We start from the raw sequence: 57,671 nt of genomic DNA on the forward strand, positions 1-57,671 counted from the left end.
CCAAGCTGCCGGGGATTTCCGCTAAACTTCTGTGTATTAAACACATTAGCTTCAAAATCGAGTGGCTGGGACATCACATCACGCTATTTTTGGTTTCCGAGATGCGAGGTGCCCCGCTACACATAAGGTTTAGCTAAAAGCACCGCGAGTTATCACGCTTCTTAGGTTTAAGAGCGCAAATGCGTGGACGCGTCCTGCATGGCGGCGAGGAAGGCTTTTTTGCGGCGTCGGCTTACCTTGAGTGGGGTCTCCTCCGTGAGATAGACACAGGTTCGGCCCGCTTCCCTGGTCACCCGTTTGATTTTGCCAAGATACACCAGGGTGGATTTGTCGATGCGGAAAAAACCGGCGCTTCACCCAAGGCGTCAAGCACGGCAAAACTAGTGATCTCCGGCATTTGAATGTCGCGGAAAAGGACATCCGGCGTTGCAACGCGCAACCCTTGAATGGCCGCGCGACCGTCGGCAGATTTTGTAAGGCAAAGAAGCGCCCGCGGTGATGCGGGCGCTTCTTGCTTGTGTGACGCGATTACGGGGCGCAGTTGAGGTCGTCTTGCAGGTTGATGTGGAGTAAGTCGAGGATGTTGAGGGCGCCGTCGCCGTTGGGGTCGTTGGCGAAATCCGCGCTGACCCAATCCGCCGCCAAGGCCCACAGGTCGCGGATGTTGTTGCATCCGTCGTCGTTGTAGTCGAAATAGACGTCTGATGCGGCCACCAAAACGATCACGTCGGTGTCGACCGTGCTATTGCCGTCGTCGACCAACAGGTTCAGCGTGGTTGACACCGCTTCATTACTCAGTTGCAAGGGATTGCTCGTGAAGGTTTGGCTCGTGTCCAGATCCGTCCACAACAGGGTTGTCCCCGGCAACGCGCAATCAATGATTGCCTCCAGCGTGATCGGTTCAATCCCGCGGATCCCAATCGGGGGATCAACCCGCACCGCCAAGGAGCCGTCGGTCAAGGTCACCAGCGCGCTGCCGGAAACCTCGGTACCGCAGGCGTTGCTTACCTCGCAGTGGTAGGAACCGGCGTTTTGCGATCCGGCTACCGTGAATTCGAGGCTCGCCGCTGTTTCACCCGCCATCGGGTTGCTTTGAAAAAACCACTGATAACTCAGGTTTCCGCCTGTCGCACCCACGGTTAAGGTCACCCGTTGGCCTTGGCAAACGGCCGCGCTTACCGGATCGGTGGTAATCGAAACCGGTCGGTTGGCGGTCACACCCGCGCTGTCGCTGTTGTTCGCGGCGTTGGTGTCGGTCTGGTCCAGGGCCAAGCTACTCGCGGTATTGGTGATTTGGCCGTCCGCGCTTGCCTGCAATGCAACTTCCATGGTTAAGGTCGCGGTAACCCCCGGATCCATGGTGCCGACGGTCCACAAACCGGTTCCCTCGGTAAAACTCCCCTGGGACAGAACCACCGGGGTACTTGTGCGCGCCACGCCACTGGGCAACACATCGGTGAGGGAGACGCCGGTCGCCCGCGCGGCGCCGGTGCGGGTCACGGTCAAGGTATAGGTGAAAGGTACGCCCACACATGGGTTCGCATCGCTCACGGATTTGGCCACGGCCAGATCGAGTTCGTCACTGACCGTGATCGATGCGGAAGCGCTGTTGTTGCCGGCGTTGGTGTCCTCCTGATCCACCGCCAAGCCGTTGGCGGTATTGGTGATCGGCTGACTCAGCGAACTCGCGCCCAAATTAACCGTCGCCGCCATGGTCAGGGTGGCACTCGCCCCGTTGGCCAAGGTCCCGATGGTCCAGACACCGCCGCCGAAGGAACCCTGACTCGGCACCGTGGCGCCCAGGGTCAACCCCGCCGGCAAGGTATCGTTGAGCGAAACGCCGGTCGCCTGCAAAGGGCCGTTGTTGGTGACGGTCACGGTAAAGGTGATGCTTTGTCCCTCTTCCACGGTGCTGTCGTCCACGCTTTTGGTCACGGCCAAATCGAGTTGGTTGCTCGCCACCGTGATGCCGACACTGCCGACATCGTTGCTCCCATTGGCATCGGTTTCATTGAGGCTCAGATTGCTGGTGGTGTTGGTGATCGGCTGACTTAAGGCCGAGGCACCGGCATCCACGGTCACTTCCAGACCAAGGGTCGCGCTGTTGCCGGCCGCGATGCTGCCGATGTTCCAGAGCCCGCTGCCCTCGGTAAAAGAACCTTGGGAAGCATTGGCCGCGGTGGCGGTGCGCGTCACCCCGTTGGGTAGGTTGTCGGTGAGCTGGACATTGGTCGCATCGCCCTCGCCGACGTTGCTCACGGTAATGGTGTAGGTAAGGGTCTGTCCCTCGGTGACGCTGCTGTCGTCAACGATTTTGGTGACCGCCAGGTCGGGGGTCGCGGCCGTGCGCAACGCGCAGTTGCCCGAATTCAACAATTGCATGGTTCCGCTAATCGCGCCCGGAATGAAACACAGGTTGGCACTCGCCGTCAGACGATCTTCAACACCCTCTAATTCGGCGGCGTCCGGGGTGCGCACGTCGTTGCCCCGCGAGGAGGAAAAGTGCATCAGGGATCCCGGTGCAATGCGGTGGCCCAAACCCAGGCCGTGCCCTAACTCGTGCAGCGACACGGTTTCGAAATCCTGCTCACTCGCGGTGGAGGCGTCGGGGCCAAAATTCCAACTCGCGCTCGAGGGCACCGGGGCAAAGGTAATGTCCAGCTCCGAGAGCCACCACACCAAATCATGCTGGGTACACGAACCCGTGCCTTGCCCGTTGAAAAAGCTGTTAGCCCTACCCAGCACGCCGGCGCCAAGTGAACCGAAGGTGACAATGTTGACCCCGTCCCGAGCCGCGGCGCTCACCGAGGAGGTGTTTTTAAAATCGACCCCGTAATTGGCAAAGGACGTACACCGCCAGGTTTCCAGGGAACGCTCGAAGGCGGCAACCGCCGGCGCGTTGGCATTAAACGACGTATTGTAGGTGAAGTTCAAACCGCCGGAACCTAAATCCACCAACCGATAGAACTGGCGGGTAACCTCATTAAAGCCGGCGTCTGAATACACCGAGGTCTGGGCATAGTTCACGGTCAGCGCACCGGTTTGCCCGTTGACACTCACGGTCCCGGTTCCCGCACTCGAAATGGGTTTGACGACGACCTGGCCATCACTCCACGAGACGTTATCTGATGCGACCTCTTCGGTCGTCAGCGTCGCGCCGCCGTTGTCGGCATTGGCGAAAAACACATCGTCGGCGGTGCCGCCGAAACCACTCCCCGCGATGGTGAGGAAATCGCTGTTCTCGATGGTGCCGACGTTGGTCGTGCTCGGCGTAATGCTGGTGATCGGCAAGCTGCGTTTTTTGACCGGCCCGGTAATGCCCACGCGCGCTTGGAACAGGTCGCCGGACGGGGTCATCGCACGTTGCCCGGTTTTTTGAAAAATGCGACCGGTCAGCTTGGTTTCGTCCAGAGGTTGCTCAGCCAGCAAATCGAAATAAAGGCCGGCTTGTTTGGTCAGCGCTCCTTGCGCACTGGCAAAAGGTTCGAGTTGGCGCAGGCCCGGTTCGCGTTTCTCCACCGCAAAGGCTCGTTTGGCGGCAGGTGCCTCATTGAGAAATAACACGTATTCGTTGATGGCTTCCAGCTTCAAGCTGGGGTAACTGATTTGTCCCTCAAGGCCGACAAACCCGCCCAGGGTAATCACGGCGATTTCCGACGGCCCGTGGTTCTTGAGATAGGCGGTTACCTCGATGCGGTTCACGGTGTAAATGTTGGTTCGGTCTGCATTCCAAAAAGCTTCTTGGCCCTTCAACCGACCCATCACAATGTATTCGGATTCATTGATGCGCCGATCCAGCGAAATCGGAACCATCATGCATTGGGCGAAAACAACCGTTGAACCAAGCCAAACGGCAAGCACCGCCGCAATTTTGCACGCACGAACCATGGAAACCCCCATCAAGGCAATGGACATCAGGCAGGGTCGAACAGGCAGCCGCAACACCGAACGAGGGCACGGGCCTGTTACCGCAACCGTCTTTGATGGGCGACGCAACGAGAAGGAGGACATGTAATCATTGAATGAGGGTATGGGCGCATTTTAACACATGACCTCATCGAAAACACGGCCCGGGCAAGGATTTCGATTTCGCAGAAAAGCCCACGCACCAGGACGATCTTTAAAAAAACAAAAAAATTTTGGCGGGTTAACGGGGCCAAAAGGCCTAGCTGTTTAGACACGGTGCCTAGGCCGTGCAACATTCTGACCTAAGAAGCGCGATGAGAGCGTGGGATTTTCGCTAAAGATCTGGAGCGAAACGGCTTGAGGAAAGCGGGCCGGGGTCGCGCACGACGCGCACCCACTGGGTGCGGTGAGCATTTTCACAGGTCGTTGTAGCCCAGAGGTTTAGTGAAAATCACCGCGAGTTATCGCGTTTCTTAGGTCAAAAGCTATGGAGTCCCGACCCTTGAAATTATCCCCTTTGTTTTTTGCCGCGACGGCGGTGTTATTATTTGCGAACCCGGCGAAAGCCGAAACCTTGGACTGGATTTTTACCAATGACAACACCCTGGACGGGGTGGTCACCAACGAGTACCAAATCGCACTGACCGGTCAAATCAACAAAAAACATTTCTATTTCCACGATGCCAACGAAAGCGCGCCCACCTCGTTTTTCAGCACGGGTGCCATCGAAACCGACGCAACCGATGTGGGCGGTGCCGGTCGCATCAGCTTCGCCACCTACACGGCCGAAACCACCTTCCGCTTCAGCGGCGCCCACCTCGGCGACGGCAAATACCAGGGCACCTGGTACGGTGACAACGGCGAACAAGGCGACTTCTTGTTGGAAACCCAGCCAGGCCTGGAAATCCCACCCGAGGGCGGCATCCAGGTCACCACCGTGCAAGACTCGGTGTGGGCGTCTTCTTACTACAACGCCAACCCGGCCCGCGCGATCATCGACGGTGTTATCGGCGGGAGCAACGGTCCCAACGTGTGGATTTCCCACACGACCGACGCCACGCCAACCATCGGCTTCGATACCCAAACGGCCCAGGTCGTTACCCATTACCGCCTCTCGCGCGGTTACTGCAACGCCCCCGCCTACCTCGCCGGTACCTGGAAGGTTTACGCCCGCAACGGCGATGCCGAATGGACCTTGATCGACACGGTGGCAACCGACCAAGCCGACAACTATCCCAACACGAGCTGCGGCAGTTTTGGTCAATTTTATGTGGTCGACAATCCTGGCAGTTACACCTCGTACAAGTTCGCGTTCATCGCTTCCTCTCAAAGCAACAACGTTGGTGTCGGCATCGGCGAAATCGAGCTGTACCGCTAAATTCAACGCCTAGTTAGTCCCAAAATTCGCGGGCCGGACGTCTTGTACAGGGCGTCCGGCCCGCCCTTCGTTTGGTCGCGGGATCACCACGCACCGTTCCGCTCCGAGCAGGCAACGCCGAGATGTTAGCCCGCGCTCACCATTGCTAAGGATCCAAAGGAATATCCCGCCGATTGGCGGCCTCTTGATCCGCCGGCTATTGCTCAGGTACGCAACCACTTCCATCACCAAGCCAAAACACGTTTCAAGGCAATAAAGACAACCCTTTTGCTGAAGGATTCACTTTCATTCGCCACTGTCCCGCGACAACATTCATTGCCGCCTTCCCAAGAAACCATGGCGTGTGATCAGCGAAACACATCGCCAAAACCTGCTAGTTAATTCATGTACACGAAGCTTTGTTCGTGGTAGCCTGCTGGACTCAAAAAAAGGCGTCTATCCCGCCTTTTGACAAAACCCGAAACGTTCCTAGAGGAGAGACTTGATGAGTCACTATGCAGGCATCGCCGGCTATTACGACCAGTTGATGGACGGTGGCTATTACGATCACCGCGCGATGAGCCAAAATCTTTTAGCCGTGGTGGGCACGGGTAAAAAAATACTGGAACTGGGCGTTGGTACCGGCCTGACCGCGCGGGCTTTGTCCGAGGCCGACCCTTCCGCGGCGTTTACCGGCATTGATTTCAGTCCCGCGATGTTAGAAATCGCCAGGGATCGCCTGCCAGACAACATTCGTTTGGTTGAATGCGACGTCGCCGAAATGGATCTCGGCATTCAATTTGACGCCGCCGTCTCCACCGGGGGAACCTGGGTCATCATCCGATCAGAAGCGGGTTTGATGCTGGGTACCCATCTTTACCATGCCGAAAAAGACCGCGCGGGTTTGCACCGGGTCGCCGAACACCTGGTTCCCGGCGGGTTGTTGGTCTTGAGCGTGCATCCACCCCACGAGGACCACAGCCTGCAGCTACCGAACGGCTTGGTTTACTCCCAAGAGTTGGGCAAACCATCCACGGATGATGCGCATTTTTTCATTGAGAAGAAATACCGTTTCACCCGCGATCAGGAACACCTGGCGGAAGACCGCGTGGTACTGGGTTTTTACAGGGATACGCTTTACCCTGAAATGCTGGCCGACGCCGGCTTCAAACCCTTGGGCCTGACCAACAACGAAGATTTTTTCGTTTTCAAAAAAGTTGATTGATCGCGGATTTGCGGGGGCAGCTAGAAAGCACTCCCGTCTTTACCTCAGTTACTTACAAATCGGGCATCATGTCAATGATGGTAAACAGTTTGCCCCGGCCCGGCCAAGCAACCACTGCATCCGCTAAATCACAATCAATGAGCAGGGCCGTCGACACCGAAAGCACCGTGTTTCCCGGACCCGTGACGCGACATTGGTACACACCGGTATCCGCCGGTGAAGGCTGCACGAGGGTTAAAACCGAATGTACCCCGCCCGCGACCGGGTTTCCATTGTGCAGCCATTGGTAGGACAGAGGCGGCGTTCCCGAGGCGGCAACGCGCAAAGTCGTTTCGTGGCCGCTACAGGAAATGCGGCCCACCGGCCGGTTCAAAATAGCGGCCAACCCCTCCAGGCGCAGTGTGGCTGCTTCAGAGGTATGGGCGCCGCAGTCATTTTGCACCACGCAGTGGTAAGCCCCTAGATGATCTTCGGTCAGTGCCGCCAGCACCAAGGTGTTTTGGTTGGTCGCGGCAAGCGAGGTTCCGTTATGAAACCACTGATAGGCCAAGGCCGTCCCCTCGGCCGCGACACGAAAACGAAGGGTTCCGCCAGGTTCGCCGGTTTGATCCTCGGGATGGGTTTGAATGCTCGGAGACTGCCTGAAATGGACTTGGATTGGCGCTGAAATAACCGTCCCGCAAGCGTTAGAAACCTGGCAGGTATAAACCCCGCTCGCGAGCGTGTCCTGGGTCTGATTGGGAAAGGTCGAATCCTCGGCGCCGTCAATCGGGGTACCATCCAAAAACCATTGGTAGCGGAGATCGTCTCCCGTCGCGGCGACCCAAAGCCCAAAACCCGGCTCATCGCAGACGGTCACATCGGGCGAGACCGCGGTAATCGTGGGTGCCGTCTGCACTTGTACCGTCATCGCTTCGGACGAAAGAGACCCACAGCCGTCGGAAACCACACATTGGTAGGTTCCATCCGTTGCCGGGTCGGCCGAAAACGACAACGCGGTCCCGTCTTCACCTTCCAAGGCAACACCGTCTTGAAACCATTGAAACGACAAATCGGCAGCCCCTTCGGTTTGAACCGACAAGGTCACCATCGTCCCGGCACATGGCGCGGCATCACCGGTTTGAGCCACAATACGAAACCCTTCACGAGGCCTTAGTGTCGCGGTTTGGGTGAAGATCGCGTTGCAGGGGTTGCTCACCAGGCACGCATAATCGCCGGAGTCGACGGATGAAACCGCGGAAAAGGTAAGGCGTGCCGTGGTTTTTCCCGGTAACGGAACACCATCACGGTACCACTGAAAAGAAGGTGCTTCACCCACCGCGGCAACGTCCAAGTTCACGGCGCAGCCGGCGGCCGGGAACTGGTCCGCGGGGTGGGTCACAATCTGGAGCGGCCGGTCGCAGGTCAAGGCCCGTGTTTTTTGGGGATCGTGGTAAATCATCGGCCAGGAACGGCCGATCCCCGGCGCCACCGCTTGCGTATCCCACATTAGAAAGTGCCCGCCGCCATCCAACAGCGCGATCTCAAACAAACCGTCGCCGTCAAAATCCACGATGGCGGGCGCATTGGAACGCATGGCCATGGCGGAAACGGGCTTGGGAAACGTATCGAGCAGGGTACCGTTACCATCCACGCCCCAGAGGGTGAGCCAACGTTGGGCGGGGTCGGCCTCGCCGAGGACTTCCATCGCGCCGTCACCATCCAAATCAACCAACGACATCAGTTGGAAACCAGACGAGCGGTGGACGGGGACCGGTCCGGCAAAAGGCCAGCCCGGCAAGTTCTCGCCTTTCCCATTCCAAGCGTACAGCGTGGAATCGAGGAAGGTTCTTTTGGCACCCAACACGACATCGGGAATGGTGTCGCCGTCCACGTCACCCAGCACGGGCGACCCCAGAAACGCATGATTGGGAAGGTCCAACGGCCAACCCGGCAAGGATTGGCCGGTGTCGTTAAAAGCGAAGACTTTGTCGTAGCCAGTGTTGATCACAATCTCAAGACGACCGTCGGCATTAATATCACCCAGGGCCGGGGCGGCCCATGCCCGCTCGGCAAGGCCGGGGCACAGCGCAATCGGCCAACCCGGACGAATGCTTCCATTTGACTGAAAAACATACAGGTTAAGATCACCATCTTGGTTGAGCAACACGATTTCTTTTTGGCCGTCGCCGTCCAAATCACCGACGGCCGGGAGCGACAGATCGTTGTACTCTTGGTCCTGAACGAATCGCGGCCAATTCGGGAAATCGCCACCATCCGCGTGGAACACCTCAATTTTGCCGCCAAACCCGGAACGGTACGAGGTGCTGATGATTTCCATCGTTCCGTCGCCGTTGAGATCCGCCGCGGCAAGTTGCCCACCAAAAGCGGCCTTCGCCCGCGGCCATCCATCCCAAAGCACCCCGTCATGCGACCACACATAAACCTGACCAAAGGTTGTAACCGCGATGACTTCCAAAAATCCGTCGGCATTCAAATCGGCGGCAATCGGCGCCCGTTGGGTTCGATTATCCATGGTTTGCGGCCAACCCGGTTTAACGCTGCCATCCTCACGCACCACCACGACATGCCCGAGATACCCGGTAATCAGCTCGTGCTTGCCATCCCCTTCCAAGTCAACCGCAACCAAGTTATCCAAAATAGAGATTGCGCCGGGTTCGACCCCAATCAGGTCGCTCATCCGCACGGGCCAACCCGGCCTCAGATCTGGATCCACGCCGATGTGGCGTTCCACGGTGACGTCGGGCAAACCTGTTCGTGTTACCGTCAGGCGCACAGGGTAAAGCCCCGCTTTTTGGACAACCGAGGTGTCCCAGGCGCCCAAAACATCCGCCGTAATTCGGTTCGCCCCGTTTCCCGACAGGGAAAACCCGGCCGTCGACCAATCGCCAAGGTCGGGATCGAAATAGGCCAGTTGGAAGCCGGAAAAACCCCCACCGGCGGCGGTGCCGGTAAAAACAAGGGTTTCGTGACGCTTGGCCAAGGTGGTATCAAGCGGCGTCGTCAGGGTCGTCCGATCAAGGGTAAAGGTGGTGCGATCCTCGCGATAAGCGCCGTTCTCGCCCGTGACGGTCAAACGCAAGGTATAGGTGGTGTCGGGAAGGTCGCGGGTGTCCCAGGTAAAGAGCACGCCGGCTCCCGGCTGATCCGAGGCGGTTAACGGGTGCCATTCACTCGGCGACGCACCTTCGCCGTAGGCGAGTTGAAAACCGGTGAAGGAAGAAGCATCCGCAACCCCTTCCACCGCGATTTCTTCAACGATGAGCCGAATGGACCGCGGCGAAAACAACCGAGCCGTGAAACGGTGTTGATCCACCAAGGCACGTGCCGCGTTCAGTCGGCCGTAACCCGAAAAATCGTCCCGTCCCGGTTCGAGCACATCATCACAGGCGGCGCGCAAGATTTGCCGAACCTCCTCAGGCGTTGCATCTGAGAACCGTTGCAACACCAAGGCCGCGACGCCCGCCGCATGAGGTGCCGCCATGCTGGTCCCGCGGAAACGCGCGTACTGTTGGTCGACGGTAAAGATCGAATCGGAACCGCGCGTCGACTGGGCCGACAAGATGTTTGAATAAGCGCTGTTTTCACTGGCATTCACAGAATCGCCACCGGGTGCGAGCAGGTCGAGCCCACCACCGTAGTTGGAAAAATCGGAACGCCGGTCCCCCGTATCGGAGGCACCCACGGTGACCACATACCGCGAGGAGGCCGGAAAGAAATCGCCGATATCCCGATTCGAATTCCCCGCGGCCGCCACAAGCACAACCCCGCGGCCGTGGGCATAAGCCAGGGCGTCATCCAGAAATTGTGCGTACTCGTTTCCGCCCAGACTCATGTTGACGATATGGGCGCCGTTGTCGGCCGCATAAACCAAAGCTTCCGCGATGCCCTCAAAAGTACCGCGACCGTCATCGTCCAGCACCTTCAACCCCATTATGCGCGCATGATGGGCGATCCCGGCCAAACCCAAACCGTTGTCGGCCTCGGCGGCGATGGTCCCGGCGACATGGGTGCCGTGCCCGTGACGATCCGTGATCGACACCGCGTTTTCGACAAAGTTCCAACCATGAAGGTCGTCCACAAAACCGTTGCCGTCGTCATCAATCCCGTTTCCGGCGATTTCCCCGACATTGAGCCAAGCCTGGTTCACCATTTCAGGGTGGGTGAAATCACAGCCGGTATCGGCGACGGCGACGACCACGCCTTGGCCGGTGGCGGTATCCCAGGCGGTGGTCACGTCGATTTGGTGATGCCCCCAAAGATCCGCATAAGCTTGGCCCCAGCTCCCATGGCTAACCAGATACGGATCATTGGGCACCAACTGGGCGGTGACATAATAATTAGGCTCCGCGTACAAAACCGCTGGATGGTCGACGAAGGCCGTGATGACGGTTTCCACCGAGCGCGTACCATCCGTTTCTAAACGGAAGATTCGATTGAGACCGGCGGCGCGCGTCACCCCCCCCGGTCCGCCACGAAACAGCGGTGCGCTTGAAACGATACCTTGTTCATCAAAAAGGGTGTCCAGACCCGATTTCGCCCAAATTTCCTCAAGCCGCTTGCCCGTCCCCGGCGGCACCGTTTTCAAGGCTAAAATCACCACATTGGGTTCAAAACCGGTTTCTTGAGGGGGCACCGCATCAGGCGTTTCCGCTTCGGGCATCCCCGCCGCCAAGATCGCCGTGAGGGCGAACAGGAGCACCCAGCACCTAGGCCGAAAAAGAGAAGCGCGAAAGGGCAAGAACATGGCTTTTCCTATTTCCTGTAGCATTTCAGCCGACGAGACATCGACACCAAGAGAAAAATCAGCGCCGGCACCGAAACATGAAAAAAAACAAAATTTAATGGTTCCCCTATTTTACAGAAGCACCACGATTTCTTACAGGACATTCCTAAGAAAATCAGGGCCGCCCCGCCCTTCTTGCCTCATTGAACCCCCTCCCCTGGATGCCGGGATGGGTACAATGGTACCTAAAGCCGCCAGTGTGAATTCCAAGGATCACCCGAGGCGCAAGAATCCGCCGTAATCCTTGGTCAAACCGGAAACACCTGGGAAGGTGGGCCCGCATCCTGCGTGGATCCCTTTGGTACCATAACCCTTGAACCCGAAGATTTGGCGGAAGTCAGCCTGATTCGCTGCCTCCGGTGTCAGCGTAAATTTTTCACCTGGCAAATGAACGAGGAAACCGCGGCTTGCCGCAAAGCTATAACCAGCGAGAACCATCTTGCCGGCTAGTATTTTGGCGGGCGGCCATGATGGCCGGCGCTCACCAGAAAACGTGGCGGCAATGAGCGGAATATGCCCTGGTTCCCATCAGGTTTCATCACGCCTTGGGCGAATCCCATCCGCTGCGCCAAGACAGGTCATCCCGATTCGAACGCGGAACAGCGCGCTTTGGTGTTCCAGGGCGAGCTGCCACTGGAAGCGGTCGCAGACCCGTTGGATCAGGCTCATGCCGTGGCCCAGGCCTTGGCTCGGGGCGGGCTCCTGCGATGGTGCCGCGTTTTCAAAAACCAGGTCCGTGTTTTCGTATTTGATGTGCAGCCAAGGTTGGGCCGCGTAGCGGGTCGCGTTGGTGAGCAGGTTGTCGAAGAGGATTTTGGCGAGGTGCGGGTTGCAGACCACCTTAATCTCGGCGGGCACCCTCAGTTGGAGGTCGAAGGCCTCATCGCGCGCCAAGTGCAGGTGGTTAATGATGCTTTCCTCCAGCAGCGGGAGCAGCGCGGTTTCCTCCATAGCGAGGTTCTCCTCGCGGGCCAGCGCCAGCAGCGTGGTGATGATCTGATCCAAATTCATCACATTGTTTTTGAACAGCGCGCGGCTTTCCGATGACAGCTCGCCCGCTTCCGCCAACTCGTCGGCCAGCAGGCGCAACACCGCGGCGGGCGTGCGCAACTCATGGCTGACATCACGGGTGAATTCACTTTCGCGGTTGAGCGCCGATTGCAGTTGAACGACGCCGGTTTCGATGGTTTTTGCCAAAAAGCCGACCTCGTCGTCCGCGAAACCGGCGGAAAAACCGGGTGCGATGTCGCCTGTGCCGAGGCTTGCAACGCGATCCGTTAAGCGACGCAGGGGCAACACCGCCGAACGTGCCGCCAGCCAGGCCGCGGCCGCCGCCAGCAAACCGACCACCGCGATTCCGGCGAGCAACCACAGGGAAATGAACGGCAAGTAATCACGGCTCACCTCGTAGGCCGAGACGTCGGCGCTAAGTACCACCACCCTCGATCCCAAATCGATCTCAAGCACGTGCACGGTGCCCCTCGGACCCTTGGGAAATTCGACCCGACTGGGATCGGCACGGTGTAATTGGGGGATCGGGGCGGGCAGCGTTTCCCACGCTGGGTGAAGGGTCATGAAGGCCGGGCGCGGTTCGGCCAACGCACCGGTCTCAGCGTGGTGCGCCTTGATGAACGCGGCTTCCCGCGCCACCAATCGGTTGAAAATGGTGTCCTCAATAATCCAGGAATAACCCAGGATCAGCACACTAAAACCAACACTGGTTAGCAGCGCAAACGCCAGAAAGATATGCTGGATCCGCCGACCAAGCCCGGATGGAACCTTCATGCATCCAACCGAAAACCGACGCCGTGAATGGTTTTGATCATTTTGGCGGCGAAGGGTTTATCAACGGCGTTGCGCAGGGTGTAGATGTGAGAACGCAAGACATCGCTTTCGGGGCAGTCGTCACCCCAGATTTTTTGGATGAGCGCGGAGCGACCGACGGCGTTGGGATAGGCTTCCACCATGGCGTAGAGGATATCGAAGCCGGTGGGGCTAAGGGTGATCGGCCGCCCTTCCCGTTCCACGGTACGTTGGTCCGGGTCGACCTTCAACGAACCGATCACGGTCACCCGCGATTGGTGCAGCCGGCGACGGCGCCCCAAGGCCAGACAACGCAGAAACACTTCTTCCAAGGCGAAGGGTTTGGTGAGGTAATCGTCGGTACCGGCCTCAAAACCCACCACCTTGTCGGCCAAGCTGTCCCGCGCGGTGAGCATCAGGATCGGCACATCGCGGGGTTGGGTTGCCTTGATGCGGCGGCACACATCGAGCCCGTCCCCGTCCGGTAAGCTGAGGTCGAGAATGACCACGTCATAACCGCCCGCCATGGCCCGTTGCACCCCACGCCCGGCGCGGTCGGCGTAGTCGACCAGCATGTCGCGGGCGGCCAGGTAATCCCCGATCCGCGCCGCGATGGCGTCGTTGTCTTCAATGATAAGAATGGATAGGCGTTGCATGTTTGGATTATAACGCCGCGCGCGCGGCGATCAAGGCCAGGGCTTTTTCCCGTTCCGGATCACGCCCGTCGGCCAAACCCGCCGCATCGCGAGCAACCGGGTGGTGCGGCACCAGGCCACCGACGCTTTGATCCCCGTTGGGCCGCACCAACAAACGGGTCGCGACAAAGGCACGCAGTTGTGAGTGGGGCAAATTGAATAAATTCCCTTGACCGGTTTGGTTGGCGTTCCCTCCGGTGGTTTGTCCGATCAACACGGCGAAGTCGTTGTCTTTCAGCGTGGTGGCGAACACAATCGAGGAAGAATAGGATATCGGCCCAACCAATAAATACACATCGCCGGTAAACCGCACGTCCTCCGGCTTGGGTGTCTCCCAATCGTTCCAGTCCTTCTTCAGGAAGGTTCCTGCTTTGCCGCGGTAACCGAACAGACCGCGGTTGTCCTGGTTCAAGCGTTCGGTCATGTGGGAAATCAAACGGAATTTTTTATGGGCAAGGTGTCTGGAAAGGTAGGTGACGGTATCGGTATTGCCGCCGGTATTTTCGCGGATGTCGATGATCAAGGAACGAATCCCACGCGCGCGCAGCTCGGCGAAGGTGGTGTCGATGAAGTCCTCAAAGTCGCCGGGGTTGGTGTCAAAGCTGACGAGGGTCAACAGCCCGACCCGGTCCGGTAATTCCTCGTAGCGGTAGTCCGCGAGGGATTGGGTTTCTTCGGGCTCGGGCCGTCGGCTTGGGTTCACCTGGATTTCGCGGCGACCTTGCCCGTCTTCGATGAAGAGATTGAATGTGTCGATGAACCCATAGACGGCCCAAAGCATGGGTGGAAAGCGGTCGGCCGCCATTTGCTCACGCAAGCCTTGGGTTTCTCCGCCGGTGACCTGTTGCAGTGTTTCGATGATGTCGGCGGCGGGCAGGTTGTTAAGGGTCACAATCCTCGTCCCCGGGGCGATACGGGTTTCACCAAGGGTATAACCGCCTTTGATGAACAGTTGCCCTTCGCGCACTTGAACCCGGAACGGGAAGGACAAACGGCCGGCGTCCTTGAGGTCGGTGTATTCCTGGTAGGGCCAAATCAAAAAAGCGTGGCCGTCTTTAAAGTGGTGGTTCAGGCGGCCAACGACGCGAAAGAATTGAACACGGGTCATGGGTTCGGTGATCTCGGCTTTGGCCGCATCCACCAAAGGACGCAGCCGTTCGCGTGTTCCGGGATTGTCCAACAGCGGATGACGGCTCAGGACCCCTTGGTACAAAGCCTCAACATCGGCTTGAAGCAGCGCCGGTTCAATTAAAGCGGTTTTCAACGCGGGATCGGGCAGCTTGGGAAATAGTTGCAAGTGCGGCCGGCCCCACATCCAATAGGCGCCGCCCCCGGTTCCCAGCAAAACAAACAGGCCCAACACGATCAGGATTTTTTTCATCAAACACCTCCCAACCGCAAGCCTACCGATTCAGATGTCGTGATTTCGTGAAGACGATCTTGCCAAAACCCCGAATCACAAGGTTATCCAGATGATGCGTTCAGGATGAAAAAGGCGCAAGGTCTCGCTGCATTCTTAGGCATGCGCCCCCTCACTCGCTACCGCCACACCGCAACAAACCTTTATTCTCAAGCCACTTAACCACCGCAACAAAACCCGCCCGACGAAATCGTGAGGGGTACCCGTCAACCGCATGCACCCCTGCATTTATGAGGGTGAAACGATAGCCGCCGCGAATGCCGTTTTTCTGGAAGCCGACGGTGACCCCTTCCATTACCGCTTCTTTTAACACCTCCTCAATACGGGCACCCGGAACCTCGGCATGATGGAAGGGATCACCTTGCCAATCGGGATGGTCCTGCCAGACAAAAAGCAACGCGTCGCCCACCGCGACTTCAATGGCAGCGGTGATTTTGGCAAAACCGCCACAATTGGTTTGGGTTCCCGTGCGCACGACACAATAGCCTTGCGCGGTCAACGCGAATAAATCATGTTTCGAAAGCTTCATTAACCCCTCCAAAAGTTGCCGGCGCCATCGACCAACCGGGTGGCGCAAATTGCATATGGGTTGGCGCGCTTGGCTATGTTTCCTTCCGACAGAAATCTCTAAATTGAGGGTCAGCAAAGAAGATGGGAGGTCAGCCATGACACAAATTAATCGTTCCGCCCCGGTAATGGTAACCGGTGCCACGGGTTATGTGGCCGGTGTACTGGTCAAAAAACTGTTGCAAGCGGGCTTCACCGTTCATGCCCCGGTTCGCGATCCTCACAACACGGACAAGCTGAAGTACCTCAACGCCCTTGCCGCCGAATCAACCGGGAACATTAAGTATTTCAAAGCCGACTTACTCGAAACCGGTTCCTACGCGGAAGCCATGGCCGGCTGTGAACTGGTGTTTCACACCGCATCGCCGTTTAAGGTCAATGTCAAAGATCCCCAAAAAGAGTTGGTCGATCCGGCCAAACTGGGAACCCGCAACGTGCTGGAACAAGCCAACCAAACCCCGTCGGTCAAACGCGTGGTGCTGACCAGCAGTTGTGCGGCCATTTACGGCGACAACATCGACTTGCAACAAACGCCGGACGGCGTCTTCACCGAGGAGATCTGGAACACCAGTTCCTCCTTGGCCCACAACCCCTATTCCTATTCGAAAACCCTTGCCGAAAAAGAGGCCTGGCGCATCGGTGACCTGCAATCCCAATGGGATTTGGTGGTCATTAACCCGACGCTGGTGATCGGCCCCGGCATCAACCCCCACGGCACCTCGGAAAGCTTTAACATTATTCGCCATATAGGCGACGGCACCTTCAGCGCGGGTGTCCCCCATTGGGGTTTCGGCGTGGTGGATGTGCGCGACTTGGCCGAGGCCCATTTCCGCGCGGGTTTCACCCCCCACGCCAAGGGTCGCCACATCATCTCCGCCCACAACACCGACATGTTCGCCATGTCGCAAACCTTGCTCCCTCGATTCGGCCAAAACTACCCGATCCCCCGCAAAACCGTGCCCAAATGGTTGCTGTGGCTGGTCGGCCCCCTCGTGGATAAAACCATGACCCGCAAAATGATTGGAAGAAACGTCAACTACCCCTGGCGCGGCGACAACAGCAAGAGCAAGCGGGAACTGGGCGTCAGCTACCGCCCACTCGCGGATTCGATGAACGCTTTTTTCCAGCAAATGGTCCACCACGGCCTGTTAAACAAGGTCGGTTAAGCCGCATTTCTCACAAGGGTTCGTCGCGAGAAGCTGAAAGCCTTGTGAGTACGAAGGTTACGACCGAGAGACGGCACAGGGGTCCGACCTTTCGGCGTAGCAGCTGAGGCGAAGGCGGCTCGACCGAGTAATGCGGAAGGCCGCCCCCTCGCAATCGCATGGGTTGCCCCGTAGCAGAATTCCTTGGGAGAAATGCGGGCTAAGCCGCCACCGATGCCCAAGCGTTCCGATTTGGGGGAAACCAACCCCGCTTGCCGAGACGGAAGAAATCATCTGGAAAACGCCGGCGAAGAGAATCTTTGGTTTTTTGAGCCGTTCGACGATAAGCAGGATAATCTGTATCAGGAACGGTTGAATGACCCCAAACCATCCTCCCGAACCGGGCGACTTTGAATTTTATTACCAGCTTTGGAAGCAACAGCCTTCTTCCCAGCAGGCCACGACACAGCAGTTCCTCGTTTGGTGCGCGGCACAAACAGGTGCACGCCACGACGAAGCAACCGCATCCTCCCTTTTTAAAACCTTGTGGTCCACATGGCGGGAAGCGCGGCCCACGGGAACGGGTCTGACCGAACACCACTTTGTCGCTTGGATCGCCGAACAGATCGCGCTTCAGCAAACGCGGGAAACCTCGGCTGGGCGCCCTCATCCGGCCGAGGATGACGCAAACCAAAGCAATGTGCGCGCGCGCCTTGCGGACCCCGTTCCCGCAACCATTGGCCGCTTCCGGCTGGAAACCCCCTTAGGCGAGGGGGGCTTTGGCCGCGTGTTTTTGGGCGTGCGCATGGACGAGACCCAACAACGTGTCGCCGTAAAAATGATGTCCACTGTCGCGCCGGCCCAATTAGACGCCTTCCGCCAGGAAGCCCGTATTTTGGCGCGGTTACAGCATCCCAACATCGCCCACTTCCTGGATCACGGGGATCTGGCCGACAACCGTTGTTGGATTGCGATGGAATACGTGGAAGGTCAACCATTGGACCATTGGTTGGCAAGCACCAAACCAAACCTGACGCAACGCCTGGCCGTATTTTCCCAAATTTGCGATGCGGTCGGACACGCCCATCACCATTTGATTATTCACGCCGATTTAAAGCCGGCCAACATCTTGATCGATCAAGGCGGCCGACCCAAACTTTTGGATTTCGGGATTGCCGCCGTGCGCGACCCCCACCAGACGGAGGATCAAACCGCACCCATCCCCACCGCCCTCACCCCGGCCTATGCAGCGCCGGAGCAACTTCTCCGCAAACCCTTAACCACGGCCACGGATATTTACAGCCTGGGAGTCCTGCTCCATCAGCTTTTAACGGGGTGTCCCCCCAAAACCCAAACCCTGCCGCCCAACCCACTGCTCGCCCACGAGGAGACAAATCCGCTGCCGTTACCCAGCCGCGCGGCGCGCGATCCAAACCTGGGCATCCCCCCCAAACAGTTGCGCGGTGATTTAGATGCGGTGGTCGCGAAAGCAACCGCCCGTGAAGCCGAGGCGCGTTATTCATCCACGGCCGCCATGGCCGAGGACTTAAAGCGTTTTTTGCACCATAAGCCGCTGCACGTTCGACCGCGAACCGGATGGTACGTCCTGCGAAAACTGTTTCAACGGCGCCCCTTACCGGTGGCGCTCAGCGCGGCCACGCTCATCGGCATCTCCTTGCTTTTGTACCTCATGCACGTGCAGAACCAACAGCTGAGCATCGAGCGGGACGGCGCCAACCGCGCTCGTGATCGCGCCACCGCCGTTACCGGTTTTTTGGTCACCCTGTTTGAACATACGGACCCCGACCTGGCCCGAGGCGGCACGGTTTCGGCGATGGAGGTCATGGAACTGGGCCGTCAGCGGGTCAAGTCCCAGCTCGCGGGCGACCCGGAAACACAAGTCAGCCTGTTAACCACCATGGGCCGCGTTTTTAGGGCCTTGGGACGTTATCCCCAATCACGCGAATTACTGGCCGACGCCATGGCGCTGGCGAAACCGGGCACCCACGAACACGAAATCGCGGGCTTTGAATTAATCCAAACACTCGAAGCCGACGGTGAGTATGGGGCTGCCAAACAACGCCTGGCGCAACTCGCGGCACAACGGGCGCCACATCACGAGGGGATTTGGTTCGATTACCACTATGCCGCCGGCCGTATCGCCTTTCTTTTGGGCCGCTACCACCAAGCTGAAAACGCCTACGCCGCCGCAAAACCCGCGCTGGCGACGCGACCGGCAGAACAACAGATGCGTTTTATGCGCGATCAGGCCCGCCTTCAAGCGACCCTGGGTTTCAGGGAAGCGGCGGTTTCCATCCTCCAAGAACTGTTGGCGCTTCAGCAAGCACACTACAATGAGGGGCATTCACAACTGGGTCAAACCCACGCGCTCCTGAGCCAACACTACCGAATTCTGGCCGATTACCCGGCGGCACAAGCGGCCAATGCCACGGCCGAAGCCATTTATCGTCAGCGCTTTGGTGATCGACATCCCCATTTGATCGGCTGCTATCTGCGCGCCGGCCGAATCCATCAAATCGAAGGCCGGTTTGAAGCGGCGGAACAGGATTTTAAAGCCGGCTTGGCCCTCAGCCGCGAGGCCTTGGCGGAAAGCCATCCCCTCGTCGAGGAATGCCGGGCCGCACTCGGTGAGCTCCTCGTCGCCAAAGGCCGCTACCAAGAGGCGGAAACGCTTCACCGGGAGGCACTCGCACGGCGGTTGGCCCTTTTTGGCGGCGACCATCCGGTGGTGGCGCGCGGCTACCAAAACCTGGGTAACCTGCTGGTCATCCGGGGCGACTATGCCGCCGCCGAAACCTTGTTTCGCAAGGCGCTTTCCACACGAATGAACCGTTTTGGCGCGCAACATGCCGAGGTCGCCGAGAGCCTGGAAAACCTCGCCGGCTTATTCAAGCGCACCGGCAATCTCGATCAAGCGGAAGACCTGTATCGCCAAGTTCTCGACCTACGCCGCCGGCTATGGCCGGAGAATCACCCCAGCATTGCCACCGCCGGCAACAACTTGGCCCTTGTGCTGATGGAGCGCCGCGCCCTTGACGAGGCGGAACCGCTTTTAAGAGACGCCTTGGCCTTGAAAAAAGATCTGTTCGGGCCCCGCCACCCCGACGTCGCATCGCTGCTCAACAACTTGGCCCTGTTGCTGCGCCGTCGCGAGGATTACACGGGCGCCGCGGCCAATTACCGCGAGGCCTTGGCTTTGAAGCGCGCGCATTTGGACGAAAACCACCCCGACATCGCCCGCGGTTTAACCAACCTCGGCAGCCTTTTCCTGGCACAGGGCGACTTTGAGGCGGCAACCCCTTTTTTTTTGGAGGCACTCACGATACGCCGTGCCGCTTTTGGTGAAGAACACCCGGCCGTGGCGCGGGCGGTGAACAATTTGGCGAGTGTCAAACAGGCACTCGGTGAGTGGCATGCCGCGGAACCCCTTTTTCGTCGTAGTCTGGAGATCAAAGAATCGGTTTACGAAAAAAACCATCCCAGCATTGCCGTCAGCTTAAACAATGTGGGCCGGTGTTTGCGGGAGCAGGGCCGATATGCCGAGGCACGCACTTATTACGAACGTGCGTTGGCGATGCGTTTGGCGTTGTTTGGTGAGCAGCACCGAAGCGTGGCCTTGAGCCACCGCAACCTGGGCCACCTCGCCCTGCTGCAAGGCCGATTTTCCGAAGCAGCGCGGGAATTGAAGCGGGCGGAAGAAATATTGCGTGCGTCACGAGAACCGGCGGTTTCCAGCCTGGCCCGCCTGCTCCTTCATGAGGCCGAGTTAAGCGCAACGACGGATCATCACAACGCGGTACACCCGCTGTTAGATGAAGCCTTGGCAGGTTTTAAAGAAACACTCGGTCTGGAACATCCCACCGCCCTCAAAGCGCGCAGACTCCAAGCCGATGCGGCCTTCGCCATGAACCAATGGGACGGGCTCCAAGCCACATACGATACCTTGGCGACCAAACACCAAACCCTGGGACGGCTCAAAAATCCCGAATGGTTGCAGGTGCGTCTCGGCCTTATCCGACTGAAGCTGCGCCAGGATCGATTCGAGGAGGTGCAACCCTTGATTCACCAGGCCGCCGCGCAAGCCAAAGCAATCCAAAACCCAATTTATGAGGGACTTGTGGCCCAAGAGCAGGCGTTGTTGTCGGTCCGGTTGGGTGACCCTAAAGCGGCGGCACCCTTTTATCAAACCGCCTACCAGCGAATTAAGAGCCGTGTCGAAGAAAACCACTGGTTGTGTATCGAACCCCTGATGGGCCTTGCCGAGACGATGCAGATGCTCGGCGAAACGGAGGAGATGCTCAAGCGTGCAGAACGCGCCAACCAATTAGCGGAAACCACCTTGCCCGAGGATCACAGTTACCGAGCCGTGATTCGCTCGCGCTATGGTCGGCTCTTGGCGGCCGCCGGCCGGGTGTCCGAGGGTGAGGCGATGATGCGCGATGCCGTCGACGTTCTTTTGACACGTCGCGAGGAAAACCACTTCCTCGTCCGTGAAGCACGCGCTCGGTTGACCTCGTTCAAACCATAACCCACGAACCCACCGCCTAAAAAGCCAGGGTCGTGGCACACGGCTTCGACCTGAGAAGCCGGCCGGAATCTTGGCGCAATGCGGCGCCGAGGCCAAAAAACAAGCCGGCGGCGGATGGTTTCCGGCCCAAGGCCACAAAATCCGTAGCGGTATCGCCTCAGCCACGGCAAAAATTCCATTCACACCAACTTTTCTAGGCGCCACCGCGACTCAAGGAAAGGAAAAGAATAGGAGGGGTGGAAATGAACACGATTTTGACGATGATTTTAGCGGGCGCTTTGATGTTTGGTGAGCCACCGCGGGTGGCGAACAAAACACAACCCGAGGGCGACCCACGCCCCGTTTCGTTGGTCGAAGATTTGCGGATTGGACCGGAAACCCATGAGGATGTTGGCTTTTGGCCGGGTTTTTCCGTAAAGGTCGCGGTCAATGCTGCCGGGCTGACGGCCGTTGCCGATGATCGCGAAAACCGCATTGTGGTGTTTAACCACGATGGATCCTTAAACCGCATTTTGGGCGGTTTTGGGCAAGGACCGGGTGAGTTCCAACACCTGAGAAGGGTTCAATTTTTGGCCGACGGGCGTTTGGTCGCTTTTGAAGCCCAGGGTTATTTCGCGATGACCTTTTTTGACAAGGACCTGAACTATGTTGAAAAAATCACACCGCGCACGGCGTACCTTTGCCACCATTATGAATTTTCGCCCAAGGCTGATTTGGCCTGGGCCGACACCGTGCGCAACAGCGGCGGCCACACCGAACGCGGTACCCAGGTACTTAAGCCCAACGGCGACATCGTCCACACCATTCAAACCCACAAGGTGATGCATTTCCGTCAGGACAAAATGATGGAACCCGCCTTTTGGGCCGAGTACATCGGAGACCAACTGAAAAAACAGGCACAGGGGCTCGGCGGCTTCGGTGCCTTCGCACCCGACGGTACCCTTTACACGGCGGTAGGCAAGCGCTACGAAATCACCCAATGGCGCGCGGACGGCACCGGCAAGGTCCGCACCATTACGCGCGACACCAAGCCAAACCGCCTCACCGAGGCCGAAATCGCGGCCGTCATCAAACCCATTCGCCAGAGCATTAAGGCGCAATTACCACCCGACGTCGCCGCGGTCGTCACACCGAGCGTCGTCGAAAAAGCCATCGACCACGCCGGTTTTCTGCCGGGACGGATGCCGATTAACGGCCTAAAGGTGATGGAGGACGGCACCCTGCTCGTCATCACCGATTACAACCGGTTAACCGGTTTAAGCACCGCCGACCTATTCGACACGGACGGCCGCTTCCTCGGCAGCTTCCAGCACCCCAATGCGGGTTTGCAGAATATGGTGTTCAAGAACGGCTACGCCACCACCATCGAAACCGACGAGGACGATGAAAACACACTGGTACGGTACCGCATTCAGCGGGGAGAAGGCAAAACCGAAGGACGCACACCCACCAAACCCAAACCTTAACCAAGCGGGCCGCGCCGCCTGGGTCACATGTTCCAACCGCGGATGGTGGAATCGGAAACATCCAACTTGTCTTTGACGATATGGTCGATTTCGTTGAGGAGCACGGTTCGGTTTTTCTCATAAAGCCGGTTCAGTTCGGGATCCTCGTGCTCATATTGGTACAAGCGGGTGCTGAGCCGGCCCTTGAGAATGCGCAGCCAGGTGCGTACCTCGGGTTGGGACTTCACCTTTTCCACCTCTCTGAACACCTGGAACAGGTTTTGGGCCGGCGGCGCGTCCTTGAACGCGCCAAAGGTGGTGTAGGTCAGGAAGAATATAAGGTATTGCACCTGGTAATCCCAGGCCGCCTCGTCAAAACGCAAAATCGCCAATTTCGTTTTCGAGAGGATGCGGCGTTCCGTGATGAACTTTTGGTAATGTACATCGTGAATTACCTTGTACAACTCGGAATCCCTGGGGAATTTTTTGCTGTAAACTTCGTTAAAAACCCGCTCGGTGGAACGGTTGTAGGCATTGAGCAGCGCAACAAACTTTTTCCCCACGCGCATGTCGACGGTATCGATGAACTTGTATTCCTTACGCAGGTTTTCAAGATCATCGTAATTGAGGATTTCATCCCAGTAGGGCGCATCATCCACGTAACCCAGCTTGGTCTGGAATTGCATGAGCTCCCTGAGGGCATGCTGGACATCTTCCTGAAGACGACCAAGGGCTTCGCAGTTCACATTTAATTGTTCCTTCAGCAGGGTCACCTGGCCGCGGTCGAGCCCAAACGTAGCACGAATGACATTCACTTTTGCTTGGCGAACCGCGCCGGGACAAGAAATTTGCTGGGCCTCGCGAATGTGCTCCGAAAGCCGGTCAAACCGTTCAACCAGGGGTTCCGCCCCCTGCAAGTCGGCAATTTCCACAAAAGTCGCACAGCAGGCATTAAATTCTTCGCGCCAGCGCCCCTCGTGAAACACATCAAGCCCGTACTTTCTAAAGGTTTTGGCGGTATCCGTGCTCTGGTCGAGCACAATCAATTCGTCAAGTCGTGCCGCCGCGGCCTCCAACTTATCCTCGTTCGCCTGAATGAGTTGGAATTTGGTGCGGAAATCGTGCTCCACCTCGGACTTAAGGCCTTTCGTCTTCAGGACTTGCTTGAAAAATTCTTCAATCTTTTCCGGTGGCGGGATGAGTTGCAGTTCATCGCGCGTGAGCACAAAACGCCGTTGCTGCTCTAAGGGGCAATGGAGCTGCTCGTAATCGTCGATGCGCTCGTGATAAGGCTCCCCTTTAATCAGGTCTAGCTTTTGGCGATAGTCCAAAATCGCGTTTACAATCATGCGCCGCAAGGTTCGCATCAGTTCGCGCTGATCCGATTTGGTCAAGACTTGGGTATCCGGGGCGGCAAGGTAGGTGTCGTAAACCGCACCGTTGATTTCGAGCAAAAGATGCTCGAACTTGTCGATACGGTCATAAAGCCGTTCGAGAAAGTCGCCGGCCCCCTCGGGATAAGCCAAACGAATTTTTCCCTGCAGCAAGGTATCGTGGATATTCAGGCGGTGGACAAAATCACTTACCTCCGTTTTGAGTGTCATCAGGGTGTTCAGCTTTTCGGTATTCGCATCTTCAAATTCGGTACGCTGAAACCGGATGGCGAAGCGACGAAAAACATCCGGCAACAAAAGCTCTTCCAACTCGGCCCTGGCACTTTGCGAGGCGAAATCATCGGTCACCTGAAAATCGTGGATGATTTTGTGAACCACTTCCATGGTTTCGACCTGGTGCTCCTCCACCAAACGGGTCATTTCCGCCAAGATTCGGAAATAGAGGCGGTGCAACTTAATGCGGTTGGAACGCAGCCAACTTTCCGCCAGTTCGGCGTCCGGCGATTGCACGGTAAGCTGTTGGTCAAAACGAATCGACTGGTAAGCGATGCTGTCTTGGCGGCAAGCCTCGTCAATTTTCTCCTCAATCAGGTGGCGCTGACGGTTGAGCTGGGAAAAATAACGTTGATGGTCTTTTTTGCGACTGTAAAGGTTTTCGATAAAAGCGATGCGTTTGTCAAAGGCCTGTACATCACACTCGCGCTGAATCTCAGAAAAGGTCTGGTATTTCAGCCGATGCCATTCCTTGACGTTAGGGTTGATCCCATTGGCGTCCGCCATGCGCAACAAGCGAAAGTTGTTGGCCCAACCCAACATGCCCCCGTCATGCTTGCCATCGAGGGGTTTCAACCCGCTCAATTTTAAAAATTCCTGTTTCAAATTGGCGACGTGTTTGCGCAGGCTGGGTAGGGACAGTTTTAAGTAGGATTCAAGGGCCTCGATCTTTCCGCGAAAATAGGACTCCTCAAATTGCTTCATGGCCAATTCATGATTGGGGTGCTCGGGATTTTTAACCGCCGTTTGTAACGCGAACAAATCGAAAAAGAGCCGATTCGGCAGTTCGAGCGCCTTGGTAATTCGCTCGAGATGGGAGACATCCTGCTCTTTACTGTATTTTTTGCTTTGCGCGCTTCGTATTACTTTGATGCCGCCCTGCACGATGGCGTGGGCGTTGTAACGGTTAAAGGTTTCCAAATAGGAAAGATTGCGCTCTCGCTTCAAATAAGAAAGGAGCTGTTGGTGCTCCAGGCGAAGTTCTTTGATGCGTGGCTCAAGCTCGACCAACATGCGATGTTGAATATCCATGCGCAATCGGGTTGAGAACTCTACATCAAAGGGAATCCGAAAGGGCACGTCGGGCAAGGTAAAGTGAAGCAAACACCCGGTCCGCTTGATGATCTGCAGGTAATCAATTTGAACAAAATCTTCGGCTTTCACCTTGTTCAGTTCATCGTGGACGATCACCATCAATTCAATGTAACCATGGGAGCGCCGTTGCTCCATCACCAGCGCCTGATTAAAGATGAAATCCAACTGATCTTTATTCAGGGGAAACTCATAGCTGGGAATGGCGTTGTGAATCGCTTCATCGGGGATCAGGCTATTCTGCCTGGGAGCCATAGCGCCCCCTCCTGAAATGGACCGCCGCGCACAGTTACTCGCAACACCTGTTCCTCTAACGGTTGCAAAGAAAGAGCCCGGCGGATGATACCTTGACTTAATTTTTGAAAATGTTTTTTTGGTCGAGATACATATTATAACAAGCACACAGGGGTGTCAATTAGGTCTAGGATCAATATTTGAAGAATAACGTAATCTTCCTCGATACTCTCATTCTAAGTGCATATCCTAAGTTCCGCTTATACCGAAAAATACACCCTTCCATCAAGGAAGGTTCAAGGTCAAAACCCAGAGTTTTCAATCGCGTCCACCACGTTTTTCTCGAAAACCGTGAGCTACATTATAAATGATCCCTTTGGTGGAAATATTTGGGCGGTTTCGGTCTCAATCATTGCGCGGCTAAATACCTGCACGGCAACCCGTGGAAGTTGCTAAAATGATCACGTATTCGATAGGTGGTTGCATGCCCAATTCCAAAGACATAGCCTCTCCGAGCACCAAGGAAAGGCATCATCCCCCTGCTGAGGAGCATCTGGAAAACCTGAGCGACCCCGACGGCCTCCTTTCCGGCAGAGGCCAAGCCCATTTGCTTCAGCGCCTTCAGGAAGATTTCAACCCCAAGATGTTGGATGAACTTCAGGAGCAGGCCTACTTATCCAGCGGCAAAAAGTCGCACATGTACCGCGAAAACATGCGGATGGTCGCCGAAAAACTCAATCTCTACGCCGACAGGGTCCAACGGGTTCGCGTGGAAGAGTTGATCAATGGTTACGGTTCTTTGATCTACATTAAACTCAACCTGGGCGCCCAAGAAATCCCTTTCGATATCGAGTTCCTTCTCGAGCTAAAAGAAGCAGCGCCAAAGGTTTACAGTGCCTTAAAACGCAAGCGTTCCTACCTTTGTAAGGAACATGCCGCCCTTTTTAAAAAGTTCACCAAAAGCCTTTCGCTCCACGCCTGTATTGGGCGACTGACCGGACGGGGTGGCGAAAAAGCCGCGACCTCCGACGCCAAGATGCGCCCGGACCTGCGCAAACAGTCATACGGTCTGGAAGCCGGCGCGGAAACCCGCTTTGGTTTGGCGGTCATCGAGCACATCTTGCTGGATAAAAAAAATGCGCGTTACCAAGAAGCCGTCGATTGGTTGGCCCATTCCAAATTCGAGAGCCTGGGCGCCCTGCAGAGCCACAACAAAAAGTTCCGGGAACTGCTGAACAACCCGCGTTCCCAGGGTACCGGTCTGGTGGCCATGTCCCGCGAAAGCCACTACTTACTGGCCGTCGAAGAAATGCTTACCAACGAAAATCCACTGGGGTTTTTACGCATCAAGGACATTCAACCCTTTTGGAATCCAGAGCAGTTCAAACGCCTCAAGCAATCGACCAAAAACCGCCACATGGGTTCTCAACCCGAAAAGTACATGAGGTGGTGCGGCGCCCGTCTAGAACGCATCTTTGCCTTCCTTCACGGCGGTTTTGATCCCCACAGCCTGCTCAACCTCAACCTGCAGGCCTTGCCCCACCGCAACAGCGATCTAACTGAAGATTACCAGGCACTTACCCTATGGCTCGAGGATGTTCAGGTTCACCTATTTCTATTCGCAGAAACCGTCCTCAAGGAGATGAGCGGGGCGCGCGAGGCCAATCCCGCGCTCACCATCTCGGAATGGGCGGAGAATCTGTTAACCCCCCTTAAACCAAACGAACTACAGACCTTCGAGGCCATTAATCAGGGGGATTTTACCCGCAAGCTTATCTACCGGGTCGGTAAGTTGGAGTTTGAACCCTCCGGGGAAATCGCCACCTTCCAGGCATCACTTCAACTCCACCGCGAAATTGAACACCTTACCGCGTCGCTAACAGGCTGGGCCTTCAAGTACTTCCAACAGAACGGACCCGAGGACGGAGCAACCCGCTTCGATGCCGTCGGCCACCTTTTCAAAGAGATTCGCGCTTGTTTTGAACGCCAATTACAGATCGAGCAGGTTTTGATCCAATGCTACGAACATCTCAAGGATTACACCTCGGTGCCCCTGGAGGACCTGCGCTACTGCCTCCCGATTATCAAGCGCACGCTCTACAGCTCGCTTCACGCCCTCGATTTTCAAATCATCAACGCCACCCACTACCGGCGGCGCTTAAATGAGATCCTGGTACTTCCCAACCCGCGTGAACGGCAGATCCGCCTTTTGCTGCTTCTGGAGGAGTTGCGCGACATCCCCGTCGCCGAACCCTTGGTCGACTTGGTAAGAAAACACGGCGCGGATGAGGACCCATCTTGGGTTCAAATGTATTGGCTTTTTCTACAGTGTAACGACGAGAATCTAGAAAACCTTTTTCAACACGTGCGCAATGAACTCCGGGAAGCGTTGCGTGAGGGCGAGTGGGCCCACCCACGCGTGGCCCTGGAAGCATTCGAACTCATCAACCATTTCTCGCCCGACCTCAAACGGGCCCTGGCCCTGTTAGAGGCCGAACTGGCTAAGGCCAACGCACCGGAGGATGCCAAAGGCACGGCTTGGATGCTCATGAACCTCGAACAACAAATCATCGAGGGGGAAGCGCAGGTTGCCGACAAAGCGGTGTTAAATGATCTAACCGCACAGCTTACAAGTGCCTTCAAGCTGGACAAACCGATGCTAAAACAGTTGGTTTCCATCCTTGCCGACGATCACGAGGCGCTCTACGAATTGATCGAATCCCTCAAACGCCCCTTCGGCAAAATCTACAGTCGCCACGGCATCAGTCGCCACCTTTCCCAAGCCCTCCACTACAAGGATGTCACCCTGCTTAAGAAAAATTTTGACTTCGTGTCACGCTCTTCGGCGGCCCAACTCAAGGCGTTCGGCTTTCTCTACACTCAAAGAGGCCTCGCGGTAGAAGCCATCTTCAGCAAAGCCAAGAAGAAAGACGCAACCACGCCGCCCGACCTCAAAAAAATGCTCACCTCCGGTGCCCTAAAAACCTTCAAAAAAGAACACCGCATGTCTGCCGAGCTGAAATTATTGATGTTATTCCACGAGGAGCGTTTTCTTTCACTGGACATTCAACTCTTGGCCAGCTTTTTGAACTTCGCCGCGCCCGACAAACTGAGTACCAAGGGCACCTTTAACGCTTATCTAGCATTGTTCCGCCTCCTAGACGTCAACCCCAAATACCGCACTTACCTACGCCACGTCTGGTCCAAAACCAGAGGGCTTCTTCGGGTTTACCATCCCGAATCCTTCGGCGGCCTCTACAGGCAAAACGTAAAGACCCTGCACAAAAACGTGGAGGACATCGTGGGTATCCGGCTGGAACGAAACGAGTCCGAGCTAAAGGGCCGGGTCTAACCCAACCGCTGCCGCGTCCCACCGCCGGCAGCACCCGTCAAGCCCGCGTAACAACCGAAAAACCGCGCGGCACCCGACCAAAAACAAGGCCGCTTCGATCTCCCCGTGAAAACAAAAAGATAACCAAGAAGACAACCTTCAATAGAACCACACACCCATTGATTTCTAACTGATCCAATGATTACACCAACAACACCTTTTGCACCATTAAAGGTTTTATCACCAATACACACTATGCAACGCCATCACGAGACGATGTTTTCGTGTTTGCGATGGGTCACCTAAAACATAGATCATTTTTCGTTTAAAACACGTTCTCAACTTTTAAGAGGTTCCTCGATTTTTGTATTCCAAAGCTGCGAACCTTTTCATTGTTTCAAAGCTGTTGATCCGACATGAAAAAGGGCGCGGCATTTTGCGCCACGCCCGCCTGGTATTTTAGAACTTTGAACCCAAGATTAATGCTGCCAAACGTCCACCTTGACGGTCGTCGTGGCCGGCGCCCAGGTGGCGCCCGTTTTGTTGAAGAAGGTTACGGTCACGGTGTTTTCTCCGGTGACCGCGCCGCTAATCAGCAACCCACCAACCGCGCCATCGACACCAACCGCCACCGTGTCGCCCGGCATCGCACCGGTCACGGTGAAGGTTTCGGTATGCACCGCGTCAGCTTCAATGCTCGGGGACAGGCCCGCCGCCACATGGTGCATGTGCTTTTTGATGGGTGTTCCCTGGCCAATGGCCATCCCCGACGGGTCGACTTCCACGATGGGGTCGCCGTCTTTGCCGTCGTCGCCCCCGTATTCACGGATCACGAACCTGTAGCTGGGATGCCCCGTTTTCCCGACGCGGAAATTAAGGCCGCCGTCGACGGTCAGGTTCCCTGGCAGGTACAAACCGCCCGAGTCGGTGCGCATGCGGAACAACAATCGGTTGTCCTCGTTTTGGATGAGCATGTGGGTCGCGTCCGAATCCAAAATTAAACGATAGTCCGGCATCCACTCCGTTGGTTCAAAAGGATTTCGGCCAGGCTTCAACAAAGTCTCGCCCAATAATTCGGGGATATGTACCCCGCGCGAAACGTGACCCGCTTCCGAGGAATCCACGCTGAGCAGGTATTTGAGGCCCTCGCCTTCCGCCTTCACTTCCATGTTGCGACGGTTGCGGAGCACCACGTTCAAACCGTTGTCGGAACGAATGCTGCGCATGTCGCGCGCCTCGTTAAGCCGCACCGAACCCATGTGGGTATCCTCCGGCATGTAGAGGGTGCTGCCGTCCGTATAGATGCCCAAACCTTCCGCACCCTGAATGGAAGACGGCGTTTTGTACATACCGGTCATGCGCGCCAAAATCTGCAAACCCGAGGCGTCGGCCCCCTCGACCACTTCGATATTCACTTCCTGATCGGTCGCATTCAAGCGATCCCAACCGTTTTTCTCAATCCAACCGCCGGCAACTTGCAAACCAGACACCTGACCTTCTAACAAAAAGCCGCGACCGCGCGCGCTATAGTCCTCGGTGATCATGCCGTTGCGCTCGAGCTCCAGGAAACTGAAGCTGTTGGAATTGGCCCAATCCATTTTGATACCGGTTCTCACACTGGTAGAGATGTCCAGAAAATCAAAGTGGTTGGCATTCACACGCGCCGCCTTGCCATTTTCTTGGTTGCAGGTGAAGGTGGTCTGCATGATCAGACCGGTCCCACAGCGGACCATACGCGCGTGATTGACATGGTTGTAGTAGACGCCGCTTTCCGGGTTGCAGCGCCATTCTGAACACCCCGTTTCGCAGCCTTCGTCACAGTCGCGAGTGACGGTTTCTCCGTTCACCGTTTGTCTCAGGTTTTGGCAACCGTCCACGGTGAACACCATGCCGAATTCGCAATCGTTGATAAAAATGTTCTCGATATAGGCGCCGGTATTCAAATCACCGGATTTACCAAAACGCACGCCGGTGATCCCGTTACCGCCCCCGGTCCCGACGCCGGCGATCTCTTGCGGGGTATTGTCATCGCCGCTGCCGTTGTCCCACTCAAGAGAAAGGGTACCGTTCAATTTGGTGTGAAAACCCATCTGGATCGCAACGAAGTCCGTCCCCTTGAGGTTAAAAAGCGCGTTTTGGGCGACGATCACCAGGCCTTTGGTGTGTTTTTCGCGCTCTTGAATGGTCCAACCCGGTTTGAAATACGGCCGCATATCCAGTGCAATGCCGTCGTCCTCGGGGCGTATTTCCGCGCTGTCCAATAGGTACTGCCCGCCGGGAATCACCAGGGTCCGCATGCCCATGCGCCGCGGCGCCTGAGAACCGTCGCAATGCTCGAAGTGCGGCGAATAGCGAAGGGTATCTAAAGCCGCGGTAAACCCCTTGTTATCGGGAAGTTGGTCATCGGCGACCACACCGAACCAGTTGGGATAAATTTCCCCATTGGTATCACCGACCCGGATGGTACCAAAGGCGCGACCCTCGGCGTCAAAAAGGGGGCGGGCGTCCACGGCCAGGATCACGTCAAAGTTGTATTCAAAATCGCCCACCAGAAGCCGAGCGCCCGGATGAAACGCAAAGCGAGCGTTTGGGGCACAAAAAGTGACTTTATCCCCGGCGGACAGCGAGCCATACAGGTCGTATTCGCCCTCGGGGAAATAAAGGGTTCCGGGTAATCCGCCCAACGCGTCGAGCGCGCTCTGAATGGCGGCAATATCGTTGGTAGCACCTGTTTGAAAATCAGCTAGGTTCAGGCGATCTTGAGCCTGAAGCGCCGTGGTAAAAGTGAAAAGACAGAGGGATACAACACGAACAAGTGAAACGGGAAAGAAAAGGCGACCTATTTCGCCTAAAACGCCTGAGCGATTCATCATAAAATTAACCGTCCTATCTAGCCCGCTTTTCTCACAAGGCTTTCAGCTTCTCGCTGAACCCTCATAGGAAATGAAAACCGGGCTTATTGACTTACTTTTGACTACCGTTAACTAACAGCATATGCGCAATAAGCTATACGACGGCCCATCCTTGATGTTTCCATGACCTATTTTTTTTCGAAAACACCGAACGCCCATCCAGCCCAAAACTTCAGTTCTCAACGGGAAAACCCGCCCCGTGAAACAGGGCGAACCGCAAAAGTTCGGATCGATTTCGGCGTGGTTTCCCCAGTCGACGAGGCACAGCCGCGACAGGCTAACGGATTGGGTTCACTGCTTCTGCTGAAACGCCTGGATCCGCTGTTTGTAGGTGCGACCCGAACGGAAATGGGCCCCTTCCGTGGTCGCGATTTCGTATTCATTGTTGCCCCGGTAAACCACCTCGGTCACATGCGCGCTGTTGACCAACACCGACCGGTGGATACGGATAAAACCTTGTGGTTCCAACAGTTCGACCGCATCCGACAGTGTTGCCCGTTTGTAATAGGTCGAACTCGCGGTGCGGATTTTGATGTAGTTGCCGTCAGATTGGATCCACATCATGTCGTCGGCTGCAAGGTCAACCGACGACCCGTAAAGGTCAATGGTCATGAGGTACCGCGGCGGCGCCGCGTCCGGTTCAGACGCGGGCGTCGTTTCCCGCATCTGGACATGGCGCCTGGCGCGCGCCAGCGCTTGCTGAAAGCGGGAATTTCGGAACGGTTTTAGTAGGTAGTCGAGCGCCTCGTATTCGAACGCTTGGACCGCGTATTTAGAATAAGCCGTCACGAAAATGCAAAAAGGCTGGGCCGAGGCGGGTAACTGTTGTAGGACATCAAAACCGTTTTTCCCGGGCATCTCGATATCGAGAAAAAGGATGTCGGGTTCCAAGGTGAACAGTGCCTTCAGTGCTTCGTCGCCGTTGCCACATTCGGCAACCACCGTCATATCCGCTTCTTTTTCCAGAAGGGTACGCAGGCGTTTTCTGGCGAGGGGCTCGTCATCGACGATGAGCACGCTCGTTTTCGGGCTCAAGCCACACCTCCCGGCAGCTCAATCAACACGCGAAACCCTTGGGCGAGCGGTTCCACGTCCATCACAAATTCTTCGGGATAAAGCAGTTCCAGACGCTTGCGCAAGCCCGACAGGCCCAGACCGTGCCCCTCGGTGTTGCGGTCAGGGCCCGCATCCGCCCAGGTATTGGTGACTTCAAAGCAGGTTCGGTTGGGTTTGCCAAAGATGCGAATGGCGACCTGGTGGGGGCCAAGCGAGGCGGAAACACCGTGTTTGATGGTGTTCTCAACCAATGGCTGGAGCAAAAAGGCGGGCACCTTCTGTTGCAAAAGGTCGGGCGCGGCATCGATCTGCACCTGCATGCGGTCGGAAAAACGCACGGCTTGGATGGCGAGGTAGTTCTCGGCAAAGGCGGCTTCCTCCGCCACCGTCACCCGATCCTGCACCTGGTGATCCAGGGCGTGGTGAAGCAACTCGCCGAGCCGGCCCAAATATTCCTGGGCTTCCTCCGGGTTTTCTTCCATCAGGGTGGCCAGGCTGTTGAATGCGTTAAACAGGAAGTGGGGCTGTACCTGCATTTTCAGGGCTTCCAGTTCAGCGAGGACTTTGCCTTTTTCGGCTTGAGACCGCAAAACAGCCTCATCGCGGAAACGCCCCTCGTACCAAAGCAGGTACACAAAAGCCAAGGTAAGTACATACAAAAACAGGTTTTCCAGCGCACCCACCAACACGCGCATGGCAAACAGGAAGGTGTCGCCGGCCGGGTCCAAATAACCCCAATCCTCCGCATCGATATAAATGAGCCAATAGGCCAAACCCAGTTCCACCAGGAACCGGTGCAGGATACACAAACCCAAACCCATCACCAGGTGTTTTGCGAAAAACGCGGCGCGATGTCCCTCGAAGGGAACCCGTTTGTGGATGGCAAACACGGCCGGCACAAAGAGCACCCACATGAAATAGACGAGGATCTGAGCGAGGGCGCCGTACCAGTTCATGGTTTTGCCCCAAACCGCCACCACGATCAGGTTCACGGCAAAGGCGAGGATCACAAAAATCGCGGCAAGGAGAAGCCACAGCCGCAACAGTTTATGATGTCCCAGAAAGTAGCCCATCCCGCTCTCCTCGATTCATTTCGGAACCCGCCCACAAGGCACAGGGTTGATCTTATCAGGCTCAGCCAACGGTTTGTCCCAGTCTTCAACCGTTCGTCCCCCGTCCCGAATCCTCAAAAACCCGGCGTCCGTAACAATCTTCAGGTGTGCCCGGTTTCTCCGCTCTCTAAAAACAAAAAAGCCGCCAACACCCAACAACACGATTTACGCCTGAACAACAAACAGCGGCCCCCTCCCCCGTCGCCGTGTTCAGGGTTAAAGGATAAATGATGAAAAGCAGCCTCTTCTTTTTGACCGTGCTCCTGCTCTCGCCCCTACCCGCAAGTGAACCCGCGACCGAGCAGGGCGAAGCGGTGACCGTTGACCTCGGTCGAAAGGTTCAAATAGCCTCCACGGTTCTGGGGGAAACACGCGATATCCTGGTTCACCTACCCGCGGGCTACAACCAAACCACGGACCGGTATCCGGTGGTTTATGTTTTGGACGGCAGGGATCACTTCCATCACGGCACCCTCGCGGCAAAAACCTTGGCGCGCTTTGGCCGCATCCCCAAGGTGATCGTGGTGGCGATTCCCAATACCAACCGCAACCGCGATCTCGGCCGCGGGAAGGATCAGTTCAAACGCTTCATCAACGACGAATTGGTGCCCATGATCGACAAGACCTACCGAACCAGGGACCGAAACGTGCTGTTCGGGCATTCCATGGCCGGCGCCTTCGCGCTTTATATGCTGGCGAGCGAACCCAATTCGTTCCAAGGTACGATCGCGGCAAGCCCCTCGCTCCAGATGGAGGACCGCAAACTGCTTGCTCAATTCCCCGCATTCTTGGCGCAAAAGCACGCCGGTACCCAATCGCTGTACTTCACGCGCACCACGGCGGCGCAAGAAGGAACGGACCTCAGCGAAGCGGTCGACCAACTTGCCGCGCTCATGAAAAAAGCCCCGCCGGCATTGGCCTGGGAATACCACTTCATCCCCAACGAAACCCACATGACCACGCCGAACCTCACCCTCTACCAAGGCCTTTCGGTGGTATTCCGCGATTACCAGCTTCCAAGCCTCGCCACTTTCAAGGCGTTCCAGGAATACGGCGGCATGGCGGGTATCCAGGCATTTTACGAAAAACGCGGTGAAACCTACGGCATCGCCAAGGACATTCCCATGGGAACCTACAACAGCATCGGCTGGATGCTCATCGAAGACGGTCACCAGGAAGCAGGTTTGCTACGCTTCAAGGAGTTGCTCAAAAAGAAACCCCAGTCACCGAGAGCCCACGCGATGTTGGGCAATGCCCTGGCCGAACTCAACCAAAAGGAACAAGCCCTGGCAACCTTCCGAGCCGGCCTTGAACTGGCCAAATCGCAGCATTCCCGCCTGGCCGAGTTTCTCAGCCGCCGCATCGACCAACTAACCAAGGAACCGTAAACCGGGTTTGGTCAGGTTCGCGGTGAGACGCACGCCTCCTCGAACCTAAGAAGCGCGATAAGCGTGAGGGATTTTGGCTAAAGATCTGGAGCGAAATGGTTTGGAAAAAGCGAGCCGGGGTCGCGCCCGACCGCACCCGTTGGCCCTGAGCATTTTCACAGACCGTTGCAGCCCAGAGGTTTAGCTAAAATCACCACGAGTTATCGCGCTTCTTAGGTTAAAGGCCGGGCTTGGTGGCGCCGTCGCCGGCTTGCTCCTGGGCCCCGGCAGCCTGTCATTTGCCGACACCAACCCCAAGGACATCCGCGCCCAATACCCCTGGCTTGAACACGAGACCTATCTGAACAGCGCGGGCATGATGCCGCTTTCGATTGCCGCAAAGGCAGCGCTCCAAAAGTACATCAACATCCAACATTTGGGGTACCACCGGCCGGAAGAAGCGTTTCGTCGCGAGGTTAACCGCAACACGGGGAAACTGTTCGCCAACATGATCGGGGCGGCGCCAAACGAGGTCACCGAAATCACTTGCACCAATCCCACCAAGATCGACCTACGCGGCCGCCTCAAGAAAGCGGGCATTCGCGCGAATGTCGGCCAAAACCGAATGCGCATTTCGCCGGCCCAATTCAACAATCAGTCAGACATGGACAAGCTGCTCAATGCCTTGGCTTAATCCGACCTCAGGGTGAAAACCTAGCCCGCATTTCTCACGAGGATTCGTCGCGAGAAGCTGAAAGCCTTGTGAGTACGAAGATTACGACTAAGAGACTGCCCAGGGGTCCGACCTTTCGCGGGGCCGACCATTCGCGGGGCCGACTATTCGCGGGGCCGACCATTCGCGGGGCCGACCATTCGCGGGGCCGACCATTCGGCGTAGCAGCTGAGGCGAAGGCGGCTCGACCGAGGAAGGCGGATGGCCGCCCCGCGGAAGGCAAACCCTCGTAATCGCATGGGTTTCATGGTTCGTAGCAGAATTCCTTGTGAGAAATGCGGGCTAGTCCTTTCCCCGGGGCAAAAGCGCCCTAAAAAGACCTTCAAGCGAGCAATCGAAATACGGCAATTCGTTCGCCACCAATGCATCTGAATCTTTGCTGGGGAAAACATCATCGTGATGAATGATGGCAATTCCCGCGTTCAAATTGGTTGTGGCAAACACATATTCATCGAGCAAATTGACGTGACCGATGATGAATGCTTTCTCTTTGAGCATAGGTTGGTATTCATCCACATCCCATGCCTCTCTGATCTGTTCGTTCCCAAAGAAATCGACACGCGCCAACTTAGGGCCCTCATCTTCTTCTAAGTAGGGGTAGAGCATTGCTTGATCAATATCATGGGGCATTCTCAAAAAGTTCAGACGCGCCACAAAAGCGGCCCAACCATCCATCGCTTCTGAAATCGTCCGGTAGGGCGTCTTCAAGAGCGCAGGCAGTTGACTTTCGCCCGCGGCTCTTCATAATCTTGCTCCATCATGCAAATACCTCTTGTATTTATAGAGTTTTAGGTAATCGCAAATTTCAACTGAGCAAGAGCCGGCTACCTTACTTCCCCTTATCCCCTAGGAACACAGTTCCCGGCATTTACGCTTGATGTTTTACTTTTGTCGGCCGTGGTCATCAAGCATCCGTTTTATCTCTTGATATGCCGTGGTATCAAGTTCCAACGCCTTAAATTCGGTCATGGTCTCGTTGAGGATGGTGCGAACATCGCGACCTTCCTCATCCTTCGTTTCCAATGAAGCACCGCGCTGCAAAGCACTGCGCACGGTGGCGACACGTCCCCACAGGATCCCCAACCGAAGTTGTTGATCCAGGTCTTTAAGGATGTCAATGAGGGTCGGTTCGGTGGCATCGCCGGCCGGTACCTTGCGGTAAATGTCCCGCAGCGCCGCGATGGACGGCCTGGCAATAACAACGTGTTCAAAAGGACCGAGACCATCGACGATTTTGTTAGGGTCGGCGCCGGCTTCCAGGAGACTTTTCACCATGTACGGATTGCCACAAACAACGGCGCGCATCAATGGGGTTCCGTATTTGGGATGAAAACCATTCACATCAGCGCCCCCTAAAAGTTTCACCCGAATCTGCTCTGGATCCATGTCCTTTTTGGACAGTGTTTGCAACAAGGCGACGGTCCGGTCCAAATGCGCGGGATTCTCGAACCGGAGCCCCGATCTAACCTGTTTAAAGGCAGGCTTTGCCGCGAGCACGCAGGACTCGGAGCCGATCGCCATGAGCACGTAGGTATCAGCTGACTGAGCAGTGAAGAAAAAAAGTAAACGCATGGGTTGGCCTTCCATTTCGGCGCCAACCTCCGCGGTGAGCACGGGCATACCACCATCATCCGTCACGGACGCCTCTGCCAAGACGTGGATGGCACCCAAATCTTCAGCAAGGCCGTTTTTGTAGTGTTGCCACACCTGATCCAAGTCGGTCACAAGCAGGTTCATTCTGAGTAAGGTCAGCGTACATTCACCGCCGTTGCGCGGTGCGGCCGCCATCAAAAGGCTTTCATTCTCAGGGATGGAAACCAATTCCAGGGATTCAGGCAATTGAAAACTGCCGCCTGAAAACCGGAGTTCCACCGGATCTGAGAGCCAAGCCGCGATTAGGAAAAGAAGCATGTTACCGTCCCCGTCTTTGGTTGAAGATTGGCCTAGTTTACCGTAGCAGTGTGAGTCTACCCCAGTGCCTTCACAAAAACGATCAGTGGGTTGGCGTATTATCCTGCGACAGGGAATCCGGTTAACGGGCAACATGCCTCCGAATAAGAGCTGGAGCCGATCCTCCGCGGTTTAGGTTAACAGGTAATATGACAGGGGTTTGCGGTGGCGATCCGCGCTAAAAAGAGATGACCCTTGTGCCGCTTCGCAGCCCCGCTACCTATTGGGTTCCCCGTCAGCCTTAAAAAATTGAAAAAGGGTTGTCAGTGTTCTTGCCGACCTCACGCATAGCTCTCCTAAGAGGGAGGTGCTCGTTTTTGGCGGGCGGCCTCCTCATCCGATTTGGAGGAGAATGATGTTTCAGATCCTATTGCTTGTATGCACCGTTTTTCACCCACCTGCAGAAAGCCGGGTCATCGAGAACCCAATGCAGGCCCCCCACGGGCTGGGTTTTGCCATTGATCAGCGAGAGACGGATTTATGCATCATCCGTGAACGACCCGTCGAAGAGGCTTATCTTCGCGATCTGCAACAACAGGCGCTGTTATGGAAGCGCAACCGGGGGTTGAAAAAAAATCAGACCGTGACCTTTGATGTCGCGTGGCACAACATCTTGGGTTTTGCGACCCAGGAACGGGCTGAAACCTTGGTCGATCTTCTCAACGACGCCTTGGTGGATTCAGGGATTCGTTTCGAGCTGGTTTCCTTCGACTACGTGTGGCGTAGTGAATGGTTCCAACTGGACCTTTGGACGGCCGAGGAAATGGACATGAAAGAGACACTCCGCGTGGGGACCTCGACCACGCTGAATGTTTATTCCTGTGTACCCAGTTACCAGGGAACACGTGTTGCCGGCTCCTCGGCATTTCCCGACGATTACGGTGACGATCCCGTACGAGACGGCATCGTCCTTGATGTCGCCTTCAGCCCGGTGGGCGGTGAAGGCGGCGCGACCTTCATCCACGAGGTGGGTCACTGGCTGGGGTTGCGCCATACCTTTGGTCCATCCTGCGCAACCGATAACGATTTGGTGGACGATACGGAGACGCATCTCAAACCAGATCTTTCGAACCCGCCGCCCGCCGGAACCTGTCCCACCTCCCAGTTTTGCCCCCTGGGTCGTACCGGTCCGGTCGAGAACTTTATGAACTACGGTTTTGCCGGTTGCCAGACCCTGTTTACCGCCGGGCAAATAGGGCGCACCGAGGACCAAGTCGCCATGTATCGGCCGGCGCCGCTCACCGCCGCGGAAATGAACGGACCGGAGGTGTTGCACGCCGGCAGGCCCGCGGTCTGGTCGGTTGACGTTGAAACCGGCTATGGACCCTATACCTACAGTTGGCATGTTGCGCAGGGTTTCGGCATTACCCCCATTGGTTCCAACGCCCGGGAAATTACGGACACGGTTCGCTGCACGTTACGCGATTGTGAACGGTATGAGGAGCTTGTGACCATTGCGTGCACCATCACCGACAGCGAAGGGCAGCAGATTACGGTAGAACATCAGGTTTTGGTCTGGAATTAACAGGCAACCGCGCTTTGGCGGAACACCCTTGACTGGTCTGGGGTGTTCCGCAACCAACTCAGATTTCGCCCAAAATTTACGAGATCAAAATTTGCAAGTGAGTTTTCGTCCCTCCTGGTTATTTCGCCGAAATTGATCAAGCCCCGCGGGAACCCTATAATCAATACCCCTAATGTCGTTTGCCGACAACGGGGGGAAGAACTTGGAGATCACGGGTTTATTGGCCGCATGGCGTGCCGGCGAGGAGACCGCCCTCGCGCGACTCATGGAAGCGGTTCACGGTCACTTACGCGAGCTGGCGCGGCGGCAATTCGCGCGTGAGCGGCCGGATCACACCTTGCAACCGACCGCGCTGATCAATGAACTCTTTCTTCGGCTCCAACATGATTTGGCGATTCCCTGGGATGATCGCAACCATTTCTTTGCCGTGGCCGCCCACATCATGCGCCGGATCCTGGTTGATCACGCGCGAAAGAAACAGGCCTTGTGTCGCGGCGGAGACGACGTCACCCTGCATGCCGACGAGCAAATGTTGCCTGGCGTTGGACCCCAAAGCATTGAGATTTTGGCTTTGGACCACGCTTTAAAGGGTTTGGCGCGTATTGACGCCGTGCAACACCAGGTGGTGGTGATGCGTTTTTTTGGCGGTTTGACTGTTGCGGAAACAGCTTCCGTGATGGCGGTTACGGAGCGGACCGTCCATCGGAAATGGGCGGCGGCGCGTCTGTGGCTTTTGGGCCAATTGCGGGAAACGTGATGGACACGCAACGGCAGCGACGCATCACCTCGCTTTTAGAATCCCTTTTGGAATTACCCGAGGAGCACCGCTCGGCCTACCTCGATGAAATCGCGTGCGACGACCCGTCGCTGCGACTTGCCGTAGGGGACTTATTAGAACTGGAAGATCGCGCTCGGGTCTGGATGCCCGATGAGACGGTCTCGTGTGCGCGGCCCCTGGAAAAAATCGGTCCCTATCGGGTCGTTCGAGAATTGGGTGCCGGCGGCATGGGGGTGGTGTTTCTCGCCGAGCGCGACGACGAAACCTACCAACAGCAGGTTGCCGTCAAACTGATGCGCCCCGGCATGGTTTCCGCCGAGACACGACGCCGTTTTTTTAGGGAACGGCAAATCCTTGCCGATCTGGCGCATCCCAACATCGCACGGCTTTTGGACGGCGGCACCACCGAAGACGGCGCACCCTACCTGGTCATGGAGTACGTACAGGGTCAGACCTTGGATCGTTACTGTGACGAACGGCGACTGAGCCTCAAACAACGCATCGGCCTGATCATGTCGATTTGCCGCGGTTTGGAGGCCGCCCACCGGAACCTGGTCGTCCACCGAGACCTAAAGCCGGCCAATGTGATGGTGACCGAGGCGGGTCAACCCAAGTTACTGGATTTTGGGATCGCCCACCTCATCCATCCTCATGAAGGGCCGGCCACGGCAACGGGTTCGCGTTTGATGTCACCGCGTTACGCTTCGCCGGAACAAATCCTGGGTTTGCCCATCACAACGTCTTGCGATGTCTACGCCCTGGGGGTTCTCCTCCATGAACAATTAACCGGTGTTTCTCCTTACGATCTTGAAACCGACTCTTTCGCGGCGTTGGAACAAGCGATCACCAAACAACCACCCCCTTCGCCGGCGGAACAGTTCCGCCGTTTGAAACGCCGCAAGCCAGTCCAAATAAGGGAGATCGCCTCACGCCGCGCCACCACGCCCGGGGCGATGTTGCGTTCCCTGCAGGGCGATCTGTCGCACATCGTGGTCAAAGCGCTTGAGAAGGATCCAGAGCGGCGTTATGCCTCGGTACAAGCCCTACGGCAAGACCTGGAACGGTTTTGCCAAGGGCACCCGATCCTCGCGCGCCCGCAAACCTGGCGTTACCGCGGCATGCGGTTCCTCAAGCGCAACCGGTTGCCGGTAGCGGTTGCCTTCCTGTTTGTGGCGCTTCTGGTTGGGTTTTCGCTCCAGGCGCACATCCAACGAGACCGCTTGGCCTTGGAGCGAGACCAGGCTGCACGGGAACGGGACAAGGCGCAGGCCGTCCTCAATTTCGTACAAGACCTATTGCGGCAGGGCGATCCTGGTGTGGCGGGCGTGCGTGATATCGGTATCAAAGAAGTCCTCTCGCGGGGATTTCGACTCTCACAAATCAGCATGCGCGATCAACCTGAAACCCGGGCCGCCATGCTCAACACCATCGGCCGCACCTTTATCTCTTTGGGTGAATTTGATCAGGCGGAACAGTTGCTCCAACAGATCGCGCCGTCATCACCGTCTCAAGGTCCGTTGATGGCGGTGGCGCAATTTGAAGCGCAATTGAATTTGGCCGCCCTTGATTATTGGCGGGGTCATGCCCAGGCTTGCATTGATCGCCTGGTCGCCAACGCCGCGTTCCCCGAGGGCACGCCGCTTGCCACGCGGGCCCGCTACTACCAAACGCTGGCGCGCGCCTATAACGAAAGCGGTCGGTATGACCAGGCCATACAAACCCTTGCCTTTTCGCGACACATGGCGGATGCACTTCCCGCGGAAGTGGCGGTCTCCGCGCAAATGGATAACTTCAGTTTAATGGGCCTGGTTCATCTCAACCGGGGCGCGTACGATCTTTCCGAGGCGGCCCTGAACCAGGGTCTGGCGCTCGGGCACAAAACGTGGGGCGAGGCCCACCCAAAGGTCAGCGATCAGATTTATTCGCTGGGGTTAACCGCGCTGCATCGCGGGGATTATGCCCGTTCCGAGAAACTGCTTACCAAGGCACATCAGTTGGACGGCGCCTACTGGGGCGCGGACAGTTACTATGTGGCCAAATCGCTTTCATCGTTGGGAACCGTTTACTTATGCCAAATGCGCTTCGACCTCGCACATTCAAAATTTAAGGCGGTCGCGGCCATTTACGAACGATCCCTGGGTGAGAACCACGCCTCAATTGGTCAGGTCCACCTCAATTTGGCCCAAACCAGCCGTTACCGGCGTGAAGCCGAGGCGGCCCTGTTCCACGCAACCAAGGCGTTGACCTTAAACCGCGACAGATTGGGCGCCCGTCATCCCGAGACCCTGGCCGCGCTTCAAGTCAAAGCAGCGATCTTGGCGGATAAAGGCTGTTTGGGCGAAGCCGTTGCCCTCGGCCACGAGTTGGTGGACGTTTCGCGAGGACTGGAGCAGGACCCGTTCCGCTTACCCGGCGCGCTCCTTCAGCTTGCCGTCTTTTATAAAAACAAAGACATGCCGCACATAGCGCATGACCTGGCGGGCGAAGCTTCCGACCTTTTTCAGGGCTTTGCACCCAGACACATCAACAGCCTGAACGCCGATAAGGTCGCCGGCGAAACCGCCCTCCACTTGAAGCGGCCCCGGGTCGCGGCGATCCATCTCGACCGCGCCTGGCGGCTTGCCATCGAACTAATGGGCGAAAAGGCCCCCTTGACAAAAGAAATCAAAACGCTGCGAACCGCGGCGTTTGAACGCCTTGATCAGGATGGATGATGCTCGAATTCGTCCGCCACGGCCTCGAGACAACCGCGTTTTAGGCGAGGGTTTCTGTATTAATGCCTTGGATAATTCCTCAATACGACGGGAGGTGAAACCGCGATTTCGCGCGTCCTGTTCTTTGGCGCGTTCGAGACCGGCTTGGAAGATATTGAAGCCTTCTTCCGCTTGTTTGCGGAAGGTGATTCAATAAACCCGGTTGCCGTCTACATACAAGGCTTGGATCGCAATGTCTTTTATCGTCGTCGGTTCAACGGTCAAAGGGTTGGCCGAAAGAATGACGAAATCCGCTTTTTTTCCCTTTTCCAAACTGCCGATCAAGTTCTCCATATTAAGAGCCTTGGCCGCGTTGATCGTCACCGCTTTTAATGCTTCGATGACCGGAATTCCATCCGCCGCCACGCCGCCTTGGTAGGGAACCAAGGTGCCTTCACCCGTCAGGGTTTGACCGGTTTTAAATGTCTGGCGGGTGGCCGCAGTTCGCACCATGAGCAGCGGGTTCGGCGGGTACATCGGCGTATCCGTATGAAACGAAATCGATAGTCCCGCGTCGACCGCTTCCTTTAGCGGCATCACGCTTGCCAAGGCCGATTGGTTGAGCATGTTTTCAAAATCCGCGCCGTACCAATAAATGTGTAATACGTGGAAACTCAGGTGAATGCCGTGCTCTTTGGCGTTCTGGATTTCTGAGTCACCCAACCAACCGTTGTGTTCCAGTCGGTAGCGAACCGATTGCGCCGTCGGCGGTAGTTTCGAGACCTGTTGACTCTGTTCGTAAAAGTTCAAAACATCGTCGCCGGCCTGGGAGCCCTGGGTGTGGGTGGCGATCAAGCCGTGTTTGACAGACGCGTTGATCGAGGTCAAAAAGTTGCCTCGGTTTTGGTTGTTGTAATTGGCGTGACCGCAATCCTTATCAGCGTCGTCGGCGTATTGCGGAATGCCCAGTTGTTGCGTAAGCCAGTTGTTCTGGTAATACTGACTTTGGTTGCAATCCATATACATGCTGCCCGAATAAGGTGCGCCGTCATACCAGTACTTGGTCCCCAGCCAATCGATCCACTCGCGTTGGGATTGGGTCAGCGGGTCGAAAAAAACGGGTCGCGTTTTACCCTTATCCTGGCTGGGGTCGGGGCCTAGGGAAAAAATGCGCATGCGCATACGATGGTGAAGCGCCGCGTCGATCAGCAGGCCCATCTGTACTTCGGGGGTCCCCATGACCCCCACCGTGGAAATCCCTTTTTGATGATAGTTTTGAATGGTTTCCTTCATAACCACAAAGGATTCAGTGGCAATGGGGTTTTCCAACATAAACGCGCTAATTGCGACATTGACGCCTTCCGCCTCCTGGAAACGCCCGATTAAGTTCCCCTTATCGTCACGTAGGCAAAAGTTGGAGGGTTGGTTTTTACAGCGATTTTCTAAGTGGTATTTCTCCATCCATTTAGTATTGGTATATATGGTATGCATACTTTGCAACATAATCGAGATGGGGACATCGGGGTTAAACGTTTGATCCAAAACCTGGGCCGGCGTCGTACCCGGCTTGTCTAACCAAGGCAGGTTATCGCTGGTAGATTGGTTTACGGGCCCGTAAAAAATAGGGTCCCAACCGAAAAACATAATGCTTTTGTTGTTGTCGGCTTCTCTTGCGGCTATGACTTTTTTGATCTGTTGTTCCAGACCTTCGGGGTAGCTGAGCTGACCTGAATAGCTCGTATTGTCGGCGGCGTATAGGTCGAGTGGGCTGACATTGGTGACCCAAGGGAAGCGAACCAAGTTCCACAAATCGGGATGGGTATGGGGTTCGATGAAACTGGGTAACACCACGGCTCCCGGTTTGAGCAACAGCTTGCCGGCTTTGGCCCCATACTGTTTCTCCAGATCGGCCAAGGTGCCCAAGGCCAGGATGGTGCCGTTTTGAATCGCCATGGCCTCGTACTGATTGAGATTGGCATCCATTGTGATGACGGCACCGCCGCTGACAAGGGTGACGCCTTTGCTAGGATCCGCATCCTTAGTTAGGGGATTGTGGGCGAGCAGGTCGGCAAGGATTAGGACGAGGAAAAAAGCGAAACGCATGGCCGGCTCCCTGAGTTGTGAGTCCGTAGGTTTTGTTGGTAGGGGTAATTTACATATTCACCGAAAATTAATTTATATGTCAAGTTAAATGCTTTACCGACAAAGCTGCAACTCATGTAAAATGCATAAAACCACCGCCCCCAATGAGAAAGCGCTGTTACCAATGTGAGGTCACCTATGCCTTGTCCGGCTGTTGTTTGTTGCCTAGCTTTGCTGTCGGTTCCGATGCTCGCCACTTCTTCCAACCAAGAGGACATCATCTTCCGCAACGGAACCGTGTTAACCATGAACCCCGCCCAACCCCATGCCCAAGCGGTTTGGGTCAAAAACGGCATCATCCTAGCCGTTGGCGAGGAGGACTTGGTGATGGAACACGAAACCAAACACACGCGGGTCATTGATCTTCAGGGCGGAACCTTGATGCCCGGTTTCATCGAACCGCACGGTCACTTGCTGGGAACCGTCGTTTTCAGTTTGGCAAATCAGTTGTCGCCCTGTCTGCCCGCCCCCTACCAAAACTTGTTGGATGCTCGTGACGGCAAGGAACAACCCGACTGTCCGCTGTATATCTACAATGCTTTGATGAACTTAGCGAAAAAAACACGAGGTGGTAAAGGCTGGATTTTTGGCTTGGGTCTGGATCCTTCGCGTATGGCTTATAAAAAAGGGGTGCCCGCTTCGGTTTTTCACGACAACCCACGCAAGATTTTGGATGCGACCTTCCCCGCCGACCGCCCCGTTTTTATTATGGATCAGTCGGGTCACCTTGCTTACGTCAACACCAAAGCTTTTGAGGCGATCAAGGTATGTGCGCAAGCCGACCCCTGTCCCTCGGATAGGAAAACCCCCCCAACGGCACCGCCGCCCGGCGTTTGGGTCATCGATCCCGAGACCGGTCAATTTACCGGTCTGCTCCAAGAACAAGAAGCCTTCGGCCCTTTTATTAAAGCCATGGCCGGCGACACCGTGCTTGGTGCGTTGACCAATGAGATGAACGATCCCGAGACGTTGAAAAAAGCTTATGAAGGAAGCCTGTCGGCATTGCGCAATATTGCACGCACCGGGGTTACCACCTTTGTCAACGGCGGGGTGAATACCAGCGCCGAGGTACTGTTTATTGAAACCCTGATGCAGAAATGGGCCAAACCCATGTTTCGGGTTCGTTCCCTCTACGCATGGGACTTTGAAAAAGAGGCGCCTAAAAAGATCAAACCCACCTTTTGGGACGAAACCAATCAGGGGATGTACTCGGTTTCCGGGGTGAAGCTGTGGGCCGACGGTTCCACGCAAGGTTGTACCGCCAATTTGTTTGCACCCTATGCGGCACGCGGTGCCTGTTCTTCCGCGGGTTACGGCAATGAGAACTTCGCTTGGCAAACCATTCAAACCAACCTCGAACCCTATTGGAACGCGGGTTGGGCCGTGCAGGTCCACGCCAACGGCGATCAGGCGGTTCAAAATACGCTGCGCGCTATGGCTTCCTTGCAGGCTGCCAAAGCCAACAACCATCCCCACGTTTTGATTCATTTTACCGTCGGTGACGACCGCCTCGTTTCGCAGGTGGCCGAAATCCGTGAGGGCGTATTTGTGTCGCCCGTGGATGTGTCGGTCACCCACCTTATCGGTCACGTGGCTTATTGGGGCGGCGCGTTCCAAAACATTCTCGACGGTTTATCGCCGCCGGAAAAAGATGAGACGGGTCGTGTTCCGTACCTCGACCCCACGGGTTTGGAATTGCGCCACGGCGTACCCTTTTCCTTCCATAGTGATACACCGGTTTCGGTGGTGAATCCTCTTTGGTTTGTCAGCCAAGCCGTGACACGGCTGACCTGGTTCTACCCGAACCTGGCGGCCAATCAAGCCTCGCAGATGCCCGGCGATCAAACCATCACGGTGCAGCAAGCGCTTGAGGCGATTACCATTGTTCCGGCCCGACAAAATGGCATTAGTAACTATGTTGGTTCGATTGAAGTGGGTAAAGTCGCCGACTTGGTGCATCTCGCCCAAAACCCCTTAACCACACGACCCATGGATATTCGCGCCATTCCCGTGATCGCCACCTATGTCCACGGCATGGAGCATATTTGGGTGGAGGATGAAAAGTAGACACGCCGTGCGCCGCTTGGGCCAGGTAACATCATTGAAGAAACAGGTGATTATGAGCCGACACAGCTTGTAGGCCGCTGGTCAAATCAAGCCATGCGGAAACAAAAAATATCCCACCGCAAACGTCCACGCAAAGCATTCATGCAAATCAACGCCACCATTGAGGAAGCGCGGATGCGGGGAGCAAAATAAGGTGGGTGGAACCACCGCAACACATCGGATGCTTGCATCTGAAACACCTGTTTCGGTAAGTCTGCGCCAACCAAAAAACCTTGGTGTGACGACTGGGTATCGTGACCACACGACACCCTGACGATACCCATGAAAAAAGCCCCTATGCAGGGGCTTTTCTAAAGTGTTTGATTTTAGCGGTTTAAGTGATGCCCCCAGTCCGACTCGAACGAACGACCTACGGTTTACAAGACCGTTGCTCTACCAACTGAGCTATAGGGGCACAATCAAACAAGCGCCGATTATACGCAAAATCACTCAGGTCCTCAAGCTTTTTTTCGTATATTCACAAGCCGCATTATTCCAAACACTTAAACCAAAAACCGTATCGCCCCGGGGTCCTCCCCCATCGCCTCGGGGCCCTCCCGCTTCTGTAATTTTTTCTCCTTTAACGGAGGCGGCGGTTTGGAGGATGGGGGTGATGCGCCTTCTCGTAATACCAACCGCACCGGAATTTGATACTTTCTTGGGGAAAGGACGGGTTGGGTCGTGCGCATTCTATGTTGCATCGCATGTTTGCCATTTCCCGCCGAAGGAGTTTCATTCACCATGACATCCGCCTACCCCTCCCCCAACCTGCCGTCCGCTTCGCCTCGTTTGGCCTTGCTTGCCTTGCTGATTTTGGTGCCGATGCCTTCGATTGGGACGGCCGGGGCTATGGTTTTTGAAGCAACCGCCGGGACGCCCCTCGGCCAAGCACTTTATTCGCTGGCCAAGGTTGGACTTTTGTTGTTTCCACTCGTTTGGTTTCTTAAGGCCGAGGGTGGCAAAATGCAGGTTCCATCTTGGGATGGGCGTGGCTTGGGGCTTGGGATCGCTTCCGGGCTTGTGATTAGCGCGATTATTGTTGGGGCATACCTGCTGCTGGGCCCCGCGTCGATTGATCCGGCAACGGTACAGGCCGCGGCGGCGAAGTCCGGGCTCGATAACCGGATGGTGTTTTTTGGGCTGGCGACCTACATCTGCCTGGTGAACGCGCCGCTTGAAGAATATGTTTGGCGCTGGTTTGTTTATCGGCAGTGTGAAACCTTGGTGGCCAAACCCGCGGCGGTGGTGCTTGCCGCGCTGTTTTTTACGGTACACCACGTGGTGGCGCTCAGCGTTCAGTTCGATCTGTTGGTTACCGCGCTTTGCTCGCTCGGCGTTTTTGTCGGCGGATGCATTTGGTCTTGGTTTTATGCGCGTTACCGGAGTGTTTGGCCCGGAACGGTGAGCCACATTATTGTGGATGTGGCGATTTTTTGGGTGGCTTATCAGCTTATTTTTGGGGCCGGTTAAGCACCTTTTGTTTCGGCTCGGGCGCCTTGCTTATTGCTTGCTCCAGCGCGCGTAGGTGCCGCTTGGCAAAACGCATTCCGAGCTTTCCATGGGGACGGTCATCTCGCCGCCTTCGATTTGGGTGAGCGGTAGGTCAAACACCTGGTGCAGGATGTTGCGCAGACACCATTCGGTGTAACCCGGCGTGTGACAACTCAACAGGATGAAATGCAGCGGGTCGGCCAGTTGTTTGATCAGTTCGAGCAGGGGGATCAGGTCTTTTTCGATGCGCCAGATTTGGTTTTTGGCGCCGCGGCCGTAGGTGGGCGGATCGAGGATGAAGCCGTGGTAACGGCGGCCGCGACGGACCTCGCGTTCTAGGAACTTGGTGGCGTCGTCGACAATCCAGCGGGTGGGATGGTCGGCCAAATTGTTCAATTCGAAGTTTTCGCGGGCCCAAGTGACCACGCCTTTGGCGGCGTCTAGGTGGGTGACCCGTGCGCCGCCGCGCGCGGCGGCCAGGGAGCTGCCGCCGGTGTAACCGAACAGGTTAATGACTTCCATTTCCGGGTCGTTCGCTTGCTCAGTGATCCAGTCGAGGTTGGTGTGACCCTGCTCCGGGAAGAGGCCGATGTGGCCGAAATCGGTAAGCTTGGCGCGAAAAAGGAAGTTCTGCCAGGAGATCGTCCACTCGGCGGGCGGTTTGTTTTTGTAGTCCCAGTAACCGCCGCCTTTGTTGGTTCGGATATGGATCCCGTCGATGGCGTCGCGCCAGGGGTGTGGCTCCCCCATTTTGGGCCAAAAGGCTTGGGCGGCTTGGCGGATGACTTTGTAGGGGCCGACCAACTCAAGTTTCTGCTCCTCGCCGGCGTCCAACAATCGGTACGGCAGTACGGTTTCGCTCGATTTGCTCATGGGTCCCCCCTCGGAATAAACCACCCGGTTCCCGCTCGATATCGAGGGAACCTTGTTAAGATAGAGCCGCTTGGAATCGCGCCGACCCGCTTGCCGGCGCGTGTTGGGATCGCGGCGCGCGAGTTTAGCACGAAGCAGGGCTTTTGCGTCCACTCTACCACCTAAAAAGCACGAGTCGCGCATCTTAGGGATAAGCGCCGCCTCCAATTTCCTCGCAGCGCTTCAGCCTGATCCGCGGATCGGGCTTGCTACTTGTCTGAATCACTTTATGTGCAAATAGGAGAACCACCATGGAAGGTAATACCCACTTGGACGGCGCGTGCTTGTGCCGTCAAACTCGTTTAATCGCAGCCCAACCCACCGACAAGGTCGGCGCCTGCCACTGCGTCATGTGTCGCCGCTGGGGCGGCGGTCCGCTGCTCGCCATTGACTGTGGCACGGAAGTCACCCTGGAAGGCGAGGAACACATCGGCCTCTTCGATTCATCGGAATGGGCGGAGCGCGGGTTTTGCAAAAACTGCGGAACCCATCTGTTCTACCGACTCAAGGGCATCAACCAATACATTGTTCCGGCCGGTTTGTTTGGCGACCGTGACAGTCACGAATTCGACCACCAAGTCTTCATCGACCACAAGCCGGCGTATTACGACTTTGCCAACCAAACAGAAAATATGACGGGCGCGGAAGTGTTCGCCAAATACGCACCGACCGGCGAATAACCGCGCAAGTGCAACCACACCGGGGGCCGGATAAACCTCGGCCCTAAAAAAGAAAATTCCGGCCCCTTGGTGTGTCATGGCGGAAATGCCACGAAGGCCGGAATTCTTAGGCTGTTCAGGCAGACCTTATCATGAATCGCACGGAAAACCCATGGAATTGTTGCGTCAAAAATGGGTGGGACTCCCATGGTATGACGCATCACGAGTCGCCTTATTTTTGTCAGAATTTTCCCCGGGCGATGGGTCGGCCCCTGTCGGAGCGGCAATCCTCATTCCCACACCACCTACTTCAGATTTCCGCCGGAAAACCGATACGTATGAGTAGCCCATCAAAGTGATGTCTCGATCCGCGTTTTCGACTACCCGCGAATCGAGGCCGCGTCGGCGTCTACCCAACCTCGGCGGAGCTTTGACGGGCTCCCTTTCCATGATGCGTGTCGGCGACCACAAAGCAGCCCATCCAGGTAACTCTTTTTTTTCCAGCCACCTCCTTTCCCGACGCACCAGACAACCATCGCAGGCTCGTTCTTTTCCCTAGGATAGAGGCGAAGCGCATCGGTAAGGAGGAAGCCGCGATGACAACCCATTTACTGCAACGGGAGCAATGGCTGAACACCAGTTTGGACGAGGCCTGGGCCTTTTTTTCATCACCCAAGAACCTAGACCGCATCACCCCACCCGATTTACGGTTCCGCATTACCAGCGAAGACATCGACACCATGTACGCGGGCCAGATCCTCACCTACCGCATTAAGGCCGTCCCCGGTTTGTGGCAAAACTGGGTCACCGAAATCAAACACGTCTCCGACCGAGCGGCCTTTGTGGACGAACAGCGTTTTGGACCCTACCAGTTTTGGCACCATCACCACCGCTTCGAGGCACGCGATGGTGGCGTATTTATGGTGGACCGCGTGTTTTACCGCCTTCCTTTCGGGCCGCTGGGCAACTTGGTCCACGCCCTCTACGTGAAGAAGAAGCTAAACTGGATCTTCGATTTCCGGTACCAAACCCTGGAAGCCATGTTCAACCAGAGTACAGCCCCCAAGTCTGTCGGCCAGGCACCGCGGCTGGACTTAGAATCGGCGGTCTAACGCCCCAAGCCGCGGGCTTTCTTCCCGGCGCGCTCCCTGTTAAGCTTGAGGCTGCGAAACATCCTCGGAGCCCCCATGCATACACCTTACAAAGCGATCATTTTCGACCTCGACGGCACCCTGCTCGATACTCTCGCCGATATTGCCGACACCATGAACGCGGTCCTGCTCGGACTCGGTCTGCCGACCCACCCGCGCCAGGCCTATAAGCAATTCGTCGGCGACGGCGTGGCCAAATGCGCCGAACGGGTACTGCCGGCTGATCGGCGCGACGCGGCAACCATTGAGTTCTGCAAAGAAGCTTTTTTGGTCCGCTACGCGAACGCCTGGAAAAAACAGACGCGGCCCTACCCGGGCATTGAAGAATTGCTACGCCGTTGTCATACGAGCCAACTTCGCATGGGGGTTTGCACTAACAAACCCCACGAGGTCGCGGTCGAAACGCTGCACCACTTCTTCGCCCCGGATACCTTCGAACATGTTCAGGGTGTAGTCGATCACCTGCCGCGCAAACCCAACCCGGCGATGCTGCGCGGGTTGCTGGGGCACTTTGCCCTGAACCACACCCAGGTCGTTTACGTGGGCGATACGGCCACGGACATGCGAACGGCCAAAGGCGCGGCATGTTTCTCGGTGGGCGTGACCTGGGGTTTCCGTCACGAGCATGAACTCCGCGAACAGGGCGCGGACCTGATCATCCATCACCCTCGCGAATTACAACACTGGCTCGGCATTTAACCCGAGGAGAAACGCAGGGTTGCCCGCGGGGCTCGTTCGGGTCGCCGCGACCTGTCCCGCTTATGAAGCGCTCGCATCAATCACAAGGAGAATGGGGTGAAAAAAGTATTGATTACCGGCAGTGCCGGCCACTTGGGTGAAGCCCTGGTCCGCACCTTCAAACAGCGGTTTCCCCAAACCGAGGTGATCTCGATTGATGTACTGGCCTCGCCCTTCACCACCCATCAGGGCAGCATTGTTGATGCTGATTTGGTGGAACGGTGCATGGCGGGCGTCGACACGGTGATCCACCCGGCGACCCTCCACAAACCCCACGTGGCCACCCACAGCCGCCAGGATTTTGTCGACACCAACATTACCGGTACCCTGAACCTGTTGGAGGCGGCAGTGCGCCACAAGGTGGCGCGTTTCATTTTCACCAGCACCACCAGCACCTTCGGGCACGCGATGGGCAAGGATCCCAGCGAGGCCACCTGGATCACCGAGGACGTGGTCCCCATCCCGAAAAACATCTACGGGCTTACCAAAATCGCCGCGGAAAATATGTGCGCGCTGTTCCACCAAAAGTTCAAGCTGCCGGTCCTGGTCCTACGAACCTCGCGGTTTTTCCCGGAAGAAGACGATAACCGCAACACCCGCGACGCTTTTAGCTGCGACAACACCAAACTGATCGAGTACCTTTACCGACGGGTTGATATCGAAGATGTGGTCGAGGCCCACCTGTGCGCGCTGGAACGCGCGGAGGCGATTGGCTTCGATACCTACATCATTAGCGCCACCACCCCGTTCACCCGGGCCGATTTGGTCGACCTCAAAACCGATCCGGCCAAGGTGGTGCAACGGGTGGCCGATTACGGTCCATTTTTCAAAAAACAGGGCTGGCGCATGTTCCCCAGCATCGACCGCGTTTACGTCAACACCAAGGCACGCGAGGCCCTGGGTTGGACGCCACGTTATGATTTCCAGGCGATGCTGGCACGGCTCCAAGCGGGCGACCCCCTGCAAACGCCCTTGGCTCAGGTGCTCGGTAAAAAAGGGTACCACAAGGAAACTTTTGAGGACGGTCCCTTTCCGGTGGATTAGACCGGAGCGATCCCCGGTGAACCCGGGTTAGGCGGGCTGGTTGTCGATATCGGCGAAGTAGTTGGGTTGCAACAAGCTGTGCAGATCATCCGGCGGCGCGGGCCGACACAACAGGTAACCCTGCACCACGTCACAACCCAGCTCGCGCAAGACGTGTAACTGCGCGGGGTCTTCCACCCCCTCGGCAATCACCTTCAGCCCCAACTTCTGGGCCATGGCGATAATGGCGGACACAATAGTGAGGCTTCCCTCGTCTTCAAGAATTTTGAAAATAAACGAGCCGTCGATTTTCAAAATGTCCACGGGGAACTTGGTTAGGTAAGCCAGGGATGAATAGCCGGTACCAAAATCGTCGATGGCGATGGTAATCCCCTTCTCGCGCAACTGTTTGAGAATGGCGATGGCTTCATCCACGTTGCGCATCAACAGACTTTCCGTAATTTCAACTTCTAAAAACTCGGGCGGCAAACCGGTGCGTTGCAGCGCCTCCTCGATGACCTTAACCACGTTTTGGTGCATAAACTGGCGGCCCGAGAGGTTGACGGCCACGGTAATCGGGGGTAGCCCGGCGCGACGCCAGTTCATGTTGACCTCGCAGGCTTTGTCGATCGCCCAAGCGCCAATCGGCAGGATCAGCCCGTTTTCCTCGGCAAGGGGAATGAATTGACCGGGGGAGATCATGCCGCGTTCCGCATGACGCCAGCGAATCAACGCCTCGACACCGACCACCCGGTTATCGGCTAAAGCCATCTGCGGCTGGAAATAAAGCAGGAGTTCGTCTTTGCCCAAGGCGTTGCGCAGATGGGATTCCAACGAAAGACGCTCCTCCGTGCCTTTTTCCATGTTGGGGTTGTAAATCTGGAAGTTGTTACGCCCCATTTCCTTGGCGTGGTACATGGCGCGTTCGCTATTTTTTAACAGCAACTCGGCGTTTTTGCCGTGATGCGGGGCGATACACACACCGACGCTACAGGTGATGTACAACTCGCGTTCTTCCAAGGTGTAGGGTTTTTCCATCAGCTCGAGGATACGCTTGGCAATGTCCATCACCTGGGCCATCTGGGCAATGTTGTTCATAAAAAAGAGAAAGCGGCCGCCGCCGACATGACCGAGCAACATCGGCGTTTCGCGGGGTTCGTGGGGCACAAACAAACGCTGGCCACACAGGGTTTTCAGCCGCTTGGCGCCCTCCAAAATTAAACGATCACCGAAACGGTGCCCAAAGGTTTCGTTCACTTTTTTGAATGAATCCAAATCCACAAAATATATGCCGAGAACACAACGCTGAATCAACATCGGCAAGCTGGCCTGCAACGCGGATTCGAAAAAGACCCGGTTGGGCAACTCGCTGAGCGGGTTGAAGTAAGCCAAGCGGCGGATTTTATCTTCCGATTTTTTGCGCTGGGTGATGTCTTGAATAATGCCGCGAATGCGCGCGGGCACGCCGTGGGTATCGGTGGTTACGACCACTTCCTGGTGGACGTAGAGCATGTTCCCGTCGGGTTTCATAATGCGGTGATCAATGGAAAAAGGCGTGCCGTCCTGAAACGCATCGCGAAGCTGGGCTTCCAGCGCGGGTCGGTCATCAGGGTGAACGGCACCCAGCAGCAAGTCAAAACTTTTGCGTTCGCGACCGACAAATCCGAAAAGGTGGTCGAGTTCATTGGACCACGTGATGGCTTTTTCGGTGAGTTTCCAATCCCAACTGCCGACGTGCGCGATTTTTTGCGCCATCTCCAAACCCAACTCTTGCTCGCGCAGCTTGCGGAACGCACGACTGGCCCGTAAGCAAAACAAACACCGCTGGGCCAGAACCACCCAATTGATGGGTTTGGTGAGGAAATCGGTGGCACCGGCCTGGAAGGACTTGGAAATCGACTCGTAATCGTTCATGCCGGTCACAATGATAATGGGCACATCCAGACCGGCGGGATCGCGGCGCAAGGCCTTGCAGGTTTGGTAACCGTCCATCAAGGGCATGTTCACATCGAGAATCACCAAATCAGGATTGAGCAGGCCAAACTTGTAAAGCGCGTCCTGGCCGTTCACGGCGACTTCGACCTGGAAACCATGGCGTGACAGGGCGGTGCGGCACAAACGGCGCGTGAAGGTATCGTCGTCGACGACGAGTACTTTCCCGAGCAGTTTTTCGGTTTCATCAGGCCGCATAAACCAACCTAAAAAGAGGCGATGCCCGGAGCCGGGTAAATCACAAGGATTCACCGTTTGTCCGAACCAACATGAACTCACGAAAGACGGAACGCCCCGCCGTGATGGTTTCGATGCATTGATCCTCAAGGTGTGTAACCTTCAGTATTAACGGTTGGGCAAACAGGTTCAAGTAATTTCACCAAGGGCTCACAAAAATATCGGCACAAGCAGGCGGGAAGATAAGTTACGCAGGGCCGCTTTCCGCGCGCAAAAAAGCGACCTGATCGCGACCACTTTGTTTGGCAATGTACATGGCGCGGTCGGCACGCTCAAAAAAAGATCGCGGCTGGTCCGCGCCTGCAAGTTGGGTCACCCCGATGCTCATGGTGGCGCCGAAACGCAGTTCTCCCGCCTGGAAGCGACGCGCGGCAAAGTTGATGCGCAAACGTTCCGCGATCCCCAGCGCTTGGTCCAAGTGAATGTCCCGCAGCAAAACAACGACCTCCTCACCACCGTAGCGAAAGGCGGGGTCGCTGTCACGCAGGGTCGCGCGCACCACATCACCCATTGCGGCAATCACATGGTCGCCAACCAAATGACCGTGGTTGTCGTTGATCGCCTTGAAACGGTCGATATCGAGCACCATCATCGACAGAAACCGTTCGGTAACATGGGCTTGGGAAACCAAATCGGGCACGACGCGGTCGTAATAGGTCCGGTTGTAAAGTCCGGTAAGTTGATCGAGAACGGCCTCGCGTTCCAAACTTTCTTTGCCGGCCATCAGATCGCGAAAGAGGCGGCGGTTTTCGCGGCCCCACAACCACAACCCAATGCTAATTAACCCGATACCGGCAAGCTCCAGGCCGCCCTCCAAATTCAACCAGAGGGAATGGTTGAGATCGTAGATTTCGTCCAAACAATCAAACACTCGCCCCAGCAAAAACAACCAAAACCCGCTGTAAAGGGCCTGGTAAACATGACCTTTGAGGCGAACGCCGTGGATGTTGAACAACCAAAGCAGCACCAAAAAACACACGCCCAGTTCAAGAAGGAAATCCACGAGTAAAAATTCTGCGACGGGCTGGACTGGAAATAATGACAGCAAACCCAACACAACAAAAAGTTGCACCGCAACACCGATAAAAAACGGCGCATACACACTGGAAAACGAGCGCATGTGGTGAGTACCCCGAAACCTTTGGTTGTCACATTTAACTTAATCGGTAGATAACACGCGTTCGTAACGGATAAATAAAAAAGGCGGCCGAAGCCGCCGTTGGTTTAGCTTTTTTTGTTGGTAGCCGCGTCCGCTTTAAGCGCTTCCCGGAAGCGTTTGAGCTGTTTCTCGTAGAATTCGCGTCCCGGGTGTTCCTTGACGGCTTTTTCCATCAGGTTCACCGCGGTGGCGGTGTTGCCGAGCAAATGCTCAATTTCAGCCTGGGTATCGAGGATCATGGCTTTCTGGGTGCCGGTTTTGGCCAGGGAAACCCCTTTGGCGGCCAGATCGCGCGCCTCGTCCAGGTTGACCTCGTTTTCAAAACTCCACCAAGCGTAACGGTTCAACTGGTCGGCATCCTCGCGCCAATTTTCAGGTAAGGCGGACGCATAACGTTTGGCGGCTTCTGCCTTGTTCTCATCCAAAAACAAGGCGGCGTCGGCCCACAGGGCGACGTACTTGGGGTCCTTGCTAATGTCGATACCCTGTTCATGGGTGAAGAAATCAATGGTGGCCTTGAGGTGGTGTTTAAAGATGCCTTTATTTTTGGCGACTTTGGCCGAGTGCATCATGAACTGACCAACGGTGGGCACAATCTCCGGGTTTTCCTGAACCGCGGCCAAACCCGCCTGGTGGATGTCCTCCACCTTGTAAGCCTCGGGATTTTCTTTATGCTGTTTCCACTTGATTCTGAAAATTTGGAATTTCACATC

The 57,671-nt window shown here is 56.3% G+C and carries 35 protein-coding genes and 1 tRNA gene (1 of these 36 running past the window's edge); 17 read left to right on the forward strand and 19 right to left on the reverse strand.

Annotated features, from left to right (window positions below; translation table 11 throughout):
* Nucleotides 1–167 precede the first annotated feature (167 nt).
* Together J3U88_RS35480 and J3U88_RS28980 are read right to left on the reverse strand one after the other, a co-directional pair.
* A complete protein-coding gene (locus J3U88_RS35480) occupies nt 168–317 on the reverse strand; it encodes a hypothetical protein (protein WP_207862513.1) in 150 nt (49 codons plus the stop codon).
* A gap of 211 nt (nt 318–528) precedes the next feature.
* Nucleotides 529–3,888 carry a CARDB domain-containing protein gene (locus tag J3U88_RS28980; protein WP_207862514.1) on the reverse strand — a complete coding sequence of 1,120 codons (3,360 nt, stop codon included), beginning with the start codon at nt 3,886–3,888 and terminating at the stop codon, nt 529–531.
* 520 nt (nt 3,889–4,408) lie between these two features.
* On the opposite strand from J3U88_RS28980, the gene J3U88_RS28985 reads away from it, so the two are divergent.
* Complete coding sequence (locus J3U88_RS28985; RefSeq protein WP_207862515.1) at nt 4,409–5,284, forward strand: hypothetical protein; 876 nt, start codon at nt 4,409–4,411, stop codon at nt 5,282–5,284.
* 484 nt (nt 5,285–5,768) lie between these two features.
* A complete protein-coding gene (locus J3U88_RS28990; protein ID WP_207862516.1) occupies nt 5,769–6,488 on the forward strand; it encodes a class I SAM-dependent methyltransferase in 720 nt (239 codons plus the stop codon).
* Between the two features lie 52 nt (nt 6,489–6,540).
* Here J3U88_RS28990 and J3U88_RS28995 read toward each other — a convergent pair whose 3' ends face one another.
* The 5 genes from J3U88_RS28995 to J3U88_RS29015 form a co-directional block, all read right to left on the reverse strand.
* Nucleotides 6,541–11,151, reverse strand: a complete 4,611-nt coding sequence (locus tag J3U88_RS28995) for a S8 family serine peptidase (RefSeq protein WP_207862517.1) — start codon at nt 11,149–11,151, stop codon at nt 6,541–6,543.
* Nucleotides 11,152–11,802: 651 nt separating this feature from the next.
* Complete coding sequence (locus J3U88_RS29000; protein WP_207862518.1) at nt 11,803–13,059, reverse strand: sensor histidine kinase; 1,257 nt, start codon at nt 13,057–13,059, stop codon at nt 11,803–11,805.
* Nucleotides 13,056–13,733 (reverse strand): response regulator transcription factor, encoded by a 678-nt coding sequence (locus J3U88_RS29005; protein WP_207862519.1) that lies wholly within the window; start codon nt 13,731–13,733, stop codon nt 13,056–13,058. The genes J3U88_RS29000 and J3U88_RS29005 overlap by 4 nt, the downstream gene beginning before the upstream one ends.
* 7 nt (nt 13,734–13,740) lie before the next feature.
* The gene (locus J3U88_RS29010; RefSeq protein WP_207862520.1) at nt 13,741–15,153 is read right to left on the reverse strand and encodes a S41 family peptidase; all 1,413 of its coding nucleotides are present in this window, start codon (nt 15,151–15,153) and stop codon (nt 13,741–13,743) included.
* Nucleotides 15,154–15,304: 151 nt separating this feature from the next.
* Nucleotides 15,305–15,721: a hypothetical protein gene (locus J3U88_RS29015; RefSeq protein ID WP_207862521.1), complete on the reverse strand. Its 417-nt coding sequence runs from the start codon at nt 15,719–15,721 to the stop codon at nt 15,305–15,307.
* A gap of 136 nt (nt 15,722–15,857) precedes the next feature.
* Between J3U88_RS29015 and J3U88_RS29020 the strand changes: the two genes are divergently transcribed.
* The 3 genes from J3U88_RS29020 (at nt 15,858) to J3U88_RS29030 (ending at nt 22,919) form a co-directional block, all read left to right on the forward strand.
* Nucleotides 15,858–16,925 (forward strand): NAD-dependent epimerase/dehydratase family protein, encoded by a 1,068-nt coding sequence (locus J3U88_RS29020; protein WP_207862522.1) that lies wholly within the window; start codon nt 15,858–15,860, stop codon nt 16,923–16,925.
* Between the two features lie 355 nt (nt 16,926–17,280).
* Complete coding sequence (locus J3U88_RS29025; RefSeq protein ID WP_207862523.1) at nt 17,281–21,453, forward strand: tetratricopeptide repeat protein; 4,173 nt, start codon at nt 17,281–17,283, stop codon at nt 21,451–21,453.
* Between the two features lie 242 nt (nt 21,454–21,695).
* A complete protein-coding gene (locus J3U88_RS29030; RefSeq protein WP_207862524.1) occupies nt 21,696–22,919 on the forward strand; it encodes an NHL repeat-containing protein in 1,224 nt (407 codons plus the stop codon).
* A gap of 23 nt (nt 22,920–22,942) precedes the next feature.
* Here the strand turns inward: J3U88_RS29030 and J3U88_RS29035 are convergent, their stop codons facing one another.
* Nucleotides 22,943–25,912: a hypothetical protein gene (locus tag J3U88_RS29035; protein WP_207862525.1), complete on the reverse strand. Its 2,970-nt coding sequence runs from the start codon at nt 25,910–25,912 to the stop codon at nt 22,943–22,945.
* A 463-nt stretch (nt 25,913–26,375) separates the two neighbouring features.
* On the opposite strand from J3U88_RS29035, the gene J3U88_RS29040 reads away from it, so the two are divergent.
* Complete coding sequence (locus J3U88_RS29040; protein WP_207862526.1) at nt 26,376–29,243, forward strand: hypothetical protein; 2,868 nt, start codon at nt 26,376–26,378, stop codon at nt 29,241–29,243.
* A 458-nt stretch (nt 29,244–29,701) separates the two neighbouring features.
* Here the strand turns inward: J3U88_RS29040 and J3U88_RS29045 are convergent, their stop codons facing one another.
* The 3 genes from J3U88_RS29045 to J3U88_RS29055 form a co-directional block, all read right to left on the reverse strand.
* Nucleotides 29,702–32,095, reverse strand: a complete 2,394-nt coding sequence (locus J3U88_RS29045; RefSeq protein WP_207862527.1) for a hypothetical protein — start codon at nt 32,093–32,095, stop codon at nt 29,702–29,704.
* A 330-nt stretch (nt 32,096–32,425) separates the two neighbouring features.
* Nucleotides 32,426–33,169 carry a LytR/AlgR family response regulator transcription factor gene (locus J3U88_RS29050; protein ID WP_207862528.1) on the reverse strand — a complete coding sequence of 248 codons (744 nt, stop codon included), beginning with the start codon at nt 33,167–33,169 and terminating at the stop codon, nt 32,426–32,428.
* Nucleotides 33,166–34,263 (reverse strand): sensor histidine kinase, encoded by a 1,098-nt coding sequence (locus J3U88_RS29055; RefSeq protein ID WP_207862529.1) that lies wholly within the window; start codon nt 34,261–34,263, stop codon nt 33,166–33,168. Before J3U88_RS29055 ends, J3U88_RS29050 begins: the two co-directional genes overlap by 4 nt.
* Before the next feature lie 269 nt (nt 34,264–34,532).
* Between J3U88_RS29055 and J3U88_RS29060 the strand changes: the two genes are divergently transcribed.
* Both J3U88_RS29060 and J3U88_RS29065 read left to right on the forward strand, forming a co-directional pair.
* Nucleotides 34,533–35,690, forward strand: a complete 1,158-nt coding sequence (locus J3U88_RS29060) for an alpha/beta hydrolase-fold protein (RefSeq protein WP_207862530.1) — start codon at nt 34,533–34,535, stop codon at nt 35,688–35,690.
* Between the two features lie 250 nt (nt 35,691–35,940).
* Complete coding sequence (locus J3U88_RS29065) at nt 35,941–36,363, forward strand: hypothetical protein (RefSeq protein WP_207862531.1); 423 nt, start codon at nt 35,941–35,943, stop codon at nt 36,361–36,363.
* A gap of 321 nt (nt 36,364–36,684) precedes the next feature.
* Here J3U88_RS29065 and J3U88_RS29070 read toward each other — a convergent pair whose 3' ends face one another.
* Nucleotides 36,685–37,077, reverse strand: coding sequence for a hypothetical protein (locus J3U88_RS29070; protein ID WP_207862532.1), 393 nt, complete (start codon nt 37,075–37,077; stop codon nt 36,685–36,687).
* A 207-nt stretch (nt 37,078–37,284) separates the two neighbouring features.
* The gene (locus J3U88_RS29075; RefSeq protein ID WP_207862533.1) at nt 37,285–38,448 is read right to left on the reverse strand and encodes an ankyrin repeat domain-containing protein; all 1,164 of its coding nucleotides are present in this window, start codon (nt 38,446–38,448) and stop codon (nt 37,285–37,287) included.
* 331 nt (nt 38,449–38,779) lie between these two features.
* Here J3U88_RS29075 and J3U88_RS29080 point away from each other — a divergent pair, with 331 nt between their 5' ends.
* The 3 genes from J3U88_RS29080 to J3U88_RS29090 all read left to right on the forward strand — a co-directional run bounded on the left by J3U88_RS29080 (nt 38,780) and on the right by J3U88_RS29090 (nt 43,369).
* Nucleotides 38,780–39,877: a M43 family zinc metalloprotease gene (locus tag J3U88_RS29080; protein WP_207862534.1), complete on the forward strand. Its 1,098-nt coding sequence runs from the start codon at nt 38,780–38,782 to the stop codon at nt 39,875–39,877.
* A 202-nt stretch (nt 39,878–40,079) separates the two neighbouring features.
* Complete coding sequence (locus J3U88_RS29085) at nt 40,080–40,634, forward strand: ECF-type sigma factor (protein WP_207862535.1); 555 nt, start codon at nt 40,080–40,082, stop codon at nt 40,632–40,634.
* Nucleotides 40,634–43,369: a serine/threonine-protein kinase gene (locus J3U88_RS29090; RefSeq protein WP_207862536.1), complete on the forward strand. Its 2,736-nt coding sequence runs from the start codon at nt 40,634–40,636 to the stop codon at nt 43,367–43,369. Before J3U88_RS29085 ends, J3U88_RS29090 begins: the two co-directional genes overlap by 1 nt.
* Before the next feature lie 189 nt (nt 43,370–43,558).
* On the opposite strand, the gene J3U88_RS29095 is transcribed toward J3U88_RS29090, so the two are convergent.
* Nucleotides 43,559–45,451, reverse strand: coding sequence for an amidohydrolase (locus J3U88_RS29095; RefSeq protein ID WP_207862537.1), 1,893 nt, complete (start codon nt 45,449–45,451; stop codon nt 43,559–43,561).
* 177 nt (nt 45,452–45,628) lie between these two features.
* On the opposite strand from J3U88_RS29095, the gene J3U88_RS29100 reads away from it, so the two are divergent.
* Nucleotides 45,629–47,557 carry an amidohydrolase gene (locus J3U88_RS29100; RefSeq protein ID WP_207862538.1) on the forward strand — a complete coding sequence of 643 codons (1,929 nt, stop codon included), beginning with the start codon at nt 45,629–45,631 and terminating at the stop codon, nt 47,555–47,557.
* Between the two features lie 381 nt (nt 47,558–47,938).
* On the opposite strand, the gene J3U88_RS29105 is transcribed toward J3U88_RS29100, so the two are convergent.
* Nucleotides 47,939–48,011, reverse strand: a tRNA-Thr gene (locus J3U88_RS29105).
* Between the two features lie 326 nt (nt 48,012–48,337).
* Here J3U88_RS29105 and J3U88_RS29110 point away from each other — a divergent pair.
* On the forward strand, nt 48,338–49,066 hold the full coding sequence (locus J3U88_RS29110) for a CPBP family intramembrane glutamic endopeptidase (protein WP_207862539.1): 729 nt from the start codon (nt 48,338–48,340) through the stop codon (nt 49,064–49,066).
* Between the two features lie 30 nt (nt 49,067–49,096).
* Here J3U88_RS29110 and J3U88_RS29115 read toward each other — a convergent pair whose 3' ends face one another.
* Entirely contained in the window at nt 49,097–49,960 is an 864-nt protein-coding gene (locus J3U88_RS29115) for a class I SAM-dependent methyltransferase (RefSeq protein WP_207862540.1), read from the reverse strand.
* A gap of 290 nt (nt 49,961–50,250) precedes the next feature.
* On the opposite strand from J3U88_RS29115, the gene J3U88_RS29120 reads away from it, so the two are divergent.
* The 4 genes from J3U88_RS29120 to J3U88_RS29135 all read left to right on the forward strand — a co-directional run bounded on the left by J3U88_RS29120 (nt 50,251) and on the right by J3U88_RS29135 (nt 53,591).
* Nucleotides 50,251–50,679, forward strand: coding sequence for a GFA family protein (locus J3U88_RS29120; RefSeq protein WP_207862541.1), 429 nt, complete (start codon nt 50,251–50,253; stop codon nt 50,677–50,679).
* A gap of 575 nt (nt 50,680–51,254) precedes the next feature.
* Entirely contained in the window at nt 51,255–51,770 is a 516-nt protein-coding gene (locus J3U88_RS29125; RefSeq protein ID WP_207862542.1) for an SRPBCC family protein, read from the forward strand.
* Nucleotides 51,771–51,845: 75 nt separating this feature from the next.
* Nucleotides 51,846–52,508, forward strand: a complete 663-nt coding sequence (locus J3U88_RS29130) for an HAD family hydrolase (protein ID WP_207862543.1) — start codon at nt 51,846–51,848, stop codon at nt 52,506–52,508.
* Nucleotides 52,509–52,604: 96 nt separating this feature from the next.
* Nucleotides 52,605–53,591, forward strand: a complete 987-nt coding sequence (locus J3U88_RS29135) for an NAD-dependent epimerase/dehydratase family protein (protein ID WP_207862544.1) — start codon at nt 52,605–52,607, stop codon at nt 53,589–53,591.
* 27 nt (nt 53,592–53,618) lie between these two features.
* On the opposite strand, the gene J3U88_RS29140 is transcribed toward J3U88_RS29135, so the two are convergent.
* From J3U88_RS29140 to J3U88_RS29150, 3 genes are all read right to left on the reverse strand, one after another.
* Nucleotides 53,619–55,760: a two-component system response regulator gene (locus J3U88_RS29140; protein ID WP_207862545.1), complete on the reverse strand. Its 2,142-nt coding sequence runs from the start codon at nt 55,758–55,760 to the stop codon at nt 53,619–53,621.
* Between the two features lie 226 nt (nt 55,761–55,986).
* The gene (locus tag J3U88_RS29145) at nt 55,987–56,802 is read right to left on the reverse strand and encodes a diguanylate cyclase (RefSeq protein WP_207862546.1); all 816 of its coding nucleotides are present in this window, start codon (nt 56,800–56,802) and stop codon (nt 55,987–55,989) included.
* Between the two features lie 221 nt (nt 56,803–57,023).
* A protein-coding gene (locus J3U88_RS29150; protein ID WP_207862547.1) for a thioredoxin family protein crosses the window boundary here: on the reverse strand, nt 57,024–57,671 show its 3' portion. The gene runs 564 nt beyond the window's last position; the window shows 648 of its 1,212 coding nt (coding positions 565–1,212); its start codon lies off the right edge, out of view; it ends in the stop codon at nt 57,024–57,026.

Source organism: Acanthopleuribacter pedis, from assembly GCF_017377855.1.
Taxonomy (GTDB): domain Bacteria; phylum Acidobacteriota; class Holophagae; order Acanthopleuribacterales; family Acanthopleuribacteraceae; genus Acanthopleuribacter; species Acanthopleuribacter pedis.

Excerpts from the sequence above, each read along its gene's own strand:
- J3U88_RS29115 (WP_207862540.1), bottom strand. The coding sequence starts at position 49,960 with ATGAGCAAATCGAGCGAAACCGTACTGCCGTACCGATTGTTGGACGCC.
- J3U88_RS29045 (WP_207862527.1), bottom strand. The coding sequence starts at position 32,095 with ATGATGAATCGCTCAGGCGTTTTAGGCGAAATAGGTCGCCTTTTCTTT.
- J3U88_RS29125 (WP_207862542.1), top strand. The coding sequence starts at position 51,255 with ATGACAACCCATTTACTGCAACGGGAGCAATGGCTGAACACCAGTTTG.
- J3U88_RS29025 (WP_207862523.1), top strand. The coding sequence starts at position 17,281 with ATGACCCCAAACCATCCTCCCGAACCGGGCGACTTTGAATTTTATTAC.
- J3U88_RS29000 (WP_207862518.1), bottom strand. The coding sequence starts at position 13,059 with ATGAAGGTTCCATCCGGGCTTGGTCGGCGGATCCAGCATATCTTTCTG.
- J3U88_RS29090 (WP_207862536.1), top strand. The coding sequence starts at position 40,634 with ATGGACACGCAACGGCAGCGACGCATCACCTCGCTTTTAGAATCCCTT.
- J3U88_RS29140 (WP_207862545.1), bottom strand. The coding sequence starts at position 55,760 with ATGCGGCCTGATGAAACCGAAAAACTGCTCGGGAAAGTACTCGTCGTC.
- J3U88_RS29095 (WP_207862537.1), bottom strand. The coding sequence starts at position 45,451 with ATGCGTTTCGCTTTTTTCCTCGTCCTAATCCTTGCCGACCTGCTCGCC.
- J3U88_RS29040 (WP_207862526.1), top strand. The coding sequence starts at position 26,376 with ATGCCCAATTCCAAAGACATAGCCTCTCCGAGCACCAAGGAAAGGCAT.
- J3U88_RS29110 (WP_207862539.1), top strand. The coding sequence starts at position 48,338 with ATGACATCCGCCTACCCCTCCCCCAACCTGCCGTCCGCTTCGCCTCGT.
- J3U88_RS29055 (WP_207862529.1), bottom strand. The coding sequence starts at position 34,263 with ATGGGCTACTTTCTGGGACATCATAAACTGTTGCGGCTGTGGCTTCTC.
- J3U88_RS29100 (WP_207862538.1), top strand. The coding sequence starts at position 45,629 with ATGCCTTGTCCGGCTGTTGTTTGTTGCCTAGCTTTGCTGTCGGTTCCG.
- J3U88_RS29015 (WP_207862521.1), bottom strand. The coding sequence starts at position 15,721 with ATGAAGCTTTCGAAACATGATTTATTCGCGTTGACCGCGCAAGGCTAT.
- J3U88_RS29020 (WP_207862522.1), top strand. The coding sequence starts at position 15,858 with ATGACACAAATTAATCGTTCCGCCCCGGTAATGGTAACCGGTGCCACG.
- J3U88_RS29130 (WP_207862543.1), top strand. The coding sequence starts at position 51,846 with ATGCATACACCTTACAAAGCGATCATTTTCGACCTCGACGGCACCCTG.
- J3U88_RS28990 (WP_207862516.1), top strand. The coding sequence starts at position 5,769 with ATGAGTCACTATGCAGGCATCGCCGGCTATTACGACCAGTTGATGGAC.
- J3U88_RS28980 (WP_207862514.1), bottom strand. The coding sequence starts at position 3,888 with ATGGTTCGTGCGTGCAAAATTGCGGCGGTGCTTGCCGTTTGGCTTGGT.
- J3U88_RS29035 (WP_207862525.1), bottom strand. The coding sequence starts at position 25,912 with ATGGCTCCCAGGCAGAATAGCCTGATCCCCGATGAAGCGATTCACAAC.
- J3U88_RS29010 (WP_207862520.1), bottom strand. The coding sequence starts at position 15,153 with ATGAAAAAAATCCTGATCGTGTTGGGCCTGTTTGTTTTGCTGGGAACC.
- J3U88_RS29075 (WP_207862533.1), bottom strand. The coding sequence starts at position 38,448 with ATGTTGCCCGTTAACCGGATTCCCTGTCGCAGGATAATACGCCAACCC.
- J3U88_RS29060 (WP_207862530.1), top strand. The coding sequence starts at position 34,533 with ATGAAAAGCAGCCTCTTCTTTTTGACCGTGCTCCTGCTCTCGCCCCTA.
- J3U88_RS29120 (WP_207862541.1), top strand. The coding sequence starts at position 50,251 with ATGGAAGGTAATACCCACTTGGACGGCGCGTGCTTGTGCCGTCAAACT.
- J3U88_RS29080 (WP_207862534.1), top strand. The coding sequence starts at position 38,780 with ATGCAGGCCCCCCACGGGCTGGGTTTTGCCATTGATCAGCGAGAGACG.
- J3U88_RS29005 (WP_207862519.1), bottom strand. The coding sequence starts at position 13,733 with ATGCAACGCCTATCCATTCTTATCATTGAAGACAACGACGCCATCGCG.
- J3U88_RS29030 (WP_207862524.1), top strand. The coding sequence starts at position 21,696 with ATGAACACGATTTTGACGATGATTTTAGCGGGCGCTTTGATGTTTGGT.
- J3U88_RS28995 (WP_207862517.1), bottom strand. The coding sequence starts at position 11,151 with ATGCCCGAAGCGGAAACGCCTGATGCGGTGCCCCCTCAAGAAACCGGT.
- J3U88_RS29070 (WP_207862532.1), bottom strand. The coding sequence starts at position 37,077 with ATGGATGGTTGGGCCGCTTTTGTGGCGCGTCTGAACTTTTTGAGAATG.